The organism is Agrobacterium salinitolerans (assembly GCF_002008225.1).
Taxonomy (GTDB): domain Bacteria; phylum Pseudomonadota; class Alphaproteobacteria; order Rhizobiales; family Rhizobiaceae; genus Agrobacterium; species Agrobacterium salinitolerans.
Map to the genome: position 1 here is coordinate 172311 of NZ_MRDH01000037.1, position 56456 is coordinate 228766.

The 56456-nt window shown below is 60.0% G+C and carries 53 protein-coding genes and 1 tRNA gene (2 of these 54 cut by a window edge); 26 read left to right on the forward strand and 28 right to left on the reverse strand.

Annotated elements, in window-relative coordinates; all coding sequences use genetic code 11:
* The 8 genes from BS627_RS21135 to panB all read left to right on the forward strand — a co-directional run.
* Positions 1-2, forward strand: partial view of an Lrp/AsnC family transcriptional regulator gene (locus BS627_RS21135; RefSeq protein ID WP_077985119.1) — a 2-nt sliver only. Its footprint begins 472 nt before the window's first position; just 2 of its 474 coding nucleotides fall inside the window; its start codon lies beyond the left edge, outside the window; only part of the stop codon is in view: it crosses the left edge, with 2 bases visible at positions 1-2.
* A gap of 80 nt (positions 3-82) precedes the next feature.
* The gene (locus BS627_RS21140) at positions 83-1255 is read left to right on the forward strand and encodes an isovaleryl-CoA dehydrogenase (RefSeq protein WP_077985120.1); all 1173 of its coding nucleotides are present in this window, start codon (positions 83-85) and stop codon (positions 1253-1255) included.
* 9 nt (positions 1256-1264) lie between these two features.
* Positions 1265-2866: a carboxyl transferase domain-containing protein gene (locus tag BS627_RS21145; RefSeq protein ID WP_077985121.1), complete on the forward strand. Its 1602-nt coding sequence runs from the start codon at positions 1265-1267 to the stop codon at positions 2864-2866.
* A gap of 7 nt (positions 2867-2873) precedes the next feature.
* Positions 2874-4865, forward strand: coding sequence for an acetyl/propionyl/methylcrotonyl-CoA carboxylase subunit alpha (locus tag BS627_RS21150; protein ID WP_077985122.1), 1992 nt, complete (start codon positions 2874-2876; stop codon positions 4863-4865).
* Position 4866: 1 nt separating this feature from the next.
* Positions 4867-5793, forward strand: a complete 927-nt coding sequence (locus BS627_RS21155) for a hydroxymethylglutaryl-CoA lyase (protein WP_077985123.1) — start codon at positions 4867-4869, stop codon at positions 5791-5793.
* Positions 5783-6553: an enoyl-CoA hydratase-related protein gene (locus BS627_RS21160; protein WP_077985315.1), complete on the forward strand. Its 771-nt coding sequence runs from the start codon at positions 5783-5785 to the stop codon at positions 6551-6553. The genes BS627_RS21155 and BS627_RS21160 overlap by 11 nt, the downstream gene beginning before the upstream one ends.
* 150 nt (positions 6554-6703) lie before the next feature.
* Positions 6704-7582 (forward strand): pantoate--beta-alanine ligase, encoded by an 879-nt coding sequence (panC, locus tag BS627_RS21165; RefSeq protein WP_077985124.1) that lies wholly within the window; start codon positions 6704-6706, stop codon positions 7580-7582.
* Complete coding sequence (gene panB, locus BS627_RS21170; RefSeq protein ID WP_077985125.1) at positions 7579-8418, forward strand: 3-methyl-2-oxobutanoate hydroxymethyltransferase; 840 nt, start codon at positions 7579-7581, stop codon at positions 8416-8418. Before panC ends, panB begins: the two co-directional genes overlap by 4 nt.
* A gap of 200 nt (positions 8419-8618) precedes the next feature.
* Here the strand turns inward: panB and rhaI are convergent, their stop codons facing one another.
* Both rhaI and BS627_RS21180 read right to left on the reverse strand, forming a co-directional pair.
* The gene (rhaI, locus tag BS627_RS21175; protein WP_077985126.1) at positions 8619-9911 is read right to left on the reverse strand and encodes an L-rhamnose catabolism isomerase; all 1293 of its coding nucleotides are present in this window, start codon (positions 9909-9911) and stop codon (positions 8619-8621) included.
* Positions 9912-9962: 51 nt separating this feature from the next.
* Positions 9963-12059 carry a bifunctional rhamnulose-1-phosphate aldolase/short-chain dehydrogenase gene (locus tag BS627_RS21180; RefSeq protein ID WP_077985316.1) on the reverse strand — a complete coding sequence of 699 codons (2097 nt, stop codon included), beginning with the start codon at positions 12057-12059 and terminating at the stop codon, positions 9963-9965.
* Positions 12060-12259: 200 nt separating this feature from the next.
* Between BS627_RS21180 and BS627_RS21185 the strand changes: the two genes are divergently transcribed.
* From BS627_RS21185 to BS627_RS21215, 7 genes are all read left to right on the forward strand, one after another.
* Positions 12260-13090 (forward strand): DeoR/GlpR family DNA-binding transcription regulator, encoded by an 831-nt coding sequence (locus BS627_RS21185; protein ID WP_077985127.1) that lies wholly within the window; start codon positions 12260-12262, stop codon positions 13088-13090.
* A 47-nt stretch (positions 13091-13137) separates the two neighbouring features.
* Entirely contained in the window at positions 13138-14148 is a 1011-nt protein-coding gene (gene rhaS, locus BS627_RS21190) for a rhamnose ABC transporter substrate-binding protein (protein WP_077985128.1), read from the forward strand.
* Positions 14149-14359: 211 nt separating this feature from the next.
* Positions 14360-15895: a sugar ABC transporter ATP-binding protein gene (locus BS627_RS21195; RefSeq protein WP_165691344.1), complete on the forward strand. Its 1536-nt coding sequence runs from the start codon at positions 14360-14362 to the stop codon at positions 15893-15895.
* Positions 15896-15909: 14 nt separating this feature from the next.
* Entirely contained in the window at positions 15910-16911 is a 1002-nt protein-coding gene (locus BS627_RS21200; protein ID WP_077985129.1) for an ABC transporter permease, read from the forward strand.
* Positions 16908-17918, forward strand: coding sequence for an ABC transporter permease (locus BS627_RS21205; RefSeq protein WP_077985130.1), 1011 nt, complete (start codon positions 16908-16910; stop codon positions 17916-17918). Before BS627_RS21200 ends, BS627_RS21205 begins: the two co-directional genes overlap by 4 nt.
* A gap of 3 nt (positions 17919-17921) precedes the next feature.
* Positions 17922-18245, forward strand: coding sequence for an L-rhamnose mutarotase (gene rhaM / locus BS627_RS21210; protein WP_077985131.1), 324 nt, complete (start codon positions 17922-17924; stop codon positions 18243-18245).
* Positions 18242-19633, forward strand: coding sequence for an FGGY-family carbohydrate kinase (locus BS627_RS21215; protein WP_077985132.1), 1392 nt, complete (start codon positions 18242-18244; stop codon positions 19631-19633). Before rhaM ends, BS627_RS21215 begins: the two co-directional genes overlap by 4 nt.
* Before the next feature lie 44 nt (positions 19634-19677).
* On the opposite strand, the gene BS627_RS21220 is transcribed toward BS627_RS21215, so the two are convergent.
* From BS627_RS21220 to BS627_RS21235, 4 genes are all read right to left on the reverse strand, one after another.
* Positions 19678-20514 (reverse strand): alpha/beta fold hydrolase, encoded by an 837-nt coding sequence (locus BS627_RS21220; protein ID WP_077985133.1) that lies wholly within the window; start codon positions 20512-20514, stop codon positions 19678-19680.
* A 241-nt stretch (positions 20515-20755) separates the two neighbouring features.
* Positions 20756-21451 carry an FkbM family methyltransferase gene (locus tag BS627_RS21225; protein WP_077985134.1) on the reverse strand — a complete coding sequence of 232 codons (696 nt, stop codon included), beginning with the start codon at positions 21449-21451 and terminating at the stop codon, positions 20756-20758.
* Positions 21452-21613: 162 nt separating this feature from the next.
* On the reverse strand, positions 21614-23536 hold the full coding sequence (locus BS627_RS21230; protein ID WP_245307233.1) for a putative bifunctional diguanylate cyclase/phosphodiesterase: 1923 nt from the start codon (positions 23534-23536) through the stop codon (positions 21614-21616).
* 21 nt (positions 23537-23557) lie between these two features.
* Positions 23558-24064 (reverse strand): putative pterin-binding protein, encoded by a 507-nt coding sequence (locus tag BS627_RS21235; RefSeq protein WP_077985136.1) that lies wholly within the window; start codon positions 24062-24064, stop codon positions 23558-23560.
* Positions 24065-24670: 606 nt separating this feature from the next.
* Between BS627_RS21235 and BS627_RS21240 the strand changes: the two genes are divergently transcribed.
* Together BS627_RS21240 and BS627_RS21245 are read left to right on the forward strand one after the other, a co-directional pair.
* Positions 24671-26107, forward strand: coding sequence for an NAD-dependent succinate-semialdehyde dehydrogenase (locus BS627_RS21240; protein ID WP_077985137.1), 1437 nt, complete (start codon positions 24671-24673; stop codon positions 26105-26107).
* 236 nt (positions 26108-26343) lie between these two features.
* Positions 26344-27441, forward strand: coding sequence for a DNA alkylation repair protein (locus BS627_RS21245; protein WP_089153278.1), 1098 nt, complete (start codon positions 26344-26346; stop codon positions 27439-27441).
* Positions 27442-27448: 7 nt separating this feature from the next.
* On the opposite strand, the gene BS627_RS21250 is transcribed toward BS627_RS21245, so the two are convergent.
* From BS627_RS21250 to BS627_RS21270, 5 genes are all read right to left on the reverse strand, one after another.
* Positions 27449-28474, reverse strand: coding sequence for a sulfate/molybdate ABC transporter ATP-binding protein (locus tag BS627_RS21250; RefSeq protein WP_077985138.1), 1026 nt, complete (start codon positions 28472-28474; stop codon positions 27449-27451).
* A gap of 5 nt (positions 28475-28479) precedes the next feature.
* Entirely contained in the window at positions 28480-29367 is an 888-nt protein-coding gene (gene cysW / locus BS627_RS21255; protein WP_077985139.1) for a sulfate ABC transporter permease subunit CysW, read from the reverse strand.
* A gap of 3 nt (positions 29368-29370) precedes the next feature.
* Positions 29371-30210, reverse strand: a complete 840-nt coding sequence (gene cysT, locus BS627_RS21260; RefSeq protein WP_077985140.1) for a sulfate ABC transporter permease subunit CysT — start codon at positions 30208-30210, stop codon at positions 29371-29373.
* 57 nt (positions 30211-30267) lie between these two features.
* A complete protein-coding gene (gene cysP, locus BS627_RS21265) occupies positions 30268-31254 on the reverse strand; it encodes a thiosulfate ABC transporter substrate-binding protein CysP (protein WP_077985141.1) in 987 nt (328 codons plus the stop codon).
* Between the two features lie 169 nt (positions 31255-31423).
* Positions 31424-32494: an enoyl-CoA hydratase/isomerase family protein gene (locus BS627_RS21270; protein ID WP_077985142.1), complete on the reverse strand. Its 1071-nt coding sequence runs from the start codon at positions 32492-32494 to the stop codon at positions 31424-31426.
* 284 nt (positions 32495-32778) lie between these two features.
* Between BS627_RS21270 and BS627_RS21275 the strand changes: the two genes are divergently transcribed.
* A complete protein-coding gene (locus BS627_RS21275) occupies positions 32779-33036 on the forward strand; it encodes a DUF2934 domain-containing protein (protein ID WP_077985143.1) in 258 nt (85 codons plus the stop codon).
* A 67-nt stretch (positions 33037-33103) separates the two neighbouring features.
* On the opposite strand, the gene BS627_RS21280 is transcribed toward BS627_RS21275, so the two are convergent.
* Complete coding sequence (locus BS627_RS21280; protein WP_089153279.1) at positions 33104-33859, reverse strand: SH3 domain-containing protein; 756 nt, start codon at positions 33857-33859, stop codon at positions 33104-33106.
* A 257-nt stretch (positions 33860-34116) separates the two neighbouring features.
* Between BS627_RS21280 and ubiG the strand changes: the two genes are divergently transcribed.
* Positions 34117-34863, forward strand: coding sequence for a bifunctional 2-polyprenyl-6-hydroxyphenol methylase/3-demethylubiquinol 3-O-methyltransferase UbiG (ubiG, locus tag BS627_RS21285; protein ID WP_077985144.1), 747 nt, complete (start codon positions 34117-34119; stop codon positions 34861-34863).
* A gap of 7 nt (positions 34864-34870) precedes the next feature.
* Here the strand turns inward: ubiG and BS627_RS21290 are convergent, their stop codons facing one another.
* From BS627_RS21290 to BS627_RS21310, 5 genes are read right to left on the reverse strand one after another with little or no spacing between them, the layout of a single operon-like run.
* Positions 34871-35440 carry a DUF3291 domain-containing protein gene (locus tag BS627_RS21290; protein ID WP_077985145.1) on the reverse strand — a complete coding sequence of 190 codons (570 nt, stop codon included), beginning with the start codon at positions 35438-35440 and terminating at the stop codon, positions 34871-34873.
* Between the two features lie 8 nt (positions 35441-35448).
* Positions 35449-35877, reverse strand: coding sequence for a DUF1178 family protein (locus BS627_RS21295; protein WP_077985146.1), 429 nt, complete (start codon positions 35875-35877; stop codon positions 35449-35451).
* Positions 35874-36734 (reverse strand): carbon-nitrogen hydrolase family protein, encoded by an 861-nt coding sequence (locus tag BS627_RS21300; protein ID WP_077985320.1) that lies wholly within the window; start codon positions 36732-36734, stop codon positions 35874-35876. The genes BS627_RS21295 and BS627_RS21300 overlap by 4 nt, the downstream gene beginning before the upstream one ends.
* A gap of 33 nt (positions 36735-36767) precedes the next feature.
* The gene (gene grxC, locus BS627_RS21305) at positions 36768-37022 is read right to left on the reverse strand and encodes a glutaredoxin 3 (RefSeq protein ID WP_003522552.1); all 255 of its coding nucleotides are present in this window, start codon (positions 37020-37022) and stop codon (positions 36768-36770) included.
* Positions 37023-37080: 58 nt separating this feature from the next.
* On the reverse strand, positions 37081-37872 hold the full coding sequence (locus BS627_RS21310) for a ComF family protein (RefSeq protein ID WP_077985147.1): 792 nt from the start codon (positions 37870-37872) through the stop codon (positions 37081-37083).
* A 143-nt stretch (positions 37873-38015) separates the two neighbouring features.
* Here BS627_RS21310 and BS627_RS21315 point away from each other — a divergent pair, with 143 nt between their 5' ends.
* Positions 38016-38897: a methyltransferase domain-containing protein gene (locus BS627_RS21315; protein WP_077985148.1), complete on the forward strand. Its 882-nt coding sequence runs from the start codon at positions 38016-38018 to the stop codon at positions 38895-38897.
* Positions 38898-38916: 19 nt separating this feature from the next.
* Here BS627_RS21315 and BS627_RS21320 read toward each other — a convergent pair whose 3' ends face one another.
* The 6 genes from BS627_RS21320 to BS627_RS21345 all read right to left on the reverse strand — a co-directional run bounded on the left by BS627_RS21320 (position 38917) and on the right by BS627_RS21345 (position 43081).
* Positions 38917-39105, reverse strand: coding sequence for a Flp family type IVb pilin (locus BS627_RS21320; protein ID WP_077985149.1), 189 nt, complete (start codon positions 39103-39105; stop codon positions 38917-38919).
* A 94-nt stretch (positions 39106-39199) separates the two neighbouring features.
* Complete coding sequence (locus BS627_RS21325; RefSeq protein ID WP_077985150.1) at positions 39200-39514, reverse strand: hypothetical protein; 315 nt, start codon at positions 39512-39514, stop codon at positions 39200-39202.
* Positions 39515-39685: 171 nt separating this feature from the next.
* Positions 39686-40099 carry an 8-oxo-dGTP diphosphatase MutT gene (gene mutT, locus BS627_RS21330; RefSeq protein WP_003522547.1) on the reverse strand — a complete coding sequence of 138 codons (414 nt, stop codon included), beginning with the start codon at positions 40097-40099 and terminating at the stop codon, positions 39686-39688.
* Complete coding sequence (locus BS627_RS21335; protein WP_077985151.1) at positions 40096-40872, reverse strand: GNAT family N-acetyltransferase; 777 nt, start codon at positions 40870-40872, stop codon at positions 40096-40098. The genes mutT and BS627_RS21335 overlap by 4 nt, the downstream gene beginning before the upstream one ends.
* Positions 40873-40890: 18 nt before the next feature.
* Positions 40891-42132 carry a bifunctional glutamate N-acetyltransferase/amino-acid acetyltransferase ArgJ gene (gene argJ / locus BS627_RS21340; protein ID WP_077985152.1) on the reverse strand — a complete coding sequence of 414 codons (1242 nt, stop codon included), beginning with the start codon at positions 42130-42132 and terminating at the stop codon, positions 40891-40893.
* An 85-nt stretch (positions 42133-42217) separates the two neighbouring features.
* A complete protein-coding gene (locus tag BS627_RS21345) occupies positions 42218-43081 on the reverse strand; it encodes a peptidylprolyl isomerase (protein ID WP_077985321.1) in 864 nt (287 codons plus the stop codon).
* Positions 43082-43323: 242 nt separating this feature from the next.
* Here BS627_RS21345 and secA point away from each other — a divergent pair, with 242 nt between their 5' ends.
* From secA to BS627_RS21370, 5 genes are all read left to right on the forward strand, one after another.
* Positions 43324-46032 (forward strand): preprotein translocase subunit SecA, encoded by a 2709-nt coding sequence (gene secA, locus BS627_RS21350; RefSeq protein WP_077985153.1) that lies wholly within the window; start codon positions 43324-43326, stop codon positions 46030-46032.
* Between the two features lie 135 nt (positions 46033-46167).
* On the forward strand, positions 46168-47061 hold the full coding sequence (locus tag BS627_RS21355) for a DMT family transporter (RefSeq protein WP_077985154.1): 894 nt from the start codon (positions 46168-46170) through the stop codon (positions 47059-47061).
* Between the two features lie 81 nt (positions 47062-47142).
* Positions 47143-48345, forward strand: coding sequence for a glucans biosynthesis protein MdoC (mdoC, locus tag BS627_RS21360; protein ID WP_077985155.1), 1203 nt, complete (start codon positions 47143-47145; stop codon positions 48343-48345).
* A 57-nt stretch (positions 48346-48402) separates the two neighbouring features.
* Positions 48403-49818 carry a Wzx-type polysaccharide biosynthesis protein UppV gene (uppV, locus tag BS627_RS21365; protein ID WP_077985156.1) on the forward strand — a complete coding sequence of 472 codons (1416 nt, stop codon included), beginning with the start codon at positions 48403-48405 and terminating at the stop codon, positions 49816-49818.
* 8 nt (positions 49819-49826) lie between these two features.
* Entirely contained in the window at positions 49827-51098 is a 1272-nt protein-coding gene (locus BS627_RS21370) for a GNAT family N-acetyltransferase (protein ID WP_077985157.1), read from the forward strand.
* A gap of 54 nt (positions 51099-51152) precedes the next feature.
* On the opposite strand, the gene uppQ is transcribed toward BS627_RS21370, so the two are convergent.
* Positions 51153-51806, reverse strand: a complete 654-nt coding sequence (gene uppQ, locus BS627_RS21375; protein ID WP_077985158.1) for a polysaccharide biosynthesis GNAT family N-acetyltransferase UppQ — start codon at positions 51804-51806, stop codon at positions 51153-51155.
* A gap of 357 nt (positions 51807-52163) precedes the next feature.
* On the opposite strand from uppQ, the gene BS627_RS21380 reads away from it, so the two are divergent.
* A tRNA-Leu gene (locus BS627_RS21380) sits at positions 52164-52248 on the forward strand.
* Positions 52249-52309: 61 nt separating this feature from the next.
* Here BS627_RS21380 and BS627_RS21385 read toward each other — a convergent pair.
* The 4 genes in view from BS627_RS21385 to BS627_RS21400 are tightly spaced (at most 25 nt apart) and all read right to left on the reverse strand, a layout consistent with a single transcriptional unit that may run on beyond the window.
* Positions 52310-53152 carry an amidohydrolase family protein gene (locus tag BS627_RS21385; RefSeq protein WP_077985322.1) on the reverse strand — a complete coding sequence of 281 codons (843 nt, stop codon included), beginning with the start codon at positions 53150-53152 and terminating at the stop codon, positions 52310-52312.
* Positions 53153-53177: 25 nt separating this feature from the next.
* Positions 53178-54167, reverse strand: a complete 990-nt coding sequence (locus tag BS627_RS21390; protein ID WP_077985159.1) for an aldo/keto reductase — start codon at positions 54165-54167, stop codon at positions 53178-53180.
* Entirely contained in the window at positions 54164-55357 is a 1194-nt protein-coding gene (gene uxuA / locus BS627_RS21395) for a mannonate dehydratase (protein WP_077985160.1), read from the reverse strand. The genes BS627_RS21390 and uxuA overlap by 4 nt, the downstream gene beginning before the upstream one ends.
* Before the next feature lie 3 nt (positions 55358-55360).
* On the reverse strand, positions 55361-56456 hold the 3' portion of the coding sequence (locus BS627_RS21400; RefSeq protein ID WP_077985323.1) for a mannitol dehydrogenase family protein. Its footprint extends 377 nt past the window's final position; 1096 of the gene's 1473 nt are visible here — the last part of the coding sequence; its start codon lies off the right edge, out of view; its stop codon occupies positions 55361-55363.

The following is a 56456-nucleotide window of genomic DNA, read 5'->3' on the forward strand; positions in this document are numbered from 1 at the left end:
AATCAGGGGTTGCCGGCGCGGAGGAGGTGCCGGTTGCTGACAAAAGGGACGGCGGCAGATGCCGTCCGGAGGAGGAGACGCGATGAGTTTGAATCTCGCCGCCATTTTCGATGCCGATCTCGGCCCGGAAATCGCAGCATTGCGCGACAGCGCAAGTGCATTCGCAGACGATAAAATTGCTCCTTTGGCGGCGGCGATCGACAGGGACGACCGTTTTCCACGCAAGCTTTGGCCGCAAATGGGCCAGCTTGGCCTGCACGGTATCACCGTTTCGGAAGAATTCGGCGGCGCTGACATGGGCTATCTCGCCCATTGCGTGGCGATGGAGGAAATAAGCCGGGCTTCCGCTTCCATCGGTCTTTCCTATGGCGCTCATTCCAACCTCTGCATCAACCAGATTCACCGCTGGGGAACGCAAGAGCAGAAGCGCAGATATCTACCGAAGTTGGTCTCCGGCGAACATGTCGGTTCGCTCGCCATGAGCGAGACGGAAGCCGGATCGGATGTCGTCTCGATGCGGCTGAAGGCGGAACGCAAAGGTGATCACTATGTGCTGAACGGCGCGAAAATGTGGATCACCAACGGTCACGAGGCCGATACGCTGGTGGTTTACGCCAAGACGGATATGTCCGCTGGCCCGCGCGGCATCACCGCCTTCCTGATCGAAAAAGGCTTCAAGGGCTTTCGCCCGGCCCAGAAACTCGACAAGCTCGGCATGCGCGGTTCCCCCACCTCGGAACTGGTATTCGAGGATTGCGAGGTGCCGGAGGAAAACATCCTTGGTCGCCTCAATGATGGCGTGACGGTGCTGATGAGCGGGCTGGATTACGAGCGCGCCGTACTGGCTGCCGGCCCTGTTGGCATCATGCAGGCAGCCATCGATCTGGTGCTGCCCTATGCCCGCGAGCGCAAGCAGTTCGGCAAACCCATCGGCGAATTCCAGCTGGTGCAGGGAAAGCTTGCCGATATCTATTCGGCGATGAACGCATCGCGCGCTTATGTCTATGCCGTGGCCCGGGCCTGCGACAATGGCCGCATCACGCGGCAGGATGCGGCAGGTGCAATCCTGTTCGCCGCCGAACGGGCCACACAGGTGGCGCTGGATGCAATTCAGCTTCTCGGCGGCTCCGGTTATGTCAATGAAAGCCCGGCCGGACGGCTGCTGCGCGACGCCAAGCTTTATGAAATCGGCGCAGGCACCAGCGAAATCCGCCGGATGCTGATCGGCCGCGAACTGGTCAAGGGCAACGGGTGAGGACACAAGATGAAGCTTACATCCAGCCTGAACCGCGACCCCACCTTTGCCGCCAATGTCGATTTCATGTCAGGCTTGGTCGATGACCTGCAGCAGCACGTCGAGAAAATATTGAGAGGCGGCGGCGACAAGGCCCGTGAACGGCATCTTTCCCGCGGCAAATTGCTGGCGCGTGATCGCATCGAGGTTTTGCTTGATCCCGGCAGTCCTTTCCTCGAGTTTTCGCAATTTGCGGCTTACGAGGTCTATGACGAACCCGTTCCCGCCGCCGGCATCGTCACCGGCATCGGCCGGGTCTCGGGCCGCGAATGCGTCATCGTCGCCAATGATGCGACGGTGAAAGGCGGCACCTATTATCCGCTGACGGTGAAGAAACACCTGCGCGCGCAGGAAATCGCCACGGAGAACCGCCTGCCCTGCATTTACCTCGTGGATTCCGGCGGCGCGAACCTGCCCAATCAGGACGAGGTGTTTCCCGACCGCGATCATTTCGGCCGCATTTTCTATAATCAGGCCAATATGTCAGCGGAAGGCATCGCCCAGATTGCCGTGGTGATGGGCAGTTGCACGGCGGGCGGGGCCTATGTGCCTGCCATGAGCGACCAGTCCGTCATCGTCAAAAATCAGGGCACGATCTTTCTCGGCGGCCCGCCGCTGGTGAAGGCCGCGACCGGCGAGGTGGTGAGTGCGGAAGAGCTGGGCGGCGCGGATGTGCATTCCCGGCAATCCGGCGTCACCGATCATTATGCACGCGACGACCGGCACGCGCTGGCGCTGACCCGGCGGATCGTCTCCACCCTCAACCGTCGCAAACAGGTGGGGCTGGATATCCGCGAACCCGTAGAACCACTTTATCCGGGTGAAGAGCTTTATGGCGTCGTTCCCGCCGATACGCGCAAACCATTCGAAGTGCGCGAGATCATCGCCCGTCTGGTGGACGGTTCCGAATTCGATGAGTTCAAGGCGCTTTACGGCACCACGCTGGTCTGCGGTTTCGCCCACATCCACGGTTATCCCGTCGGCATCGTCGCCAATAACGGCATTCTGTTTTCGGAATCGGCGCTGAAGGGCGCGCATTTCATCGAGCTTTGCTGCCAGCGCGGCATTCCCCTGGTTTTCCTGCAGAACATCACAGGCTTCATGGTCGGCAAGGCCTATGAGGCGGGCGGGATCGCCAAGGATGGCGCCAAGCTCGTTACCGCTGTCGCTTCAGCCAGAGTGCCGAAATTCACCGTCATCATCGGCGGCTCCTTCGGGGCCGGCAATTACGGCATGTGCGGCCGCGCCTATTCGCCACGTTTCCTGTGGATGTGGCCCAATGCCCGCATTTCGGTGATGGGCGGCGAACAGGCGGCGTCCGTCTTGGCGCAAATCCGTCGCGATGGCATCGAGGCCGATGGCCGTCACTGGTCCAAGGAAGGGGAAGAGGCCTTCAAACAGCCGATCCGGGAAAAATACGAGCGGGAGGGACATCCCTATTATGCCAGCGCCAGACTTTGGGACGATGGCATCATCGACCCGAAGGATACCCGCCTCGTGCTTGGCCTTGGCCTCTCCGCCGCGCTCAATGCACCGATTGAACCCACCCGTTTTGGCATATTCAGGATGTGAGGCGACGATGTTCTCAAAAATACTGATCGCCAACAGGGGCGAAATAGCCTGCCGTATCATCCGCACCGCCGCCAAGATGGGCATCCGCACCGTTGCCGTCTATTCGGATGCCGACCGTGACGCCATGCATGTGGCGCTGGCCGACGAGGCCATCGCCATCGGCGCGGCCGCCGCGCGGGCCTCCTATCTCGACGGCGAAAAAATCATCGCCGCCGCAAATGCCTGCGGCGCACAAGCCATTCATCCGGGTTACGGATTTCTTTCGGAAAATGCCGGCTTCGCCGAAGCCTGCGCCACCGCCGGGCTCGTTTTCATTGGCCCGCCGGCAGCGGCAATCCGCGCCATGGGCGGGAAAAGCGAGGCAAAGGCGCTGATGGCAAGGGCCGGCGTTCCGGTCGTTCCCGGCTATCACGGTGAGGAACAGGCGCAGGAGCGATTGGGCAGCGAGGCGGACGCCATAGGTTATCCCGTTCTGCTCAAGGCCTCGGCCGGCGGCGGCGGCAAGGGCATGCGCATCGTGCGGCAGAAGCGCGACTTCGCAGCGGAGCTTGCCGCCGCAAAACGCGAAGCGCTGGCCGCTTTCGGCAATGACCGCATGCTGATCGAAAAATACCTCGAGCGGCCGCGCCATGTGGAAGTGCAGGTCTTTGCCGATGGCCATGGCAACTGTGTTTCGCTTTTCGAGCGCGACTGCTCGATCCAGCGCCGGCACCAGAAGGTCATCGAGGAAGCTCCTGCCCCCGGCCTGCCCGATGCGCTTCGCCAGCGCATGTATGAAGCGGCGGTCGCCGCCGCCCGCACCATCGATTATCGCGGCGCGGGAACGGTGGAATTCCTGCTCGACCCTTCCGGCGACTTCTATTTCATGGAAATGAATACGAGGCTGCAGGTCGAACATCCGGTCACGGAATATATTACCGGTCTCGACCTGGTCGAATGGCAGATCCGCGTCGCCAACGTAGAGGCCCTGCCGGAAGACTGGACCGGTCTCAGCATAAACGGCCATGCAATCGAGGCGCGGATTTATGCCGAGGACCCGGCGCATGATTTCCTGCCGTCGATCGGCACCATCAGCCATCTGGTTTTCCCCGATCAGGGCCCTCATGTCAGGATCGACAGCGGCATCCGCGCCGGCGACGCCATCACCGTGCATTACGATCCGATGATCGCCAAGCTGATCGTCTGGGACCGTGATCGCCCATCGGCGCTGCGGCGTTTGCGGTTGGCGCTCGAAAATCTGGCGATCTGTGGCGTCACCAGCAATGCCGCCTTTCTGACGCGGCTTGCGGGACTGGCGGCCTTCGCGAACGCCGATCTCGACACCGGCTTCATCGCCCGTCACGAAGTGGCGCTGTTTGCTCCGGCAGCAACGGACGGGAACGAGATAACCATGGCCGCGCTTGGCCTGCTGCTTGCGCGGCAGAAAAACGGAAAGCCTGTTTCACAGGCAGATCCCTATAGCCCATGGAACAAGACGGCGGCCTTCCGCCTCAACGCGCCGGCAAGGGAAACGCTGTGTTTCGTCTTTGACAACCAGCCGCTTAGCGTTGGCGTCACGCATGAGGCGGATGGTTTTTCGTTTGAGATCGACGGACGGGCCATCAATGTCCATGGGGACCTCTCGGACGATGGCAAATTCAAAGCGACCGTGGAAGGCAGGAAAAGGCAGGGCCATTTCTTTGCCGAGGATGGCCGTTACACTCTTTTTCTGGATGGCGAGCATTATCGCATCGACCAGCCGGATCCCGTCGATATCGCGGATGCCGCTACCCATACCGGCGGCCTGGAAGCGCCCATGCCCGGCGTCATCCGCGCCTTGCTGAGCAGCAACGGTGCTGCGGTTGAGGCCGGCGAGGCACTTGTGGTGATGGAGGCGATGAAAATGGAACACACGATCCGCGCGCCGGCGAAAGGCACCGTCACGGCCATCAATTGCATTGAGGGCGATATGGTCGCGGCCGGTGCGGTGCTGGTGGATTTCGAGCCGGAGGGCGGCTGAAATGAGCTGGCCCCGAAAGGTAAAAATCGTCGAAGTGGGCGCGCGTGACGGCTTGCAGAACGAAAGCGCCGAGGTTCAAGCCGCCATCAAGATCGAGTTGATCGCACGGCTGGCCGCAACCGGATTGGCGGCGGTGGAAGCGGGTGCTTTCGTCTCACCCAAAAAAGTGCCGAAAATGGCGGATTCGAAAGAGGTGTTCCAGGGGCTCGAAAGGCGACCCGGCACCGCCTATCCGGCGCTCGTTCCCAATATGAAAGGTTTCGAGGCTGCCCTTGATGCCGGTGTGACGGAAGTCGCCGTTTTCGTCTCCGCGTCCGAAGGTTTCAGCCAGCACAATATCGGCTGCTCGCGCGCCGAAAGCCTTGAGCGCCTGCGCGATGTCGCATCAGCCGCGGCCGGGCGGAACATCCTCATACGCGGTTACGTCTCCTGCATAGCCGGCTGCCCCTATGACGGTAAGGTTGCACAGGATGAGGTGGCGGCGATGGCCGAAGCGCTTATCGGCCTCGGCTGTTACGAAATCTCGCTCGGCGATACGATCGGCATCGGCACGGCGGACCAGATTCGCAATATCATCAAGCGGGTGTCTGCCCGCATCCCGCGTGAAAAACTCGCCATGCATTTCCACGATACCTATGGGCAGGGCGTCGCCAATGTGCTGGCCTCGCTGGATGAAGGCATCTCCGTCTTCGACAGTTCGGTCGCCGGGCTGGGCGGCTGCCCCTTTGCACCGGGCGCCAGCGGTAACGTCGCCACCGAAGACGTCGTTTATCTGCTGCAGGGGCTTGGCATTAAAACCGGTATCGACCTGTTGGCGGTGGCGAAAACCGGGGACTGGATCAGCCGGCATCTCGGTAGACCGAATGCGGCCCGCGCCGGCAAGGCACTGCTTGCGGCAAGACAGAAGGATGGCGCGCATGGCGGATGAACTGCTTAGCGAAAGGCGCAAGGACATTCTCTGGCTGACGCTCAACCGGCCGGAGGTGCACAATGCCCTGAATGCCGCGATGACGGACGCATTGACGAGAGCCATCGGCGCGGCATCCGGTGATGGCGGCCTGCGCGCCGTGGTAATAACGGCGGCGGGAGACCGCAGCTTCTGCTCCGGGGCCGATCTGAAGGAAAGCGCCGGCGGCATGTTCCTCTCGCGGGATGGAGCCAACCCTATTGCCGATGTGATGCGCGCCATCGAGGGCTGCGACAGGCCCGTCATCGCCCGCATCAACGGCCGGGTTCTGGCCGGCGGGCTTGGCCTCGTTGCCGCCTGCGATCTCGCCTATGCCGCCGACCATGCCGAATTCGGCATGCCTGAGGTGCGCGTGGGACTTTTCCCGGCCATGGTGGCGGCAAAGCTTCTGGCGAAGATGCCCCTGAGCCAGCTTCAGGAAATGGCCTATCTTGGCGCTGCGATCAACGCCGCTGATGCGGAGCGTCTCGGCCTCGTCAATCGGGCTGTCCCTTCGGCCGAACTCGATGTCGTGGTGGAAGATGTTCTCGCACGGTTGCGGCAGAATGCTCCGGGCGCCATCGCGGCCGGAAAGGCGGCGTTGCTGAAGATGCGCGATATGCCGTCCATCGAGCGGCTTGCCTTTGCCGAGAGCGTCATCGCCACGATCAGCGTCAGCGACGAGGCGCGGCAGGGGCGATTGGCTTTTGCCGAAAAAAGGAAACCGCTCTGGTTGGAGTGATCGCCGTCATCTGTCCGAACTCCGGTTCTCTCGAAAGTCGTCATAGGGTTAATCGATATAATCCCGATGCGTCCGTTGACCCTGTTCGGCAAATCGAGTTCTATCCAGCACCTTTCGCCGGGCGGCGATTGGGGAAGCCGGAGGAGACCCATGCAGCTTGTAAAAACCGTCGCCGAATTGCGGGACGCCACCGCCGACTTTCGCCGTGCGGGCAAAACCATCGGCTTCGTGCCGACCATGGGCTTTCTCCATATCGGCCATCTGACGCTCGTTGCCCAATCCAAGGCGGAAAACGACGTGACAGTGGTTTCGATCTTCGTTAACCCATTGCAATTCGGTGCGAATGAGGATCTGGCCCGTTACCCCCGCGATCTTACCCGCGACAGCGCATTGCTGGAAGAGGCGGGCATCGACATTCTTTTCGCACCGGAAGTCTCCGAGATGTATCCGCGCCCGATGCAGACCGTGGTGGATGTGCCCGAACTGGGAAACCAGTTGGAAGGCGCGGTGCGGCCGGGGCATTTCGCCGGTGTTGCGACCGTCGTGACCAAGCTTTTTAATCTCGTTCAGCCGAACGCGGCCTATTTCGGCGAGAAGGATTACCAGCAGGTAACGCTGATCCGCCGCATGGTCGAGGACCTTGCCCAACCTGTCAGGGTCGTTCCCGTCGCCACCGTGCGCGAGGCGGACGGGCTGGCCTGCTCCTCACGGAATGTCTATCTTAACCCCGCACAACGCGCCGCAGCCGTGATCGTGCCGCGCGCGCTGGACGAAGCGGAACGGCTTTATGGCGAGGGCTTCGACGACCTTGCCGCATTCGAGACGGCCATAGAAAAATTCATCGCCGCCGAGCCGCTGGCCTCACCGGAAGTCGTCGCGGTGCGCGATCCCGATACGCTCGCCCCCGTTGCTTCGTTGCAGGCGGGACCAGTGCTGGTGGCGCTGTTCGTGCGCCTGGGCAGCACGAGGCTCCTCGACAACCGTGTCATCGGGCGCGACAGGATCAATCAACGGGAGGCTGTCGAATGAGCGCCCATGGCAAACATAAGCGGCTGACGACGGCCTCCATCCGACAGATGAAAGGCGAGGCGCGCATCGTCTGCCTGACCGCCTATACCACGCCGATTGCCCGCCTGCTCGATCCGCATTGCGATCTGCTCCTGGTCGGCGATTCCCTCGGCATGGTGCTTTACGGAATGGACACGACGGTCGGCGTCACGCTGGACATGATGATCGCCCATGGCCGCGCCGTCATGCGCGGTGTCGAGCATGCCTGCGTCATCGTCGATCTTCCCTTCGGCACCTATCAGGAATCGAAGGAACAGGCGTTCCGCAATGCGGTGCGGCTGATGCAGGAAACCGGCTGCGACGGCGTGAAGCTGGAAGGCGGCGAGGAAATGGCGGAGACCATCGCCTTTCTGGTCGCCCGCGGCATTCCGGTGTTCGGTCATGTCGGGCTGATGCCGCAGCTCGTCCACACCGCCGGCGGCTTCCGCTCGCTCGGACATTCGGATGCGGAAACGCAGAAGATCTGGCGCGATGCGATTGCGGTCGATCAGGCCGGCGCCTTCGCCATCGTCGTGGAAGGCACCGTCGAGCCGCTGGCTCGCGATTTGACGGAAAAACTTGCCGTCCCCACCATCGGCATCGGCGCATCGCCGGCCTGTGACGGACAGGTGCTGGTTTCCGACGACATGCTCGGCCTGTTTTCCGATTTCAAACCGAAATTCGTAAAACGCTACGCCGATCTCGGCACGGCGGCTTCAGAAGCGGCGGCGGCTTATGCTGATGAGGTGCGCTCCGGTGCATTTCCAGGGCCGGAGCATACGTTTCAGGTGCGACGGCAATCGCCTTCGGGGAAGTAATGAAGGCGCGCAGCGAGCGGGCGGGCGAGTTCGTGACCAACACCTTCACCTGCGTCATGCTCGGGCCTGTCCCGAGCATCTGCTACCTATCGATTTTATGCGACGCTGGCAGATCCTCGGCACAAGGCCGAGGATGACGTCGAGATAGAGGCAAGGTGTGTAGTCAGCCTTAGCTTCCCTCTATTCTAGCGACACCGAACTTACACAATACCGCCGCTGCCGCCAACCGAAGCCGGGCGCTTCGCCGCAACATGGCTGCGATAGCCGCTCGCACGATAAGTCGCGACCGGATCGATAGCGCCGCCCGCCAATTGCCGCGCCTGAGCAAGAATCGGTTCCACATCGGTGCGATAGGCCCGCTTCAGCATATCGGAAGCCATCAGCGCATCATTATCCTGCTGGTAACCGTCGAGAGCGATGCGATCCACCAGCAATGCCTGCGCATAGGCGCGGCGGATTTCGTTGGCGCTGGAGATCAGGCTTTCGATGGGGTCCGTCACATTATGCGACTGGTCGATCATATGGGCGGGATGGAAACCCTTCACGCCGCGATGTTCGGCATCGACCAACTCGTTGAAAACGAGGAACAGGCGATAGGGCTCGATTGAACCGGCATCCAGATCGTCATCGCCATATTTACTGTCGTTGAAGTGGAAACCGCCGAGCTTGCCGAATTGGATAAGCCGGGCGACGATCATCTCGATATTGGTGTTGGGCGCATGATGGCCGAGATCGACGAGGCAGAAGGCCTTTTCGCCGAGCGTATTGGCAATGAGGTAATTGGTGCCCCAGTCCTGCACGACGGTGGAATAGAAGGCCGGCTCATACATCTTGTGTTCGGAGAAGATGCGCCAGTCATCCGGCAGCGCCTTGTAGATATCGGCCATGGCCGCGAGATAACGTTCGAAACTTCTGGTGAAATTGCTCTGGCCGGGGAAATTGGAACCGTCGCCCACCCACACCGTCAGCGCCTTGGAGCCGATGGCATTACCGATTTCGATACATTCGATATTGTGCTCGACGGCCTGCCGGCGCGTCGCGGCATCCGTATGGCTCAGCGAGCCGTATTTGTAGGAGTGGCTCTGGCCCGGCACATCTGAAAAGGTGTTGGAATTCATGGCGTCGAAGCCGAGGCCGAGCGCATCGGCATGGGCCTTCAGCCGCTTCGGATCTTCCTTGTCCCACGGAATATGCAGCGAGACATTGGGCGTCGCCCGCGTCAGCTGGTTGATGACGGCGCAATCATCCAGCTTGTCGAAAATGCCGCGTGGCTCGCCCGCGCCCGGGAAACGGGCAAAACGTGTACCGCCCGTGCCGACGCCCCAGGACGGCACGGCGACGAAAAATTCCGCCACCTTGGCCGTAACGGTATCGATGTCGATGTTGCGGCGCGCCAGCTGGTTGCCCAGCGCCTGATAGTCGTCTTTCTGTGCGCCGGCGCGCTTTTCGTTTTCCGCCGCGATGACATCGGCTGCGATCTTCGTTTCGGTCATTTTTTCCTCCCCGGCCAACGCGACGTGATCGCCGCCTATGACCGTCCCTTATTATCGCGTAAAACTCTGCGCATTGCCGGCATCGACATTGATGATGTTGCCGGTCGACTTGGCCGAAGCGTCGGACGCCAGGAAGTAGATCGCCTCGGCGATATCTTCCGGGAAGACATTGAGCTTCAGCATCGAGCGCTTGCGGTAATGTTCTTCGAGATCGGTCACCTCGATCTTGGACGACGCCGCCCGCTGCTCACGCCACTCGCCATTCCAGATTTTCGAACCGCGCAACACGGCATCGGGATTGACGGTGTTGACGCGAATGCCCGCTTCCGCCCCTTCGAGCGCAAGGCAACGGGCGAGATGAATTTCCGCCGCCTTCGCCGTGCAATAGGCCGATGCATTGGGTGAAGAGGCAAGGCCATTCTTGGAAGCGACAAACACGACGTTGCCGCCGAGATTCTGTCGCCGCAGCAGCCGGAATGCTTCTCGCGAAACGAGGAAATAGCCTGTCGCGAGGATGTCGATATTCTTGTTCCACATGGCAAGCGTCGTATCTTCCACCGGGGCGGAAGAAGCGATGCCGGCATTGGAAACGAGGATATCCACGCCGCCGAATTCCACGCTCGCTTCCGCAAAGGCGGAAATGACCGCATCTTCCTGCGTCACATCAAGCTTGACGGTGCGCACCGCATCGCCACTGTAACGCTTGACGAAATCGCCCCTGGCGGCCTCCAATGCCGCCTCGTCAATATCCGCCAGAACCACGCAGGCACCCTCACCCGCCAGCCGTTCCGCCGTTGCCCGACCGATGCCGCCAGCGCCGCCGGTGACGAAGGCGACACGGCCGGCAAGGCTTTTCGGCTTCGGCATGCGTTGCAGCTTTGCTTCTTCCAGCAGCCAATATTCGATATCGAAGGCTTCCTGCTCGGGCAGACCCTGATATTCCGATACGGTGGACGCCCCGCGCATTACGTTGATGGCGTTGACATAAAATTCACCGGCAATGCGGGCGGTCGCCTTGTCTTTAGCGAAGGACAACATGCCCACGCCAGGGATGAGGAATATCACCGGGTTCGGATCGCGCATCTTGGGCGAATTCTCATGGCGGCAGGTTTCATAGTAGCGCGTATAATCCGCGCGGTAAGCCTCCAGCGCCGCGTCGAGACCAGCCGTCAGCGCATCGACATCGGGATTTGCGGTATCGAGGTTGAGGATCAGCGGGCGGATTTTCGTGCGCAGAAAGTGATCCGGGCAGGATGTGCCGAGGTTGCCAAGCGGCTTCAGTTCCTTTGAATTGACGAATTCCAGGACAGCATCCTGATCGTCAAAATGGCCGAGCTTGCGTTCCTCGCGGCCGATGCGGCCACGGATTTCCGGCATCAACCGGCCGGCGATGGCGCGGCGTTCGGCAACCGGCAGGCTTTTGGCCACGGCACCGCCGAAGATCACCTTGCCTTCGGTCTTTCCTGCAAACCATTCGATCGCCTTATTGATAATGGCGAGCGTCAGTTCGTAACATGCCTTGGCGTCGTTATCCCAGGTGAAGAGGCCATGGCTTTCGAGCACGACGCCTTTCGCCTTGGGATTGGCCTTGACGAAGGCTTCCAGATCGAGACCGAGCTGGAAACCGGGACGGCGCCACGGAAGCCAGCCGATATCATCGCCAAAGATCTGCTGCGTCAGTTCCTTCGAATTCTTCGAGGCTGCAATCGCGATGATCGCATCCGGATGCATATGATCGACATGATCATAGGGCACGAAGCCATGCAGTGGCGTATCGATTGAGGCCGCGCGCGGATTGAGGTTGAAGGTGCAATGCGGCAGGAAGCCGACCATGCGGTCCTCATCTTCGACACCCTTGTAGATGCCCTTCAGCGCTTCCAGCTTCTCGAGATAAAGGGTGGCAAACCCATCGAGCTTGATGGTGCCGACATCGCCGCCGGACCCTTTCACCCACATGACGCGGACCTTTTCACCCGTCAGCGGGTCAGTCTCAAGCACCTTTGCCGATGTGTTGCCGCCACCATAATTGGTGATGCGCTTGTCGGCACCGAGCAGATTGGAGCGATAAAGCAGCTTGCCGGGCTCATCAAGCGTCCGGGCGTAGGCGTCGTCCCAATGGCTTTCGAGAAGGCGGGATTTACCCGTCATGTCTTCCTCCCAATATCTTCCTGCATTCGCGGAGCCGATATCGGCCCGCCTCCTTTGATGGCAGATATCGCGCATTCAAAAGGACAATGTCAATCAAAAACGATCATAAATTTTCATGTTGCAGCGCGAAACTGATTAATTTGATCGTTCTTGATTGACAACGTAAAGAGATTGAGAATAATCACGATCAGGAGGACCCCATGCACGAACGCGAACGCCATCGCATCATCTTGAGCGCCACGCAGGAAAAAGCTGTCGTGACGGTGCAGGATATTGCCGAACTGACGGATGCGTCGGAAGCGACGATCCGCAGGGATATTGCGTCTTTGCATGTGCAGGGCAAGTTGCGGCGCGTGCGCGGCGGAGCGGAAGCGGTCCATCCGCCGCAGCTTGGCAATCTCGCCGCACGGCCGTTCCGTGTTTCCGAATCGGTCAATATCGATAAGAAACGCGCAATTGCGCGCAAGGCGGTCGATCTCTGCAATGATGGCGACGCGATCATCCTGAATGGCGGCACGACCACGTTCCAGATGGTGCATTACATGGCGGCGCGTCGCCTGCAGGTGATGACCAATTCCTTTGCCATCGCCGAGCATCTGGTCAAACATTCCAAGTGCAACGTCAATGTGCCGGGCGGCGCGATCTATCGCGATCAGAGCCTCATCCTCTCGCCCTTCGAAAATGACGCTATCCGCAATTTTTATGCGCGACGGATTTTTCTCGGCGCGCAGGGCGTGGGCGCTCTTGGCATCATGGAGTCCGACGCGCTCGTGATCCAGAGCGAACAGAAGCTGATGCGGCAGGCGGAAGAGCTGATCGTGATGGTCGATTCCTCGAAATTCAGAAAACGCTCCAGCCTGATTTTATGCCCGCTCGAAAACGTCACGACCATCATCACCGATGACGGGATTTCGGACGAGGCGGCAAGGATGGTGGAAAATGCCGGCGTGGAATTGCTGATCGCCGGGGCGGTGGGGGATGGCAAGACAGCCAACCCGCCTGATGGGGAGGATTCCTCTTCGGTCGCTTGAGGAAGCACCGGGGAGAGGAACAGGTGCAAAACGGGAGGAAAAGGAACATGAAACTTACACGCAGAACATTGACGAGCGTCCTGGCACTTAGCGCGGCGCTATCCGTTGCGGGTCTTGGCGGCGTTGCCCAGGCAGCCGACGTCAAGATCGCACTGGTGGTCAAATCGCTCGGCAACGGCTTTTTCGAAGCCGCCAACAAGGGTGCTGAAGAGGCCGCGAAAGACCTTGGCGGCGTGCAGATCATCTATACAGGCCCGACCAGCACCACGGCGGAAGGCCAGATCGAAGTGATCAATTCGCTGATCGCGCAGGGTGTGGACGCCATCGCCATTTCCGCCAATGACCCGGACGCCGTGGTTCCGGCGCTGAAGAAGGCCGCGCAGCGCGGTATCAAAGTCATTTCCTGGGATTCAGGCGTGGCGCCTGAAGGCCGCATTCTCCAGCTCAACCCGTCCTCCAACGCGCTGATCGGCAAGATGTGCCTGCAGCTGGCCGCGGCACATCTCGAAGGCGGCAAGGGCGATTTCGCCATTCTTTCGGCCACCACCACCTCCACGAACCAGAATATCTGGATCGACGAGATGAAAAAGCAGCTGAAGGACTTTCCCGGCCTCAACCTCGTCACCACGGTCTACGGTGACGACCTCGCCGACAAGAGCTATCGCGAAGCGCAGGGACTGCTCTCCTCGCAACCGAACGTTAAGGTCATCGTCGCTCCGACGACGGTCGGCGTTCTCGCCGCCTCGCAGGCCGTCAAGGATGCGGGCAAGATCGGTCAGGTCTATGTGACGGGCCTTGGCCTGCCGTCTGAAATGGCCGGCGCCATCAAATCAGGCGCCACCAAGGAATTCGCCATCTGGAACCCGATCGACCTCGGTTACTCCGCCACCCAGATCGCCTATCGCCTGGTGAAGGGCGAAACGGATGGCAAGCCGGGCTCGGAAATTGAAGCCGGTCGTATGGGCAAGATCAAGGTTGGTGAAAACAGCGAAGCGGCGATGGCCGATCCGTTTGTTTATGACGCGAAGAATATCGATCAGTTCTCGAAGATTTTCTGATCTTGAGAAGTGACGGCAGTGCGTGGAGGGCACCCCCCTCTGCCCTGCCGGGCATCTCCCCCTCAAGGGGGGAGATCAATGTGCCGCACCCGCTCGATCCATAAGGCAGGGTGCTATCCGCTTGCCGATCTCCCCCCTTGAGGGGGAGATGCCCGGCAGGGCAGAGGGGGGCGCCCCTCGCGGCTTCATCAAAACAGACCGGTAAGACGGAATGATGCGTGCTGAAACCCAAACCATAAACATCTCAGAGGCTTCCAGCGCCGTTCCCATTCTGGAAATGCGCGGCATCAGCCAGATATTCCCCGGCGTCAAAGCGCTTGATGGCGTCGATATCGCGCTATACCCCGGCAAGGTCACCGCGCTGATCGGCGAGAACGGTGCGGGTAAATCCACGCTCGTCAAAATCCTTACTGGCATCTATCGCCCGAACGAGGGTGAAATCATGCTGGATGGCAAGGCCGTCCACTTCCACAGCGCACAGGACGCCATCGATGCCGGCGTTACCGCCATTCATCAGGAAACCGTGCTGTTCGATGAGCTTTCCGTCGGCGAAAACATCTTCCTCGGCCATGCGCCAAAAGGCCGTTTTGGCCTGATCGACTGGAAGACCATCAATGCGCGCGCCAAGGTTCTGCTGGAGCAGCTGGAGAGCACTATCGATCCCTCCATTCGGCTGAAAGACCTGTCGATTGCGCAGCGCCATCTGGTGGCCATCGCCCGGGCGCTATCGGTCGAGGCACGCATCGTCATTATGGACGAGCCGACCGCTGCTCTTTCCCGAAAGGAGATCGATGATCTCTTCCGCATCGTCGAAAATCTGAAGCGACAGGGCAAGGCGATCCTCTTCATCAGCCACAAGTTCGATGAAGTCTATGAAATCGCCGAGAATTATGCCGTGTTCCGTGACGGGAAAATGGTTGGCGCCGGCACGCTTGCCACCACCCCGCAAGATGAAATCGTGCGGTTGATGGTTGGCCGCGACGTGACGAATGCCTTTCCCAAACAGGCCGTCACGCTGGGGTCAACTGTTTTGTCAGTTCGCGACTATTCGCACCAGACGGAATTCCGCGATATTTCGCTCGAACTGCGCAAGGGCGAGATTCTCGGCCTCTACGGGCTGATCGGCGCCGGCCGTTCCGAACTCTGCCAGTCGCTGTTCGGCATCACCCGCCCGGCTTCGGGAGAGGTAATGCTGAACGGCCAGCCGCTTTCCATCCGCTCGCCGGAAGATGCGATACGCGCCGGCATCGTTTATGTGCCGGAAGAGCGCGGCCGCCACGGGCTGGCGCTCGATATGCCGATCTATCAGAACATGTCGCTGCCCTCTCTCACCCGCACCTCGCGCAAGGGGTTTCTGGCCGCCGCCAATGAATTCGCGCTGGCGCGCAAATATGCCGCGCGGCTCGATCTGCGCGCCGCCGCGCTTTCGGTGCCTGTTGGCACGCTTTCGGGCGGCAACCAACAGAAGGTGGTGATCGGTAAATGGCTCGCCACGAAGCCGAAGGTCATCATTCTCGATGAGCCGACCAAGGGCATCGATATCGGCTCGAAGGCCGCTGTACATGGCTTCATCAGCGAACTTGCGGCCGAAGGCTTGTCGATCATCATGATTTCATCCGAACTTCCCGAAATCCTAGGCATGTCCGACCGCGCCATCGTCATGCGCGAAGGCCTGATGGCGGGCCAGTTCGAACGCGCCGATTTTTCTCCGGAAAAGCTGGTGCGCGCCGCCACCGGCAATGCCTGAGAGGGGCCACAAACATGCAACGTCTACTCAAAAATCGCGAATGGCTGCTGGCGGGTATCATCATCATCATGATTGCCGGCTTTGCCCTGCGCGCGCCCGGCTTCGCCCGGCCCGGCAATCTCGTCAATATTTTCAATGATACGTCCATCCTCATCATCCTGGCGCTTGGCCAGATGGCGGTCATTCTCACGAAATCCATCGACCTCTCAGTCGCCGCCAATCTCGCCTTTACCGGCATGGCGGTGGCGATGACCAATGCCGCCTTTCCGGGTATTCCCCTGCCGCTACTCATTGTCATGGCGGTCGGCATCGGCGCGTTTCTAGGTTCCATCAACGGCATACTCGTCTGGTGGCTTGGCATTCCGCCCATTGTTGTGACGCTCGGCACGCTCACCATCTATCGCGGCATGGCTTTCGTGCTGTCGGGCGGCGGCTGGGTGAATGCGCATCAGTTTTCGCCGACCTTCCTCAATGTGCCGCGCACGATGGTCCTCGGCATGCCGGTTCTGTCCTGGGTGGCCATTCTCATCATCGCCGGAGCCTGGCTGGTGCTGACACGCAGCTCCTTCGGCCGTTCCGCCTACGCCTCCGGCGGCAATCCGGGTGCTGCGGTCTATGCGGGCATCGATGTCGGCCGCACCCGCTTCTTCGCCTTCGTCCTGTCGGGGGCGCTCGCCGGTCTTGCCAGCTATCTCTGGGTGTCGCGCTACGCCGTTGCTTATGTGGATATCGCCGCCGGCTTCGAGCTGGACAGCGTGGCAGCCAACGTCATCGGCGGCATCTCGATTGCGGGCGGCATCGGCTCGGTGGCCGGAGCGGTGCTTGGCGCGCTGTTCCTCGGCGTCATCAAGAACGCGCTGCCCGTCATCGGCATTTCACCCTTCGCGCAAATGGCCATATCAGGCGTGGTCATCGTGCTCGCCGTCGTCTTCAATGCCCGCGCCGAAGCCAGAAAAGGCCGTATCATCCTGCGCGATCGGGCCGCAGCAGACCATGGCAAGGAAGCATCCGCATGAGCACGAATTCCCAACCGTCACAGGCACCGCGCGTCATTCCCGACAAACTCGGCACGCCGCTCAGCCGCATCATGGCCAGCTGGGAAGTGTTGCTGCTCGGTGTCGCGATCCTCATCTTCATCGCCAATTCGCTCGCCTCGCCCTATTTCCTCAACGCCTGGAATCTCTCCGACGCGACCTTCAACTTCACTGAAAAGGCGATCATCGCCTTTGCCATGGCGCTTCTGATCATCGCCGGTGAAATCGACCTGTCAGTCGCCGCCATCATCGCGCTTGCTTCCACCGCCATGGGTGCGGCGGTGCAGATGGGGGTCGGCACATCAGGCCTCGTCGCCATCGGCATCGGCACCGGGCTATTGTGCGGGGCTTTCAACGGCTTTCTGGTCGCGGGGCTCAAGCTGCCCTCCATCGTCGTCACCATCGGCACCATGAGCCTGTTTCGCGGCATTTCCTATATGGTGCTGGGGGATCAGGCCTATGGCAAATATCCGGCGGATTTCGCCTATTTCGGTCAGGGCTACGTGTTCTGGGTGATCTCCTTCGAATTCGTACTGTTCATCGTCATGGCCATCCTCTTCGCCATTCTGCTGCACGCCACCAATTTCGGCCGGCAGGTCTATGTCATCGGCACCAATCCCTTCGCCGCCCGCTTTTCCGGCATTCCCGTCGAGCGCGTGAAGTTCATCCTCTTCCTGCTCACCGGCCTGATGAGCGGCATCGCCGCCGTCTGCCTCACCTCGCGGCTCGGTTCCACGCGCCCGTCAATCGCTCAAGGGTGGGAGCTTGAGGTGGTGACCATGGTGGTGCTGGGTGGCGTTTCCATTCTCGGCGGTTCCGGCACCATTGCGGGCGTCGTCATCGCCGCCTTCGTCATGGGCCTCGTCACTTTCGGGCTGGGGCTTCTGAACGTGCCTGGTATCGTCATGTCGATCTTCGTCGGCCTGCTGCTCATCATCACCATCGCCATCCCCATCGTCGTCCGTCGCCTTCGTGCCATGAGAGGCTGAACCATGCCGGAACTCGAAAAACACGCCTTCAAGATGAAACTCTTCGCCGGTAAGGAAGCCGAATATAAAAAGCGCCATGATGAGATATGGCCGGAGCTGGTGGCGCTGCTGCACGAGGCGGGGGTCCGCGACTACTCCATCCATCTCGACCCGGAAACCAACATTCTCTTCGGCGTGCTGACGCGGCCGAAAAACCACGGCATGGCGGCTTTGCCCGACCACCCCGTGATGAAGAAATGGTGGGCGCATATGGCTGATATCATGGAGAGCAATCCCGACAATTCGCCCGTTGCAATAGACCTGGTGATGGTGTTCCATCTGCCATGAGCGACAGCACCAAACCGAACCGGGTCGCGGTCATCGATATCGGCAAGACCAATGCCAAGGTGGTCGTCATCGACACCGGCAGCGGCGAGGAAATTGCCGGCGAGAAGCGGACGAATCCCGTTCTTCGCGAAGGCCCCTACCCGCATTACGATGTGGAGATGCTCTGGCACTTCATTCTTGCCGCGCTTCAACGGTTTGGCCACGAGCCGGGTTTTGATGCGATTTCCATCACCACCCATGGCGCTTCAGCAGCACTTCTCGATGGAAACGGCGACCTCGCCATGCCCGTGCTCGATTACGAGCATGTCTACCCCGAACCCGTTCAGGAGGCCTATCGCGAGATCAGGCCCGATTTCGTAGAGACTGGCTCGCCGCAGCTTCCTGCGGGACTGAACCTCGGCGCACAAATCCATTTCCAGAAAACCACCTTTCCGGACGAGTTCGCCAGGGTGCGCGACATCGTTACTTACCCGCAATATTGGGCAGGACGACTGACGGGCATTCAGGCAACCGAAACCACCTCGCTTGGTTGCCACACGGACCTATGGAACCCACGCTTGAAGAGGTTTTCATCGCTGGTCGAGCGTCTCGGCATCGAACATTTGATGGCGCCTGTCCGCTCCGCTTTCGATGTGCTGGGCACGATCCGCCCATCGCTGGCGCAGGAAACCGGGCTGTCACCTGATATGCCGGTCTATTGCGGCATCCACGATTCCAACGCGTCGCTCCTGCCGCATCTACTTCGCCGCGACGGCGATTTTTCCGTCGTCTCAACCGGCACCTGGGTGGTGAATTTCTCCATTGGCGGCAAGGCGGATGCGCTGGATCCCAACCGCGATACGCTTTTGAATGTCGATGCTCTCGGGCGACCCGTTCCCTCCTCCCGTTTCATGGGCGGCAGGGAATATGAAATTCTGGCGCAGCAATTCGGAGCTGCGACACCCCACGAAATCGAAGCAGCCCTCGGCGGGGTTATCGAAAAAGGGATAATGCTGCTGCCGAGCGTCGTTAGCGGCTCCGGCCCTTTTCCGGAAAGCGCATCACGCTGGATCGCCGATAGCGATGCAACAGAGGCGGAGCGACATGCGGCTGCCTCACTCTATCTCGCCCTGATGACGGAGTTCTGTCTTTCGCTCGTTGAGCGCAGAGGGCCTGTTGTCGTCGAGGGACCCTTCGCCGGAAACACGCTGTATTTGAGGGCACTCGCCGCTTTTGCCACAACCGACGTCATTGCCATGGAAGGCTCGACGGGGACTAGCGCGGGTGCTGCGCTGCTCACCGGTATCAAGCCGGTTGCCGGTCGAGAGCGTCATTTCACGGCGGGGGATATTCCGGAGCTGACTTCCTATCGCACCGCCTGGCGGGGCCATCTCACCTTGCCCAAATAGAAATGCGACCGAGTGATCGGCCGCATTCTGATGTCGGAAAAGTATCAGCCCTTAATGAAGGCCAGCAGGTCGGCATTCAGCACGTCGGCGTTGACGGTCAGCATGCCGTGCGAGAAGCCGGGATAGGTCTTCAGCGTGCCGTTTTTCAGAAGCTTCACCGACTTGTGAGCCGAGTCGGCGATCGGCACGATCTGGTCGTCTTCACCGTGCAGAACCAGCGTCGGAACGCTGATATTCTTCAGGTCTTCGGTCTGGTCGGTTTCCGAGAAGGCCTTGATCCCGTCATAATGGGCCTTCGCGCCGCCCATCATGCCCTGACGCCACCAGTTCTGGATAACACCTTCATGCACGGTCGCGCCATCGCGGTTGAAGCCATAGAACGGGCCGGCCGGTACGTCACGGAAGAACTGGGCGCGGTTTGCGGCAAGCGCAGAGCGGAAGCCGTCAAATACTTCCATCGGCAGGCCTTCCGGATTGGCCTCGGTCTTGAGCATCAGCGGCGGCACGGCGGAAACGAGAACCGCCTTGGCGACGCGGCCGGCGGGTTCGCCATGTTTTGCGACATAACGGGCCACTTCGCCGCCGCCGGTGGAATGGCCGATATGGACGGCGTTCTTCAGATCGAGCGCCTCCACGACGGCAAAGGCGTCGGCGGCATAGTGGTCCATGTCATGACCGTCAGCAACCTGGGCGGAACGGCCATGGCCACGGCGGTCATGGGCGACGACGCGAAAACCCTTGGAGAGGAAAAACAGCATCTGCGCATCCCAGTCATCTGAACTGAGCGGCCAGCCATGGTGGAACATGATCGGCTGGGCGTCCTTCGGGCCCCAGTCCTTGTAGAAGATTTCGGTTCCGTCTGTCGTCTTAACAAAGCCCATGATCGTTACTCCTTCGGTTGCGTTGGCATCTCCGGTGCATCCTTTTGTGCGCCGGTTTGATGGAGGGATGATGACGCAGGATAACGGTTGCTACAATTGCAACAATAATTGGGAATGAATTGCTGTTTATGAAATTATCGTGGCGTACCGATTACGATACGCGCATCGACCCGCTCCGCGCCCTCATGCAAATGTGAGAACGGAGAGGACAGGCGGACGGTTCCGTGAATTCGGCGCGGCCTCAGTCCACCTCGGGATCGTATTCCCTCGGGCTTTCGTCCTTCGAGAACAGGACGCAGGGCCCACGTGAGCCCCGGGGATCATAGGCATATCCCTTCGCGGTCAGCGCCTGCATGATATCGCGAACTCCGGCAAGACCGTAAAGATGGTCGTGCAGTTCCACGAATATCCGCTCCACACCGGAGAGGTCGGCCCTGCCGAGCAGATCGCGTTCCGCACCCTCGATATCCATAACGAGCGCGGTGATGCCCCGGCTGGCGATAAATTCGTCGATATTGGCGGAGGAAATTTCGATGCGCTTTTCATAGGGACCCTGATTTTCGTCCATGGACGACATCCAGAGATCCCTGCGGACGTAAAAAGGATAGGAGCTCGGCTCATCGGCGGTGAGAAGCCCCTGCGAAAACACGACATTGCCGCGGCAATTGGCCTTGATCACCCGCTCTGCCAGCGCCGCGGTGGAGGGGTTGGCCTCGAAGGCCCAGACGGAAACATCCTCGATGCCGGCAATGATCGAGGTGATGATGCCAATACCGGAGCCGAGCTCCAGCACCCGATCGCCGGGCTTGATGGCTTTCAGGACGCTGCGGGCCTCTTTCGCCTCATAGCTGCCGTCGGTCAGCGCCTGCCAGATGACCGGCGACACCTCATCGGAAGAGAGAGGAAGGGCAATTCCATGCACGTCCAGTATTTCCATGTCTCAAGCCTTTTCGCAAAACTCGGCCGCTTTGCCGCAATGATCCCATATCGACCGGGAATGCTCTACAGCATCGTTGCACCAACCGGTATCGGTTTTCGCAAGCAACACTATGACGTGGTAAAAAATCCAAGATACGGTCGCCGCCAAAACAGGCGCGCCTCAGACGGAACTCCAGGCCACAAGCTCCTTGGCCGGCAACGGTCTGCTGATCAGATATCCCTGAACCTGATCGCACCCCAGACGCCTGACACATTCATATTGCTCTTCCGTCTCGATACCTTCCGCAATCGTCGTCATCCGCAGACTGCGGCCGACGCCGACCACGAATTCCACGATCGCCAGCGCGTCGCGGTCGCTGGTGATATCGCGCAGGAACGAGCGGTCGATCTTGATCTTGTCGAAAGGCACGCCGCGCAGATTGGCGAGCGATGAATAACCTGTCCCGAAATCATCCATGGCGATCTGGATGCCGACGGCTTTCAGCCGTGAAAGTGTGTTGATCGTCTGGTCGCTCTTGTTGAGCAGGATCGATTCGGTGATTTCAAGTTCGAGCCGGCTGGGTTCCAGCCCGCTTTTCTCAAGCGCGCCCATGACGTTCTGGATGAGGCTGGTGCTGTGGAACTGGACTGGCGACAGATTGACCGCCACTTTCATGTCCTCGTCCCAGCCCATCGCCTCGCGGCAGGCGGTTTCCATCACCCATTTTCCGAGCGAATGGATGAGGCCGGTTCTTTCCGCAACGGGAATGAACACGCTGGGCGGCACATCGCCCCGCACCGGATGTTTCCATCGCAGCAGCGCCTCGAAGCCGCAAAGCTTGCGTGTCTGCGTCGCCACCTGCGGCTGGTAATAGACTTCCATCTCGTCGTTCTGCAGAGCGGTCTGCAAGTCAGCCTCGAAAGACTTTTTCTCGGTCAGCTGCTTCTGCATGCGGACCTTGAAGACACTCGCCCGGCCGGGGCCGATGGCTTTCGCCTCATAAAGCGCCAGATCCGCGCGCTTGAACAATTCATCCGCGTCGACGGCGCCGTGCGATATGGCGATGCCGATGCAGGTGCCGATTTTGACCTCCTGCTCGCCAAGCTGGTAGGTGCGGCTGATCTGGTCGATAAGCCTGTTGGCGATGCGGCGGGCGGAATCCTCGTTCAGATCGTCGGAGACGACGGCGAATTCGTCACCGCCCAGACGGCAGACCATATCATAATCGCCTCCGATGCCCGACAGGCGCTGCGCCACGGCCTGAAGCAGGGCATCGCCGGCGTCATGGCCGAGCGTATCGTTGACGTCCTTGAACCCGTCCAGATCGAGCAGAAGGATGGCTGTCGTTCCAGTCCCGCCGAAGGATCGACGCAATCTCTCGATCAACTCCCGCCGGAAAAGCGCGCGGTTCGGCAGTCCCGTCAGCGCGTCGTGATAGGCGTCATGTTCGAGCCGGACATTCTTGGCCTGCAATTCCAGCGTGGCGGCACGCAGATCGTCCGTCAGACCACGCATGCTTTTCTGCGCCCGGTTCAGGAGATCGTTCTGGCGGAGCAGCAATATGACAAGCGCGATACCACACAGTATAAGGCCGCCGGCCAGCGCCGTATAAACGATATGCAGCTTGCGCACATCCTCATGGGCGGTGTCGATAAGGTTGACGTCAAAAGCGACGGAAGACGAGGCGAGCGTCGTCATCGGCGCGTCGAGCGCGCTCATCGCGGAAAGAATATCCGGAACCTCGGCCGGATTGAGATCGCTCATCCGCTGCTCAAGATGGACCAGAACCGCATCAAGATGGGTTACGAGATCCCGCCACTGCTGTTTCTCATTGATGAAGGCGCCCAGATTTCCCTGTTTCAGAAGCTCCAGACGGCTCAGCATAATATCCAGACGCAACTGCAGTTCGTCCCGATCAATCTTGCCGGGGTCAAGGGCGAATACGGCCAGCTTGTTCTGGAGACGCAGATATTCTGCAACCGTCTGGCTGACGGCCCAGGAATCATTGTAGCGGGCGAATTTCTGCAGAGCAGTCTGCCGCTCGGCAATGACGAAAGCGATATAGCCCGTTGCCAGGACGAAGCAACAGATGATCACCGCCACAAGTTTTCGCAAACGGCACCTTTATTCCACTATCAGTTTGGCAACTTGCCATGCTGATCGCGAGTAGTATGTCTGCTTCTGCAGCTCCGGATCGCTGTCATAAGGATAGATGACGAACAACGGGCCTTTTTCGCGAACTGTCATGTAATTGCCATCCAGCTTGATCGCCAGGATAACGTTAAATTTCTTAAAATCTTCAATAGGTATCGTGCTGACATAGTCGTTGAGAGCGACTGCCGTGACGCTGGTGCCCTTTGCGCCGACGAGATCCATCAATTTTGCCAGCGAAACACCATCGAAACGGACCCGGCCATCATGCCAGGGTGTCATTGTTTCCACTGTGTCCATGCCAAGCGCTTCCAGCATGTCACGATCAAACACCGCATCGCCTTCGGCATTCGTATTGGTGATGTTGCCGGATATGGTTAATATCGGTTTTCCTTGCGGTTTGGCAATTTCGCCGGCTTCGGCGCAGGAAAGCCACGCGAGCGACAAGAACGCACTGAGAAGTACCCGGGCGAAACTCATGCTTTTTCTCCATCGATAACGTTCAGGTCGAGGGTTTTCGCCAACCTTTGAAGTTCAAGTGAACCGGTGCCAGTAATATATATCAGGAATCAGTGTTATATCCTCACTGAGATTTTATCCGTATTTTCTCTAGGTTTTGAGTAAACCCTTTGGATAATTTTTCCGCCTTATTGTAATTTTTCGGGCCACACGCCCCGATATGACGCAAGTGGCAGACTGCGGAGACCCTCCCGATAATTCACCCGGTTGGGCAAAGGCCGAATTGTGTCGAGAACCTTTCCTTCACCGCGCACCTCATCTGATTCGTCTGAGGCAGCCGGATACGCGGCGCCCCGTCTGCGCGCCGGGGTGAAAGAGGGATGACAGATTCTCCGCCGCGGAAAAATCGTGCCGATTGCCGGTGTGCACGGTTGAAACACGTCGCCCGGACCTTAATATAAAGGCTGTCGTTTCCGGCAATTCCACTAGCCCCGTCGGAAATATCCAGACACATATTCCGCGCAGCGAAAGCCGCGATGCCGGATATCGTCCGGCCAGGAAAATTCTGTTCACGTCTCCGGGCCGGACGGCATCCGCCGTATCGTCCGCATCATGAAGGTAGCCCCAATGCACACCTATCCCGACATCAAACTTCTCATTGATGGCGAATGGCGAGACGCCGTTTCCGGAAAGACGATCGCCGTGTCCGATCCGGCAACCGACGAGATCATCGGCGCGATTGCCCATGCCGAGAAGGAAGACCTCGATCTGGCGCTGGCCGCTGCCGAGCGCGGTTTCAAGCTGTGGCGCGACACCTCCCCCTACGAGCGTTCGAAGATCATGCGCAAGGCGGCCGATATCCTGCGCGAGCGCAAGGATAAGATCGCCTACATCATGACCCGCGAGCAGGGTAAGCCGCTGGCGCAATCCGCCACCGAAATCATGGGCGCCGCCGATACCATCGACTGGTTCGCGGAAGAAGCCCGCCGCACCTATGGCCAGGTCATTCCCGCGCGTGCGACCGGCGTTTCGCAGCTTGCCATCAAGTTGCCGGTCGGCCCTGTGGCGGCATTCACGCCTTGGAACTTCCCGATCAACCAGATCGTCCGCAAGCTGTCCGCAGCGCTTGCCACCGGCTGCTCCATCATCGTCAAGGCACCGGAGGAAACACCGGCATCGCCGGCCGAACTCATCCGCGCTTTCGTGGATGCGGGTGTCCCGGCTGGCGTCATCGGCCTCGTTTACGGCGTTCCCTCTGAAATTTCGGAATATCTGATCCCGCATCCGGTCATCCGCAAGATTTCCTTCACGGGCTCCACCCCCGTCGGCAAACATCTGGCGGCGCTGGCAGGCAAGCACATGAAACGCGCCACGATGGAGCTTGGCGGCCATGCGCCCGTCATGATCTTTGATGATGCCGATATCGACAAGGCGATAGAGGTCACCTCACTTGCGAAATTCCGCAATGCCGGCCAGGTTTGCGTCGCCCCCACCCGCTTCCTCGTGCAGGACGGCGTGGCCGACCGTTTCCTTGAAGGTTTCGTGGAAGCGACGAAGGCCATCAAGGTCGGCAACGGGCTGGAAGACGGCGTCATCATGGGGCCGCTCGCCAATGAGCGCCGCATTCCGGCGCTGGAAGGCCTCATCAACGACGCCGTTTCCCATGGCGCGGAATTGAAGACCGGCGGCCGCCGCATCGGCAACAAGGGCAATTTCTTCGAGCCGACGGTTCTCGCCAATGTGCCGACCACCGCCAAAATCATGAATGACGAACCCTTCGGCCCAGTCGCCATCATCAATCGCTTCTCGAGCTTCGATGACGCCATCACCGAGGCGAACCGCCTGCCCTTCGGCCTTGCATCCTATGCCTTCACCGGCTCGGTCAAGACCGCGCATGCACTCGGCCAGCAGGTCGAGGCCGGCATGCTGACCATCAACCATAACGGCCTTGCGCTTCCGGAAGTCCCCTTCGGCGGCATCAAGGATTCCGGTTACGGCACGGAAGGCGGCTCGGAGGCGGTTCAGGCCTATCTGGAGACCAAATTCGTCAGCCAGATGAGCTGAGTGTTCCAAAATTTCTTCTCCCCGCCGGGGAGAAGGTGGCCCGAAGGGTCGGATGAGGGGGCAAGATCGCGACTTATCGCTACCCTTGCCCTCTCATCCCGCTGCCGCGACCTTCTTCCCGGACGGGGAGAAGAAGCGAGCTGCAACCACGCAGTCTGTCTGAAAATCGCTCAGCCTTATCTTGCCTCACACTTCACCATCCCCTAAAAGAACAAAAAGTGAACTTTGGGGGCATTATGAACGACACGGCGGCACCGGCATTGAAGGAAATCTTCAACCGCGAAAAACTGCGGCATATCGCCGATCAGACCAAGGCGGTTCATCCGCCCTTCGACGTTTCCGCCTTCATGGCGCTCGCCACCGAAAACCTTGAAGCGCTTGGCATCATGCAACGCATGCGGCAAGTGGCGACGAGCCTGCACGCCACGCTTCCCGGCGACTATGCCCGCAACATCGAAATCCTGACCGCCGCAGCCCCCGGCATCGGCAATGGCTTCGCATCCATTTCGTTACCGGAATATGTGGCGCTCTACGGTCTCAATGATTTTGATCTTTCCATGGAAGCGCTGCATTATTTCACTCGCTTCGGCTCCTCGGAATTCGCTATCCGTCATTTTCTGCAGAAGGACCTAGGCGCCACCCTTGCCGTGATGGAAACGTGGTCACGGCACGAGAACGAACATGTGCGGCGGCTGGCGAGCGAGGGCTGCCGGCCGCGCCTGCCATGGTCGTTCCAGCTCAAGCCTCTCATCGACGATCCTTCGCCGGTCACCGCGATCCTTGAGGCCATGAAAGCCGACGAGGCGCTTTATGTGCGCAAATCCGTCGCCAATCATCTGAACGATATCACCAAGGACAATCCCGCTTTCGTGCTGGCGCTCATCGATGCATGGCCGAAGGACAATCCGCATACGCGCTGGATTACACGGCAGGCCCTGCGCACCTTGATCAAGAAGGGCGACGCCGCCGCCCTTGCCCATCTCGGCGCGCATGAGGAAGCGGAAATTTCCCTTGCGGCATTTCAGGTTACGCCGGACAAGGTTGCGCTCGGCAATCCGGTGCGGATTTCAGCCTCTTTCACCTCAACGGCGAAACGCCCGCAGAAACTGGTGATCGACTACGCCGTGCATTACGTGAAGAAGAGCGGCGACGCCTCGGCGAAAGTCTTCAAGTGGAAAGAAATCGAGCTTCAGCCTGACGAGACGTGCGCGTTGTCGATCAGCCGCGCCATACGCGATTTCACGACCCGCAAACACTATCCGGGCATCCACAGGGTTGACCTGATGATCAACGGCAAGCTTGTGGCGGAAAGCGCCTTCGAGCTTCTGGGTTGATCGCGGCTCACGCCGCCGGGAAAATCTTCGCCCGGCGGATGATGACGGAACCGCGGTCTCCGGCGGCGACATCGTTTTCCGGCGGCACGTCGAACTCGAGAAGGTCGCCGCCATCGGTGCTGGCGATCACCCGACGCTCGCCCGCGCGGTCGAGAACCCGCGCCACAGAGGCCGGAATGCCATCATGCAAATCTTCCCATTCGAGATCGCCGGGGCGAGCATAGATGTCCACCGCGCCGTCGCCTTGGGCATAGGAGAAAGGCAGCTCGTTATCGCCGACATAGACCTTGCCGCCGCGCGCCACGCCGGAGACCCGGTTGGCATCGCCCAGAAAGCGCATGACGAAGGCGCTGTTCGGCTGGCGGCAGACCTCTTTCGGCGTACCCTGCTGCACGATCTCGCCCTGATTGAGAATGACGACACGGTCGGCGAGATCGAGCGCCTCTTCCTGGTCATGCGTCACGAAAATCGTGGTGATGCCCAGCGCATCGTGAATTTCGCGCAGCCAGCGGCGAAGATCCCGTCGCACATTGGCGTCCAGCGCCCCGAAAGGCTCATCGAGCAGAAGCACCTTCGGATCGACCGAAAGCGCACGCGCCAGCGCCACACGCTGCCGCTGCCCGCCGGAAATCTGCGCCGGGAAACGGTCCCCCAGGCCATCGAGCTTCACCAGCCGCAAAAGTTCCTCGACGCGGGCGTCGATTGCCGCCTTGTCCCGCTTCACCTTCGAGACTTTCATGCCGAAAGCGATGTTTTGATGCAGGGTCATATGCGGGAAGAGCGCGTAATGCTGGAACACGAAACCGACGCCCCGATCACGCACCGGAATATTGGTGGCGTCCTCGTCGGCGAAAAAGATTCGGCCGCCATCGCCATATTCGAGACCCGCGACCATGCGCAAAATCGTGGTCTTGCCGGAGCCTGAGGGACCGAGCAGCGCCAGAAGTTCGCCGCTTTCGATATCCAGCGAAACATCGCGCACGGCGCGGAAAGTATCGAAGGTCTTCACCACATTTTCGAGGCGGATTTTCATGGGAATCAGGTCTCCGTGGCGATGGCGGCATCGCCGTTGGTCTTCTTGGCCCCGCGCCCGGCGCCGCGCCGTTCCAGCGCCACCTTGGCGATGATTGTGACTACTGCAAGCAAGGCGAGGATGGAGGCCGAGGCAAACGCGCCGGCGGCTTGATAATCGTGATAGAGCAGCTCGATATGCAGCGGCAGCGTATTGGTCTGGCCGCGAATATTGCCCGATACGACCGATACCGCGCCGAACTCGCCCATCACGCGGGCGTTGCACAGCACGACGCCATAAAGCAGCGCCCATTTGATATTCGGCAAGGTAACCGAAAAGAAAGTGCGCCAGCCGGATGCGCCAAGCGAGGTTGCCGCCTCTTCCAGATCGCGGCCCTGGGCCTGCATCAGCGGGATGAGTTCCCGCGCCACGAAAGGGGCCGTGACGAACATCGAGGCGATGACGATGCCGGGCAGCGCAAACAGTATCTTGATGTCATGCGCATCGAGAAACGGACCGAAAAGCCCCTGCAAGCCGTAAACGAAAAGATAGGCGACACCAGCGACAATCGGCGAGATGGAGAAGGGTATTTCGATCAACACCAGCAGGAAGCGTCGACCCGGGAAATCGAACTTGGTGATCGACCATGCGGCCGCAACCCCGAAGGCCGTGTTGACGGGCACTGCGATCAGCGCCGTCAGCACCGTCAGCATGATGGCGTGGCGGGTATCGGGATGGGTGATGGTGGCCGTATAGGCCTTCCAGCCCTGCGAAAAGGCTTCGATGCCGATGACGATAAGCGGCGCCACGACCAGCAGCGCGCCCATGACCAGCACGAAACCGATCAGGCTGCGGCGAACGAGAGGCGCGTCACCGACACGCGGCGGCTTGCGATGTGAAGAAACGGCGCTCATCTCTCAGCCCCTCACCGTATAACGAAGCGCGCGCGCCTGCAGATAATTGGTCACCGCCAGCATCACGAAGGCGGTGATGAGCAGCACGGAAGCGATGGCGGCGGCAGCCTGATAATCATATTCCTCCAGCCGGATGAAGATCAGCAGCGCCGTGATTTCCGTCGAGAACGGCTGATTGCCGGCGATGAAGATGATCGCCCCGAATTCGCCGAGGCTGCGGGCGAAGGACAGCGACAGACCGGCCAGCAATGCCGGCGTCAACAGCGGCAGGATGATCTTGCGGAAGATTTCAAAATCGGAACCACCGAGCGACTGCGCCGCCTCCTCAAGCGCCGGATCGAGGTCTTCGAGCACCGGCTGCACGGTGCGCACGATGAAGGGAAGGCTGGTAAAGGCCATCGCCACCATGATGCCGAGCGGCGTGTAGGCCACCTTGACGCCGAATTGCGCAAGTACCGAGCCGAACCAGCCATTGCCTGCGAACAGTGTCGTCAGCGCAATGCCGGCAACGGCGGTGGGGAGTGCAAACGGCAGATCGACGATTGCGTCGACAATGCGCCAGCCGGGGAAACGGTAACGCGTCAACACCCAGGCGAGCGCCAGCCCGAAAACGACGTTGAAGAGCGTGGCGGCCAGGGCACTAAGCACGGTAACACGATAACTTGCGACCGCGCGCGGTGAAGAGATGATCGACCAATATTCGGCAGGGCCGAGGCTTGCCGCCTTGAACACCAGCGCCGAGAGCGGCAGGAGCACGATGATGGCGACATAAGTCAGGGTGACGCCAAGGGATAATTTCAGCCCCGGCAGAACATTCCGCTTCAAACCCCGCCCCCAATTCATCAAAAAGTGACCCGGCAGTTTCCCGCCGGGTCTTTTACCTGTTGTGTATCGCTGTGATTAACGGCTGCCATAAAGCGTATCAAGCGTCGCACCGGATGCAAAATGCTCTTTCTGGATTTTGTCCCAACCGCCGAAGACATCATCGACGTTGACGAGGCGAACGGCCGGGAACTTGTCCTTGAATTCGCCGACAACCTTTTCATTGTGGACGCGGTGGCCAAATTCGGCGGCGATGCGCTGACCTTCCTCGGTATAGAGGAAATCGAGATAGTTTTTCGCCAGATCACGCGAGCCGCGCTTGTCGACCACCTTGTCCACCACGGCCACCGGGAATTCGGCCAGCAGGCTCACGGAGGGCACGACGCCTTCCACCTTGTCTGCACCATATTGCTTGGCGATGCCGCGGGTTTCTGCCTCGAAGGTGATCAGTACGTCACCGATTTCACGCTCAACGAAGGTGGTGGTGGCGGCGCGGCCTCCGGTGTCGAACACCGGCGTATTGTCGAAGATTTTCTTGACGAATGCCTGAACCTTCGCGTCGTCGCCATTAAACTTCTCCTTGGCGTAAGCTGTGGCGGCGAGATAGGTGTAACGGGCGTTGCCCGAAGTCTTGGGGTTGGGGAAAACGATCTTTACGTCGTCGCGGGCAAGGTCGTCCCAGTCCTTTATGTTCTTGGGATTGCCGGCGCGCACGAGGAAGGACGGGAAGGAATAGAACGGCGACGCATCGTTCGGGAAATCCTTCTTCCAGTCGGCGGAAACAAAGCCCTGCTTCACCAGAAAATCGACATCGGTCACCTGGTTGAAAGTGACAACGTCTGCCTCCAGCCCCTCGACGATGGCGCGGGCCTGCTTGGAGGTGCCGGCATGTGACTGGTCGACAGTTACGCCCGGATGCTGCTTGATGAACGCCTCATTCTCAGCCGCAAAAATTTCGCGGGCAATATCATAGGACGCGTTGAGGATGGTTGTCGGCGATTGCGCCTGCGCCGCACCTGCCAAGAGAGCAGCAATAGCGCTACCGATGATGAGAAGACGTTTCATGAATACCCCCGGCAATTCGAATGACGCTCAACATAGCGGGCGAAGGCAACAGGGGCGAGAAACAGTCATGCTTTCCGGGTGCACTCACTGGAAATTTAGCCCAAAAAGCATCGACTATAGAGGCGATCATTTCATATACGTCAAGAAGCCGGATTTCTTTTGCGTCGGTTTAAAGACGATGATCGGGAAACAGATTGCCGGAATGCGCGACAAAATAAGGCGCAATGTCCTCCTCCCGCACCTCATCCAGCCGCGCCGGCTGCCAGAGGGGATTACGGTCCTTGTCGACCAGCGCCGCGCGCACGCCCTCGTAAAAATCATGCTGGCGCAATATTTCCGTGCCGGCGGCGAATTCCCGCTCCAGGCATTCGATGAGGCTCGCGCTTTCGCGGCCGAGACGCAGCAGCTTCAGGGTCAGTTTCAGACTGGTGGGCGAGCGTTTTTGCAGGACCTCGAGGGTCTCGCGCGAAAACGCATCCGCACGCGCCGAAAGGGCGGCGAAAATCTCCTCGACCGTGTCGAAACGGAATGTCGCGTCGATGATATCCCGATTGATGGATAAAACGCCTTCATCGGCCTCGACTGCGTGCGCCATGATCGCCGCCTCGATGCTGTCTGTATCCGCTGCTTGCGACAGGTCTTGGACCAGACCGTCGAGACGGTCCGAAGGAACACTATAATCGGCAAAACCGGCATAGATAGCATCGGCGGCAGTGACGGCGTTGCCCGTCATTCCCAGCCAGGTGCCGCATTCGCCCGGTGCGCGTGGCAGTAGCCAGGAGCCGCCGACGTCAGGAAAGTAACCGATTCCGGTTTCCGGCATGGCGAGTTTTGTGCGTTCGGTGACGATGCGGTGGCTGCCATGGGCTGAAATGCCGACGCCGCCGCCCATGACGATACCGTCCATAAGGGCGATATAGGGCTTGGCGAAGCGGGCGATGCGATAATTAAGCGGAAATTCTTCCCGCCAGAAATCAAGCACCTGCGGGTCGCCCGCCTTGCCGAGATCGTGAATGATGCGGACATCGCCACCGGCGCAAAGCCCCCTGTCGCCCTCTCCCGTCAGCACCACGCAGGAAACATCAGGATCCTCCTCGAAACGCTGAAGCGCCTGAAACAGGTCGCGCACCATCGGCAATGTCAGGCTGTTGATGGCCTTCGGGCGGTTGAGGCGAATGATGCCGGTCCCTCCCCGTTTTTCGATGATGACCTGTGCATCCGCTTCCGCTCTCCGTTCCAAGGTCGCCTCCTCCGCTGCCCATTCATCCCGCCATCTTGGCGGCCTTGGCGCGATCGCGCAATGTTGATCTTGTCCTGCGGGAACGTCTTTCGCTCAAACCGCTTCAATAGATAGAAAATGCCGGAAATCCGTTTTCGCAATGCAGCATGTTTGCTTGACGCCCGGAAAATCATGGCATGTAATGGGCTCTGGAAATGCCGGCATTGCTTCCTGTCGAGCGTGTGCCGGACCAAAGCGGAATGTCGCCTTCTCATAGGCGCTGTCAACAGCAACGGGAGACGAGCATGCAGGTTTCGGAACATGAATGGATCAGTAAACGGGCATATACACTCTGGGAAAAGGAAGGCCACCCGCATGGGCGCGATGCGCACCATTGGGAACAGGCCAAACATGAATTTTCGCTGCTGAAGACATCGGAAGCGACGAAACCCGCCGCGCGCAAGAAGGCCGCTCCCAAGGCCGCTGCGGCAGAATCCGGACCGGATGCGGAAGCCCCTGCAAAACCCAAGGCTCGCGCCCGCAAGGCTGCCGCCACGAAGTAGCCGCCCGTAAAGCTAAGCCGATGCCATAAATGAAAAAAGCCCGACAATCATGCCGGGCTTTATCTGTTTAGCGCGGGTCACAACCCGGATCGCCGATCCGGCAGCCGTTGCGAAAATTTTCCGAAGCAGGCGCACGGCGCGGGTCATCCCATTGGCGACGCTCTGGGCGACGCTGGCCTTCATCCTGGTTCCGCTGGCCATCGCGACTGCGGTCACGGTTCTCATCTTCGAAACGGCGGCGGTCGTCGTCGCGACGCGGCCTGTTCTGATTTCGGTCGCCCTCATTCCAGTCGCCATAACGACGTTCCCAGCGCCCCTCATTCGGACCACCCTGACGGGGATCACGCCACTCGTCACGCGGAGGTGGACGATTCCAGTCGGCGCGGGGCGGCGTGGCGTTCCAGTAACCACCTGACGGCGGCGGACGGCGCCAGCGGTCGCGCTCGCGGTAAAAGTCGCGGTCACGATAATAGCGGTCCCAATAACGGCCGACCTCGAAGGTGATCACCGGCACCCCGAGATCGCGGTAATAACGCGGCTCGACATAGACCCGGTTCTGCCTGTAGGTCGTGGCAATATAACGCCCGGCTACCCAGCCGCGACCGCCCACAAACGAGACATCGCACCACGGCGTATCGGAAAGGCAGCCGTGGACGGTGAGCGGCGCCCCATTCGGGATCACTACAACAGCCGGATAGGCCGTGCTCGGGCCGGAGCGCATATTCACATTCGCGGTGGCGAAACCGCGCGTCGCAGCCTCGGCAAGTGCCGGCGCGGCGAGCATGGCCACCAGCGCAATTGCGCCTAACAGTTTTTTCTTCACTTCTTTCTCCTCAAGCAAAGGCCCGCTTTGCCCTTGTCGGCATCCACCGTGTTGGACGGACGAGTACGCGTTCCGCATACTGCCACGATCGGAAAATACCCGCAGCTGCATGAACGCAGCATGAAACAAATGAGGCATCCAATCAGTTCCACCTGCGGCAATGAGCGCCCGATAAATCGCCGCCGGAATGGACGACCGGTCTTGACTTCGGAGGGCAATCATCCGACTTCAATGCAACAGCAATATGGAGCAGAACCATGGGCGAAACCGCACAGACGACCGTCGACCAGAGCGAAGTGGATCGCTTCTCCGCGATGGCTGCGGAATGGTGGAGCCCGACCGGCAAGTTCCGCCCGTTGCATAAGTTCAATCCGGTGCGGCTCGAATATATCCGCAACCGCATCTGCGACAATTTCGGCCGCGACCCGAAGGCGCACCGCCCGCTGGAAGGGCTGCGCATATTGGATATTGGCTGCGGCGGCGGCCTTCTCTCTGAACCGGTTGCGCGCATGGGCGCGGATGTGGTGGGCGCCGATCCCTCGGAAAAGAATATCGGCATCGCTTCCACCCACGCCCGCGAAAGCGGGGTAAGCGTTGACTACCGCGCCATGACCGCCGAACAGTTGCAGGAAGCCGGCGAAACCTTCGACGTCATCCTCAACATGGAGGTGGTCGAGCATGTGGCCAATGTCGATCTTTTCGTCACCACCTGCGCGAAAATGGTACGGCCCGGCGGCTTGATGTTCGCGGCCACCATCAACCGCACGCTCAAAGCCCGCGCATTGGCAATCTTCGCCGCCGAAAACGTTCTGCGCTGGCTGCCGCGCGGCACACACCAGTATGAAAAGCTGGTCCGCCCGGAAGAACTCGAGCGGCCGCTGGTGGCGAGCGGCATGGATATCATCCACCGCACCGGCGTCTTTTACAACGTGCTGCAGGATCGCTGGAATCTCTCACCGGATATGGACGTCAACTACATGATGCTGGCGAAACGACCGACGTAGCGAGCCGTCAGACGGGAATAGCCTGTACCTGCGCAAGCAGCTCCTGCTGCCCGGCGGCATTTCCTTCGGCTATATTCTTCACCCTTACGCGATCGATGGCGGTTGGAGCGCCGTCTGGGCCAAAGGGTGTTTTGAAATGAAAGGCGCGCGGCGACGGGCCATTGTCGTGCAGATGTTCCAGCCGTTCAACGGCTTGCGACCATATCGGTTGGTGTGTGGCATCAACCCACCACAGGACCAGCGGCGGCCACCGCTGCGGAATGTTCCAGCGCCGGCCGTGTTTCAGCGCTTCGGCATGCACCCCCGCGTAGGAATAGGCCATCACCGATTCGATATCCCGCCAGAGCGAAAAGGACGAGACGCCGCTCGCGGCACCGTTCTCTTTCAGAAATCGCGGAAAAACCTGCTCCCCCCAACTTGGCGGACCGGGCTCGCCATCATAACCGGATCTCGCGATAAACCCCTCTGAACGTTCCGCCGCCAGGAAGTTGAGCGGCTCGCGGCGAGAAAACCCTGCAACAAGCGGATCGTCATAGGGCGCGATCTGTATTCCGAAATTATAGATCGCGAGCCACATCAACAAACTCAATTCACGTCATCAGGCAAGACCGGCAGCGGCGCGATCTCGATACCCTCATCCAGCAGGGCCCTGGCTTCCTGCGCAGAGGCATTGCCGATGATGCCGCGCTCATCCGCTTCGCCATAGTGGATCTTGCGGGCTTCTTCCGGAAATTTATCGCCGACATCCTCGGCACTGGCGCGGATATTGGCGACAGCCTCGCGGATTTTCGCCATCGCCTCTTTTCTGGCCGTATCCATGGCGAGCGTCTGGCGTTCGTCTTTCTTGCGGGCGGTAGAGACCGAAGGCGCCATCAGTAGTTTTGATACCTGCACGGAATTGCAGACCGGGCAGGACAGGAAACCGCGCTGCAACTGATTGTCGAAATCGTCGCTACCGGCAAACCAGCCTTCGAACTCATGGCCCTTTTCACAGGCCAGCGCATAACGGATCACGCCGCTTCACCTCCAGCAGGTTTCAAGGGAATGACAGTGTCCAGTCCGAACTCGCGGGCATTGCGCAGATTGGGAATTTTGCCACGCGCGGCAGCCACCATCGACGTATCGATCTCGGCGAAGATGATCTCTTCGCCAGTGCCGCCGGCAATGGCCAGAATCTTGCCCCATGGGTCAATGATGATGGAGTGGCCGAAGGTCTCGCGCCCGTCCTCATGCACGCCAGCCTGCGCGGCGGCGATGACGAAAGCACCATTTTCGATGGCGCGGGCGCGCAACAGGATTTCCCAATGGGCTTCCCCCGTCTGCCTGGTGAAAGCCGCCGGAACCGTCAGAACTTCTGCACCGGCCAGCGCTTCAGCGCGAAAAAGCTGCGGGAAACGGACGTCGTAGCAGATTGCGAAGCCGAATTTCCCCAGCGGAAGTTCGGCGATACGCGCGACTTCGCCGGGTTGATAAGCGGCGCTTTCACGCCAGCTTTCACCATTGTCGAGATCGACATCGAACATGTGGATTTTGTCATAGCTGCAAATGCGCGAACCATCCGGCGCGAAGAGAAAACCGCGATTGGCAATCTTCCCATCCGGCCGGGCAATCGCGGTCGAGCCGACATGGACATGAATGCCGAGCTCACCGGCGAGACGGGCGGCCGTCGCAACGATGATATCGCCATCGTCATCACGCAATTGCGCACGCAGCGCCTGCCTGTCCTTCTGAATCGCACCCGTCATTTCCGGGGTCTGCACATAAACGGCGCCCTCGGCCGCGGCCGCGCGCACAAGCCGTTCCATATCGGCGGCGTTTCTTGCCGGATCGACGCCGGAGCGCATCTGAATGGCGGCAGCCTTGAAACTCATCACATCCTCCATACCCGCGAGAATCGCGGCCGATCAGGCGGCCAGCAGCGCGTCCAGTTTACCGGCGCGCTCCAGCGCGTGCAGATCGTCACAGCCGCCGACATGCTGGCCGTTGATGAAGATTTGCGGGAAGGTCGTTCCGCCGGATTTCTCGATCATTTCCTGCCGGTATTCCGGTGTCGTCGTGGCGTTATATTCGGCGTAATCCACGCCCTTGCTGTCCAGCAGCGCCTTGGCGCGCGCGCAATAACCACAAAAATCCCGCGTATAGATCGTCACCGGTGCCATGTTCTCGAAGCCCTCGCAAACGTGCGGTAAAACGCACGATAAAGTCGTCATTCACGTTTCATATAGGCCCGGAAATGGCCATTGCAAAGGTCAAAACCGTCACATCCGCGGCACCGGCCTTGCGCAGGGCGCGGCTTGCCGCACCCACCGTCGCGCCGGTTGTATAGACGTCGTCCACCAGCACCACGCGCTTGCCATGGAAATCACCTTCACGGCCGGGCGCAAGCGAGAAAGCGCCGCGCACATTGTCGCGCCGGGCAAGTGCGGAAAGCCCAACCTGCCGCTCCGTCGGCTTCACACGCAGCAGCGTGCCGGCAGCCAAGGGCTTGCCGGCGACCCTGGCCAGATGCCGGGCCAGCTCGGCGGATTGATTGAAGCGGCGGCGCAGGAAACGGTTGCGATGCAATGGAACCGGCACGATGCAATCGCAGGCATCCACCGTTCCGTCGCTTGCCCTTAGCATCCACAGCGCCATCAGGCGGGCGAGATCGGTCCGGTCCTGATATTTCAGCCGGTGCACGAGTTTGCGGGCGGTTCCCTCATGGCTTGCGACGGCGCGCAACCGGTCAAAAGGCGGCGGTTCGGCAATCGCCTGCGCGCTCACGAAACCGTCTCCGTGATCCCGCGCGAAGGGAATGCCCAGAACCTCGCAAAAAGGACGATCGATAAAGGCCACATCCCGCCAGCAATCCGCACATAAGGCGCCCTCGCCGCCGGTCATGCGGGTGCAGCCCGCGCAGGTTGGCGGATAGACCATACGAAAGACCGCACGCCACATGTCTCCCGCCGCCGCCGGCACGGCCGCAGACTTCGACAGCAAACCCGAAAACAGACTTTCACCAGCACCCATGAGGTTGACTTTACCGCCGAACGGGTGCCTTTGCGAGAGCGATAGTTTCCTCCCGACACCGGGAAAACGATGCCCCAAGCGGCATGAGACCAACGATACGGCCCGCCGATCTCAAAGGCGCTTGAGGCCGAGCAGGCAAGACGATGGATATTCTCTTTGACCAGGCCCTGATCGAACAAAACCGTCACCGGGCGTGGGCCAGGCGCGACGACAAGGCCCTGTTTCTTCTCGATATGGCAGCCGAAGAGCTGGCCGACAGGCTTGCCATCGTCGAGCGCCAGTTCGAGACCGCGATCGAACTTCACGGCGGAACCGGCGTCACGGCGCGACGCCTGGCTGAGACTGGCAAGGTGGATACCATTCGCCGTATCGAAACCGAGAGTTCTTTCGCGACGGATGCGAATATTCCCGAGGCCGCCTCCATGGAGCATCTGCCGCTTGAGGAGGCCTCCGCTAATCTCATCGTTTCACCGCTTGCCCTGCACCTGACCAACGATACGCCCGGCGCGCTGATCCAGATCCGGCGGGCATTAAAACCGGACGGCCTGTTTCTCGGCGCCATTCCAGGCAGCGGTACCCTGCAGGAACTGCGCGACGTGCTGCTGACCGCAGAGGCCGAACTGACCGGAGGTGCCAGCCCACGTGTCATTCCTTTCGCCGATGTACGAGACGTCGGCGCGCTTTTGCAGCGCGCCGGGTTTGCGCTCCCCGTGACCGATGCGGAAAGCTATACGGTGCGTTACGATTCAATTTTCCCGCTGATGCGCGACCTGCGCGCCATGGGCATGGCCAACCCACTGGCAAGCCGCAGCAGAAAGCCGCTCAACCGCGCTTTTTTTCTGCGCGCGGCAGAGCTTTACGCCGAGCGATATTCCGATCCTGACGGACGGATAAGGGCGACATTTTCGGTTATTTACGTATCAGGCTGGGCGCCGCATGAAAGCCAGCAGAAACCGCTTAAACCCGGTTCCGCCAAGGTGCGGCTTGCCGATGCCTTGAAGACAACAGAGGTGAAGCTGCCCTGAGCGATCAGCCAAAAGGTTTCTACTCGGCCAAAGTGTCTGCGATGAACTGAAACACGTCATTGATGTTGCTGCTGATGCTGCCTGCGCCAACGATCAGGGCAGCGGAAATCACCCCGACAATCAGGCCGTACTCCACCGCTGTCGCACCGTTTTCGTTTTTGCATAAATTGATAAGAAAATGCAGCACAGGATATTCCCCATCCGCCATCCGGCGCGTTGCGACAACCGGCGTCCACCCTGTTGAAATCAGCTTTATATTAGGCCGGCGATGTGAGGAATCCGTTACCGTTGATGGTAAACGATCAGCAACCGCTCTCGTTGCTATAACCCATGACCACGCAGGGCGTTTCCGGCATCGGCTGGGTGATGCTGCGGCGGATGGAATAGGTCTTGCCCACATCGGTCTTCTTGATGGAGCCCGTGCTGATCATGTCGTAATTGTCAGGAAACTGCGCCACCCTTGTGGAGGATTTTCCGGCAAGCATGGGAGTGACGATCAGCGAGAGCGCGATAACCGCCGTGCCGAAAAGCAGCGCCACATTGAGCACGCCGGTGCGACGGGACTTGTCAGGATAAGAGTGACGACCTTCCACCGTCTTCCAGAAATCCTCGTTCATGACCAACCTCGTCTCGCGCAGTTTACCGCTTCTTTAGCTTAACAATCTGCCAGAGGGTGCTGAACGATCTCTTAACGAAGCCCCGTTTTGGCACGGTAAAGCACTGGAAGAGAGGTGTTTTCACGAAGCTGTGACGGGATAAGGCAGGAGGGCCGTAGTGACCCCTCGGTTCTACAGCAAATCCTGGAGGAAGGGGATGAGCGGCTCATCGGCCGGCGGCATGGGGTAATCGCGCAGCGCCTGGGGTTTGACCCATTTAATCGCCTGCCCTTCCCGGCCATGGGCGATGCCTTCATAGCGACGGCACACATAAAGCGGCATCAGGAGGTGAAAGGTCTCGTAGGTATGGCTGGCAAATGTCAGCGGCGCGAGGCAGGCGACCTTGGTTTTGATACCCAGTTCCTCGTCCAGTTCACGGACAAGGGTTTCCTCTGGCGTCTCGCCATGCTCCACCTTGCCGCCTGGAAACTCCCATAAGCCCGCAAGCGACTTGCCTTCGGGACGCTGCGCCAGAAGAATGCGGCCGTCCTGATCGAGAAGTGCGCAGGCGGCGACCAGCAGGATTTTTTTTCCCGCCTCGCTCATTCACCTGAACCCTTGCGCCAGTAGCGATAACGATAAGCCTCAGAGAAGCCGAATTTTTGATAAAGGGCGATGGCAGGCGCATTGGTGGAGACGACCTGCAGCCAGGCGGTTTTTGCGCCGCTTATTCTGGCCCAGCGCAGTGCCGACGACAGAACCTGCGTGCCCAGCCCCTTTTTACGTTGCGACTTTTCGACATCAAGCGAGATGACGCCGGCAAGGTCGTTATCCTGCACGCAGATCATGGTGGCGAGCGGGTTACCCTCCACTTCCTCGTTGATGAAAAGGCCGAGCATCGGTTTGATGGAACTGACGATTTCAGCGATTGCCGGGCGCAGCGCCGGATCGCCATCGCTGACCTTGATGCTGGCTTCGACAAACCGGCCGATATCATGGCTCGGAAGACTGACCAGCGTTTCCGGCAGCTCCATGCTGGAGAGATCGGCCGTCATAACCATGACCTCTTCGAAGACAGACCAGCCATCAGCAGACAGAAAATCCACGAGTTGCCGCGGCATCAGTGTCGTTTCGCGTACCACCAGCGGCCGGCCGAAATCCTCGAAACGCTTGCGTGCCTTTTCCAGCCGCAGCGCGCTGTTTCCGTAATCGGATGGATCGAGCGGCACCACGCAGTTAATGCGTTTGGAGGGGTGTGAACCCGTCAGGCGGATTTGCCAGCTGCCGTCATAAATCACTGACGACGCAGGCCATGCCCGGAAGCTGACGGCTTCCAGACGGCGAACCAGCGGCAGATTGACGGCTTTATTGTCCTGCATTCTCTTCGGCTCCAACGGTCAGCTCCGATAGTCGCCGTTGATCGCAACATATTCTTTAGTCAGGTCACAGGTCCAGACGGTGGCCGTTCCCTGACCGAGACCGATATCCACCTTCACTGGAATGTCTTCGAGACGCATCACCGCGCTGGTTTCCGCCTCCGAATAATCCGGGTCGCGCTCGCCGTTGACGGCCACGCGCACGCCGCCGAACCAGATGGCGAGACGGTCGCGGTCTGCCATCTCGCCGGACTTGCCGACAGCCATGACGACGCGGCCCCAATTGGCGTCTTCGCCGGCAACCGCAGTCTTCACCAGCGGCGAATTGGCGATGGAAAGAGCGATCTTCTTGGCGGCGGCGTCGTTTTCCGCACCAGTCACGGTGACCTCCACCATCTTGCGCGCGCCTTCGCCGTCGCGAACCACCTGCAACGCGAGATCCTTCAGGAGATCGTTAAGCGCCGTGCGGAAGGAGGACAGGCGCTCGTCATCGGCGCTCGTCACCTTAACCTGGCCGTCTTCTGCCGCCGCACCCGTGGCGAACAGCATCAGAGTATCGGAAGTGGAGGTATCGCTATCAACCGTCACGGAATTGAAGGTCGGGCCGACACCGGCAGACAGCAGCGACTGCAGGGCGGCGGGCTCGATATCCGCATCCGTCACCACGAAGGAGAGCATTGTCGCCATATCGGGGGCAATCATGCCGGCACCCTTGGAAATGCCATTGATCGTGACGACCACGCCGCCGATCTCGGCGGTGCGGGTCGCGACCTTGGGATAGGTGTCGGTCGTCATGATCGCCTTGGCGGCTTCCCACCAGAAATCGGCTTCCGCCCTGACATTCATATCACCGAGAACGCCGGCAAATTTCGTTGCATCCAGCGGCTCGCCGATCACGCCCGTCGATGCGAGAAAGACCTCGCCTTCAGCACAGCCGACGGCGGCGGCGGCGGATTTCGCCGTCAATTCGGTCGCGGCCTTGCCCTTGAGGCCGGTAAAGGCATTGGCATTGCCGGAATTGACCACCACGGCGCGCGCCACGCCGCCGCCGAGATTGGCGCGGCAGAAATCGACCGGGGCGGAAGGGCACTTCGATTTGGTGAAGACGCCGGCAACACTTGCCGGCTTGTCGAACACCATCAACAGAACGTCAGTGCGGTTCTTGTACTTGATGCCGGCGGCGGCCGTCGCCATGCGAACGCCGCGCAGCGCCGGCATGTCGGGATAGGATTTCGGAGCGAGCGGGGAAACGGCAACGGACATGGGAAGCGCCTGAAATTCTGGAAAAGGGGTCTGGAATGCCTGAGATGAAACGGGGCGGCCCATAGCCGCCCCGTAACATTTGTCTTTACTGCTGCGGCTGAGCCTGCTGTTCCTTCGTGGCTTCGTCGTAGCCCTTCTTCAGCGTCTCATCCATGATTTCGATCTTCTGGTCAGCCTTTGCCTTCTCGATGAGGGCAACGTACTTGTCACGCATGACAAGCTGACGAACCTGCGGCTCGACCTGCTCGAAAGCCGGCGGCGGCGCGATACGCTTGTCTTCAAGCTTGATGACGTGGAAGCCGAACTGGGTCTTCACCGGAACCTTGGTGTAGGCGCCCTTTTCGAGGCCGAAAGCGGCCTCTTCGAATTCCGGCACCATGCGGCCCTTGCCGAACCAGCCGAGATCGCCGCCGTCATCCTTGTTGGAATCGGTCGACTTTTCCTTGGCGAGCGCGGCGAAATCCTTGCCCGAATCAAGCTGTTTGATGATGTCCTTGGCGTCGTCCTCGCTGGCGACGAGAATGTGCGCGGCCTTGATTTCCTCTTCCTGCGGCAGGGCTGCGACTTCCTTGTCGTAGCGGGCCTTTACTTCGTCATTGGTGACGGCGTCGACCACGTGCTTGCGGAAATAGGCGTTGTGAAGCTCACGGTCCTGGATGAATTCCATGCGCTTCTTGAAATCTTCAGTCTTTTCCAGCCCTTCGGCGCTGGCGTTCTTCACCAGAAGCTTGACGTCGATCGCACCGGACAAGGCTGCAACCTTCTTCTGCTCATCGGGAAGCTGCGCGAGCTGCGGGTCGAGATTGCTCATGGCGAGGTCGAGTTCGGACTGGTGGATTTCCAGATCGCCGACCTTGGCGACAACCTTGTCTTCCTGTGCAAAAGCCGGAAGCTGGAGGCCGAGCGTGGCCACAATCACCGCAGCCGCAATTTTATTATAGCGCAACATTTTGAACCTTTCGGGGACAATGCCGGCTCCAGACATGGTTTCCGGCTCTGAAAAAACTTCCAAACACCGGATTGTGGCCATTCTGTAACGGGCAGAACCGTTGACATCATTTGCCCCCCCTCTTATCTGTCACGCAACCTCGCGTCCAGATACGTTGAAGGGCGAAGTCCGTCATTTATGCTGAAATCGGCGTGACGGAGAAAAGCGCCCGGCAAAACGGAATTTCAGAAAGGGCCAGTAATATGGTCAGTCTCGGCGGAATAGCCCGCAAGTTGTTCGGTTCGGCAAATGACCGCCGCGTCCGCTCCTATAAAAGCAAGATCGCAGCCATCAATGCGCTGGAAGAGGCCACCAAGGCGCTCTCCGATGAAGCGCTGGCGGCCAAGACGGCGGAATTCCGCCAGCAGCTTGCCGATGGCAAGACGCTGGACGACCTGCTGATCCCGGCTTTCGCCGTTGCCCGCGAAGCATCGCGCCGCGTTCTGCATATGCGCCCCTTCGACGTGCAGCTGACCGGCGGCATGATTTTGCATGGAGGCGCCATCGCCGAAATGAAGACCGGTGAAGGCAAGACGCTGGTGGCGACCCTTGCGGTCTATCTCAACGCGCTCGCCGGCAAGGGCGTGCATGTCGTCACCGTCAACGACTATCTCGCCAAGCGCGACGCGGCCACGATGAGCAGGCTCTACGGTTTCCTCGGCCTGACGACCGGCGTCATCGTCCACGGGCTGGACGACGACCAGCGCCGCGAGGCCTATGCCTGCGACATCACCTACGCCACGAATAACGAACTTGGCTTCGACTATCTGCGCGACAACATGAAGTATGACCGCGCCCAGATGGTTCAGCGCGGCCACAACTACGCGATCGTCGACGAAGTCGACTCGATCCTGGTCGACGAGGCGCGCACGCCGCTCATCATTTCCGGCCCGCTGGACGACCGTTCCGACCTTTACAACACCATCGACGCCTTCATTCCGCTGTTGACGCCGGAAGATTACGAAATCGATGAAAAGCAGCGCTCGGCCAACTTCTCCGAAGACGGCACCGAAAAGCTCGAGAACCTGCTGCGGCAGGCGGGCCTCCTGAAGGGCGAATCGCTTTACGACGTCGAAAACGTCGCCATCGTCCATCACATCAACAATGCGTTGAAGGCGCACAAGCTCTTCACCCGCGACAAGGACTATATCGTCCGTAACGACGAAATCGTCATCATCGACGAGTTCACCGGCCGTATGATGCCGGGCCGCCGTTATTCCGAAGGTCAGCATCAGGCTCTCGAAGCCAAGGAAAAGGTGCAGATCCAGCCGGAAAACCAGACGCTGTCTTCCGTCACCTTCCAGAACTATTTCCGTATGTACTCCAAGCTCGCCGGCATGACCGGTACGGCATCGACGGAAGCGGAAGAATTCGGCAATATCTACGGTCTCGACGTCATCGAAGTGCCGACCAACCTGCCGATCCAGCGTATCGACGAGGACGACGAGGTCTATCGCACCGGCGAGGAGAAGTTCCAGGCGATCATCACCGAGATCAAGGCGGCGCATGAGCGCGGTCAACCGGTTCTGGTGGGTACGACGTCGATCGAGAAATCCGAGCTTCTGGCCCATATGCTGCGTCAGTCCGGCTTTACCGATTTCCAGGTTCTGAACGCCCGTTACCACGAGCAGGAAGCCTATATCGTTTCGCAGGCCGGCGTTCCGGGCGCGGTTACCATCGCCACCAACATGGCTGGTCGCGGTACCGACATCCAGCTCGGCGGCAACGTCGACATGCGCCTCGAGCGCGAGCTGGAAGGCATGGAGTCCAGCCCTGAGCGTGACGCGAAGGAAGAGGCTATCCGCGCCGAAATCAAGGTGCTGAAGGAAAAGGCGCTGGCCGCCGGCGGTCTTTACGTCATCGCCACCGAGCGCCACGAAAGCCGCCGTATCGACAACCAGCTGCGTGGCCGTTCCGGCCGTCAGGGCGACCCGGGTCGCTCGAAATTCTACCTGTCGCTTCAGGATGACCTGATGCGCATCTTCGGTTCCGAGCGCATGGACTCGATGCTGCAGAAGCTCGGCCTCAAGGAAGGCGAGGCAATCGTCCATCCGTGGATCAACAAGGCGCTGGAACGCGCCCAGAAGAAGGTCGAGGCCCGCAACTTCGAGACCCGCAAGAACCTTCTGAAATATGACGACGTGCTGAACGACCAGCGAAAGGTGATCTTCGAGCAGCGTCTCGAACTGATGGAAGCAGACAATATCGGCGAAACCGCAACCGATATGCGCCACGAAGTGATCGAAACGCTCGTCACCAAGCATATTCCGGAAAATGCCTATGCCGAACAGTGGGATATTGCAGGCCTGAAGGCCGGTGTCGCGCAGTTCCTCAATCTCGACCTGCCGGTGGAGGAATGGGCGAAGGAAGAAGGCATCGCCGAGGACGATATTCTCCAGCGCGTCACCGAGGCCGCCGACAAATACGCCGCCGAGCGCGCGGAACGTTTCGGCCCCGAGATCATGACCTATGTGGAACGCTCGGTCATTCTCCAGACGATCGACCATCTGTGGCGCGAACATATTGTCAATCTCGACCATCTGCGCTCTGTCGTCGGTTTCCGCGGTTATGCACAGCGCGACCCGCTGCAGGAATACAAGGCGGAAGCCTTCGAACTGTTCCAGGCCCTGCTCGCCAATCTGCGCGAGGCCGTCACCGCCCAGCTGATGCGCGTTGAGCTCGTGCAGCAGGAACCGCAGCAGCCCGAGCTGCCGGAAATGACGGCGCATCATCTCGACCCTCTCACGGGTGAAGATGAAATGGCACAGAGCGCGCAGGCCGCTTTCGTGCCGGCGGGGGATCGCGATCCGGAAAACCCGGCCACCTGGGGCCGTATCGGCCGCAACGAAATGTGCCCCTGTGGCTCCGGCAAGAAATACAAGCACTGCCACGGCGTTTACGAACAGGCCTGAAGCAGTTCCCGACAGTCAAACGAAATCGCCCGCACCTTCGGTTGCGGGTGATTTTCGTTGCGCCACTTGATCGCTGTTGACGGATATCGGCAATTTCCAATATGGGAGCCTCATCGTCTTTCGGAAAACGCTTTCATGGCTCCTCGCGACTTTGCGTCTTATGTTTTTCTCGCACTCGCGTGGGGAATGTCTTTCCTGCTGCTTTTGCATGTCGTGGAGGCCTTCGGCTGGATCGGCGCGGTTACGCTTCGCTCGCTTGTCACCGCCGTCGCCCTCTTTCTGATCGCGATTACGGCCCGCCGAAAGCTTGCATTTTCCGCCAGCTGGCGCGCCTTTGCCGTTGTCGGCGCAACAACCGTCGCGGGACAGTTGATCGGCCTTTCCTATGCGACGCCGCTGGTCGGTACCGCCATGGCGGCCATATTGGTGGCCACCATCCCGCTCTTTTCAATGCTCATCTCACAGCTATGGGGTCTTGAGCGTCTGACGCAGCGGGGCTTTGCCGGTCTCGTCATCGGTTTCGGCGGCATTATCCTGCTCGTCGGCTTTCCCGCGGTTCCCGTCACAAGCAGCTTCTTCATCGGTTGTGCCGCCTGCGTTGCCGCCTGCATCTGCGCCGCCTATGGCAGCAACTATGCCAGCCGCCATCTCAAGGGCGTGGGTTCGTGGGAAATCACCATCGGCTCCTTCCTCACGGGCGGGCTGATGACTTTACCGCTTCTTCTGGCCGTGCCCCTGCCTGGAGCGCCGCGCTTCATCGACTACGGTTATCTGCTCATACAGGCGGTTGTCATGAGCGGACTTACCTACATCACCTATTTCAGGCTTGTCTCCTCGATCGGTGCAACCAGGGCGATCAGCGTGGAATTCGCCGTGACCGTCGTGGCGGTTCTCATCGGCGCACTGGTGCTGGATGAACCGCTTTCGCTTCCCCAGCTTTTCGGCGCCGGCATCATCATCTTAGGCTGTGCCCTGGTTCTCGATCTCCTGCCCAGGAAAAAGGCTCCGCCCACACCCTCCGGGGCGTGAAGGGTTTGTTAGCGTTTTCCACCAATAGTCGTGCTGGTCATTACTGATCAAACGGGATCGCGCTTACGGCGCGAGGGGAAAATGCAACCGGGCAAATCAGATTACGAGCATTACTGGGACCCGCTAAGGGCCCTCCTCATGCTGCTCGGCATCCCTTATCACGTCTCCCTTCTCTACAGCCATGCTCTGCCATGGGACATCAAGGATTTCGACACCAGCCCGCTTCTGAGCGCGCTGGGTGCTGCGCTCGTCACCTTCCGTATGCCGTCATTCTTTCTGGTTGCCGGCTACTTCTCCACCATGGTCATCGGCAAGAAGGGCAAGATGCGCTGGCTGAGGCAACGTTTCCTGCGTCTCGGCGTGCCCTTTGTCGTGGCGGTCCTTCTGCTCGGGCCATCACAGCTTTTCCTGCTGCAACTGGCCGGCGTCGCCAAAGGCGACATCCCGGCCGACCGGCTGCTTGAAAGGCTACCCGGCCTGCTGCGTCCGAGCGAAGAATGGATCATGCATCTTTGGTTCCTGCCGGCCCTTATCTTCTATTCGATCCTGCTTGCCGGCCTGCTGTTTCTCGCGGAACGTCCGCCATTGGCACATATCAGACACTGGTTCGGCAGCCTGCGCCAGCGGCATGCCGCCCTGTTTTTTGCGGCGCTGTGCATCCTGCCTGTTTTATGGGAATTGACGATCTACGGATCCGGCCTGCTTGCGGCAAAGAGCGGAAGCCCCCTTTTTCTTCTTTATGAACGCGCCTCCGACCCCTATGCGCGTTACATGCCATTTTTCCTCATCGGCGCGCTTCTGCAGCGTGACCGCGCCCTCTTTCACCGCTTTCGCCAGACGGGTCTTCCCACCGGCATCGTCGCGGCGGGCGCCATCGCGACGGCGGTGACCTTGCGCCTGCAACATCCCTTTTCGAATTCGGCGCTGCTGGTGCTGGTGTCGGCAGTTGCGGCGGTGGCGACAAGCCGTCTGTTGATCCACCTCGCCTGCCGCTATTTCGACAGGCCGAACCGGATTGCCAGAGGCATGACGGATGCATCCTTCACTATCTACCTGTTTCACCATCCGCTCATCTACGCCTTCGGAACGCTGTTCATCCTCATTGCGCTGCCGCCCATCCTGGAATTCACCATCATCGTCGCGGCCACCACGGCGGTGGCCTATATGCTGCATCAGGCGATACGTTGCAGCCCGCTCGCCCTTTTCCTGTTCAACGGCATCCGCAGGCCACGCGTGATGGACAATATTGGCACACGGGCCGGCGCGTCCCAAACCCTTCGTTAAGGATGGAGCGGGTATGATCGGCCTGCCTATTCAACTGGAAATGATGGCGTGTGGATCATGGCTATCCTCAACACGGCGGAAAAAGCCCTACCCGCAGACCTGCGCGCGAAGCTTTCGCCGCTGGTAACGAAAGTCGCCGTTCTTCTTTCCGGCGGAGATGAACTCTCCCGTGCGCAGCGTATGGCGCTCGTTGCGTTTGCGGTGCGCATCGTCAGCGCCGGCATCGCCTTCATTTCCCAGATCATTCTTGCCCGCCTGATGGGCGAATTCGAATACGGCCTGTTCGCATTTGTCTGGGTACTGGTGATCCTGTTCGGCAATCTTTCCTGTCTCGGTTTTCACACCACGGTCATACGCTTTTTACCCGGCTATCGTCTGGAGGACGCCCACGACAAGATCATGGGACTGACCTCGACGGCGCGTGTCTTCGCCATGCTTTCGGCCAGCGCGCTTGCGATCTTCGGCTTCGTTTTCCTGTATTTCTTCGGCGAGCGCATCGCTTCCTACTATCTCATTCCCATGTCGCTGGCGCTTTTCACCCTGCCCATGGTTGCGTTGGGCGATGTGCTGAACGGCACGGCGCGCGCAAATGGCTGGGCGGTCTCCGCTCTCAGCCCCACCTACATCGTTCGCCCGGTGCTTATCCTACTGTTCATGCTGGCGGCAATCGGTCTTGGCGCGGGAAAAACCGCAACGACAGCCATGCTCACGGCGCTTCTTGCCACCTATGTCACCACGCTTTTCCATTTCGTCTTCATGAACCGCCGGCTCAACCGGCATTTCCGCAGCACGGCCCGCAGGGTGCATTTCCGCCGTTGGATAAGCTTCGCCTTCCCGATGTTCCTGATCGACGGCATCGGTTTTTTGATGACCAATTCCGATGTGGTGATCGTCGGCCTTTACCTGCCGCCGGATCAGGTCGGCATTTATTTTGCCGCGGCCAAGACCATCGTGCTGATGCAATTTGTGTTTTTCTCGGTGCAGGCGGCCGCCGCCCCGCGCCTGGCCGCCCTGATGTCGGCCAATGACAGGCAGGGGCTTGCCGGTTTCGCCAGCCAGGCCGCGCGCTGGGCTTTCTGGCCGTCGCTCGCCGTCGGCAGCGTGGTGCTCCTGGCCGGCCCGTTCCTGCTGTCGCTGTTCGGCCCCGGCTTCGTTCAGGGCTATGAGTTGATGTTCTTCCTTTTCGCAGGCTTCCTCGCCAAGGCGCTGATCGGCCCGGGAGAAACATTGCTGAACATGGCCGGCAAACAAAAATTGTGCGTCGCGCTTTATATTATCATCTTTGGTTGCAACATTGCACTCAACATGGCGCTCATTCCGGTCTATGGTCTGGCAGGGGCCGCGGCAGCGGTGGCGATAGCCATGTGTATAGAAGCTGTGCTATTGCATATTGCCATTCGCCGCACACTCGGGATCGTCCTTTTTGCCTTCAACGATCCCCGGGCGGGTCAAAACACTGGGAAGGCGGTGTAACGATAAGCATGTCCAGCGATCCAAAGAATCCGGATTTTCAGGATCCGCGCATCGCGGCGCTGATGGCGTCTGCGGAGCGTGACCGTCCCGTGGCCGACAGCAGCCGACGCGTGGGCCGCGATGGCCGGGAATTCTGTATCTATCCGGGTCAGCTCGGTTATGACATGCAGGAAGAACTCGACTTTCTGTCCAATCGCGTCATGGAGGCGAATGTCTTCTTCACCGGAAGGCTTCTCGCACCCGCCATGCCGCGCATCGAAGACAAGTCCGTGCGTTTCGCCCTCATCCGCGACGAGAACGGCGCCAGAAGCCGCATGCGCTTCCTGATGCCCTTTACCGTGGAAAAGCCGGGTTTTTCCATCGGTCCCTCCATCATTCGCGTCTGGGCCAATCCATTCGGGCCGCTCGGCACGCCGCTGGTCGACACCGAAGGTGCTGCCGAAACCCTCGACAATCTTTTCGATGCGCTGTCCGACAGCAACATGCGTCTGCCGAATGTTCTGGTTCTGCCGGATGTCCGGCTGGAAGGGCCGTTTGCCCGAATGTTCAAAGCCATCGCGCTCAGCCGCAACCTGCCGGTGACGACGACGGGCAATTATTACCGGCCGATGCTGGAAAGCCTTCTCGACGGCAAGGCGTATCTGCGAAACGCCCTTGCGCCGCACCATTTGCGCGAAATGAACAGGCAATGGCGTCAGCTCGAAAAACTTGGGCCCCTCTCCTATACCGTTACCCGCCAGCCAGCGGACGTGCGCTACCGCATGGAGGAGTTTCTGGCGCTGGAGGCGAGCGGCTGGAAAGGCCGCAAGCGCACCGCGCTGGTCAATGACCGTTATCGCGCCGCCTTCGCCCGCGAGGCGATCACCAATCTGGCCGAAGCGGATGCGGTGCGTATCCACACCATCGATCTCAACGGCAGCGCGATTGCTTCCATGGTCGTCTTCATCGCAGCCGGCGAAGCCTATACGTGGAAGACCGCTTTCGACGAAAACTATGCGCAATTTTCTCCCGGCAAGCTGCTGGTGCAGAGACTGACCGACTGGCATCTGGATGACGCCAATATTCTGCGCAGCGACAGCTGCGCCGTGCCCGATCATCCGATCATGAGCCGCTTCTGGCAGGAACGGCAGGAAATGGGCACGCTGGTTGTCGGGCTTGCCCAGAATAGCGACCGGGACGTGCGGCAGGTTTCCACCCAGGTGGACATGTACCGCAACACCCGCAACCTCGCCCGCAGCCTGCGGCAGAAAATCCTGTCCTTCGGACGCAAGGGCAATTGATCCGAAGGGCGCTGGCAGCGCCCTTCGGATTTCAGGACGCGGATGGGACCCGTCTTAGCGCGAGGCCGTCCTGATCATCTTGCACAATTGCGTCAAAGCGGCATCGTATCCGCCACCCAGAATATCGACGCACCGGCGGGCAAGCTTTATCTGCTCCGTGCGCGACATGTCGTTATAGGACTGGATGACCTGACGCATGGCGCGAGGCGTCATCGGCCGGCCGGGATTGTTCGGATTTCCGATATTGCCAGGATTTCCCGGGTTCCCCGGATTGCCAGGGTTACTCGGCGAACCTGAGCCGCCAATGCCCAGCCCGACATCGACACCGAGCCCGCTTGATCCGCCCACATTGGCTCCGACATTTGCGTTGACACCGTTGGAACCGCCGACGGAGGCATTCACGCCGGCATTGACCCCGCTGGAACCGCCGACGGATGCGTTGACATCCGCATTGACCCCATTGCTGCCACCGACCGAAGCGTTGACATCCGCACCCAGCCCGCCGCCGCTGCGGCCTCCGATATCAGCACCGGCATTAACCCCCCCACTGCCGCCAACGGAAGCGCCGACACCGAGACCACCGCTATCATTGCTACCCACGCTAGCATTAACCCCGTTCTCTCCGCCGATCCCGATATCCAGCGCATGGGCGTTGACCGGTAGGATCAGGCAGGCAGACAGTAACAAATTGCGAGAAAGAGCCCTCATAATTTCCTCCCTATGAGTTGGCTACTCCCGCCCCGCGTGGAAACTCCACATCGGCATCATAGTTTCAATTAGTAATTGCGTATATGCCATTTTATTAGATATATCTAAAATTATCCGAATAATTCAACCCCAGGTGTATTGTTTTGAAACAGGTGAGACTGATTGAAATGCCTGTGCCACAGCAATTTCGCCGATTTTTTTAAATGTCGGCTCGTGATTTTCGCCCTACGCCACCGCGCGCTGGGATAGCCTTTCGTAAAGGCAAATTTCCTGCTTTTGGGCTTGCACGCAAGGTCTCGCCCGTGATAGACGCCGTGGCATTGCCTCAGTGACCTGAAACACAATCGGCATCGAAATGCGGGTGTGGTGGAATTGGTAGACGCGCCGGACTCAAAATCCGGTTCCGAAAGGAGTGTCGGTTCGACCCCGACCACCCGCACCACCTCTTACGATTTGCACGACTTTATCGGCATGAACGAGACCATATCCGGTCAAGGATCATGCTATGCCGCCAGATAAAAACGTCTGGCATTGCCATGGCCGATATCTGCCTGCTCATCCGGTGAAAGCGCCGACAGAAATGCTCTCGTCATGGCGATCCACTCCGGCAGGCCGGAACCGAGATCGACCACCGGCCAGTCGCCGCCCCAGACCATTCTTTGGGGGCCGAACAGCGTCAATACGGTTTCCACGTAAGGTCTCACGTTTTCCAGAGTCGTTTGCCCCGGCGCACAATAGGCGGTGACACCCGAAAGCTTGACGAAGAGATTGGGCAGGCGGGCCAGATCGGCCATGCGCTCGCTCCAGGCGGAAAAATCGTTTCCGGCGATATCAGGCGTGCCGCAATGGTCAAGCATGAAGCGGACATTGGGGCAGGCACGGACAAGTTCGGCGGCAATGGCCAGCTGACGGGAATGAAAACACAGATCGATCGGCCACCCGGCCTTGCCGATCTTGCGCACATTTCGGCGATAGTTTTCCGCACGGCTGGTATCGTCGGGCATAACCTGGAGGATACGCCGGAACCCGACCACTTTGAGGTCGCGGCATTCCTCCAGCCAGGCGTCGAACCCCTGATCCGTTTCCGGCCGGCAGCTGGCGATCTGGCCGAACATCGGCAAGGTCCCTTCCCCAACCATGCCGGCCACAAGCCGGGCTTCCGCCCTATAATCATTGTCATCGACCCCGGTTTCCATGAAGATCGTGCCGACGACACCGCTGCCCTCGACAAGAGCTGCATAGTCCGCCCGGGTGAAGCTTCCCGCAAGGCTCGGCTCGCCGCGCGTCCAGGCATAACCGAGTTTGCCCCGCAAGATCAGATGCTGGTGGGTATCAATGAGGTCCATGGCGTCCTTCTCCCTGTCGTGCCCGTCAATCTTCAAGAGCGAGCGCGTCAAAACCCGCCCAGGCGGCGTCCGGCACGGCCGTTTCGAAAATGGATAGATTGCGCCGGAGGCTGTCCGGTTTCGCCGTGCCGATCAGCACGCTGGCGACATCGGCGTTTTGCAGCGGAAAATGCAAAGCGGCCGCCGCGAGCGCGACGCCGTGGCTGGCGGCGTGATCTTCCATGGCGCGCACCCGCTCCATGACTTCAGGCGCGGCTTCATTGTAATTGAAGGTCGCGCCCGGCTTTGCACCGGTTGCAAGAATGCCCGAGTTGAAGACACCGCCGATCACAAGCGCGGTGCCGGTTTCCGCGCAACGCCCAAGCAGCCGCGCCGCCGCCGACCGGTCGAGCAACGTATAACGGCCCGCCAGAAGGATGCAGTCGATCTCGTCTATCTCCATGAGGTTCAGACAGGCCGGAACCTCGTTCACACCAAGGCCGAACGCGCCGATCAGGCCTTTCGCCTTCAACTCGTGCAGCGCCTCGATGCCGCTTTCGGTGAATATTCCGAAATGATGGCGATAGGCTTCCTCTCCAAGCGTGGTCTCCTCCAGATCGTGAACATAGAGAATATCCACCGAACCGAGACCAAGCCGGGCAAGGCTCTGCTCATGTGAGCGCATGATGCCGTCATAGCTGTAGTCGTATTCCACCACGAAAGGCAGCGCGTCGACAAAACCGTAATCCGGTGTCACGCCCGCTTCAGCCGGTTTCAGGATCCGCCCGACCTTGGTGGACAGCACGAATTCGTCGCGTGGTTTGCCCTGAAGAAAATCCCCGACGCGTCGTTCGGAGAGGCCCTGCCCGTAATAGGGTGCGGTATCGAAATAACGGATACCGGCGTCCCAGGCGGCTTGCAGCGTCGCCATCGCATCCTCGCGGCTGACGCTGCGGTAGAGATTGCCGATACCGGCAGCGCCGAAAGAAAGCTCGCTCAGCGACAGCGCCGTGCGGCCAAGTTTGCGGGTTTTCATGCGGCCCCCTCCTCGCGGCGAAGCTGGCGCTCGACGGTGCGGATGACACCACGGAGTTCGCCGAGACCCTTCATGCGGCCGATATAGGAATAGCCGGGGTTGGTCTTTTTGGTGATGTCATCACCCAGCAGATGGCCGTGGTCAGGTCGCATTGGAATATTGGTGCGGCGGCCAGCCTTGGCGGCGGCCAGCTCCTCGCGCAACAATGCCTCGATGACGCCGATCATGTCCGTTCCGCCATCAAGATGATCGTCCTCAAAGAAGGAACCATCCGCTTCAACGGTCACATTCCGAAGATGGGCGAAATTGACGCGGGACGCGAACTCCTGTGCCATTGCCACGAGATCGTTGTCACTGCGCGCGCCGTAGGAGCCGGTGCAAAGGGTAATGCCGTTGTTCGGGCTTTCAACGGCCGAGAGGATGGTGCGGATATCGGCAGGTGTCGAGACCACGCGCGGCAGGCCGAACAACGAGAATGGAGGATCATCAGGGTGGATGCCGAGATGCACGCCCACTTCTTCCGCAACCGGCACGACTTCCCGCAGAAAGGCGAGAAGATTGCCCTGCATGGTCGTGCTGTCGATACCATCGAACGATGCAATCAGCGCGGCGATGGACTGGCGCGTCTGCACCAGCGCGCCGCCTGGCAGCCCTGCTATGATGTTTCGCTCTAGAAGCAACTGCTCCTCTTCGCTCATTTGCGCAAAACGCGCTTCGGCCCGTGCAACCAGCGCAGGATCGTAATTTTCCGCCGCATGAACACGCTTCAGGATGAAGACGTCATAAGCGACGAAATCCGCCATTTCGAAGCGCAGCGCCAATCCGGTATTACGTGCCTGCCAGCGTAGGTTCGTGCGCGTCCAGTCCACGACAGGCATGAAATTGTAGCAAACGACGGGAACGCCAGCGCGGCCGAGACGGGCGAGTGTATCCTTCCAGCGCACAATCGCCTTCGGGGCATCGGCATCACCACGCTTGACGGACTGTTCCATGGGAATGGATTCGCAGACACTCCATTCCAGACCGGCCGCCTCGATCATCGCCTTGCGTTTGGCGATCTCTTCCGCCGGCCACGCGGTGCCGTCGGGAATCTGGTGCAGCGCCGTTACAACGCCGCTCGCACCCGTCTGCCGCACATGCTCCAAGGTGATGGGGTCCGATTCACCGAACCACCGCCAGGTTTCCTTCATAGTCTATTCCTCCGAAAAATGCTGTTCGATGGCGCCGAGAGCGCCGTATTGGACGATGTCGCGGTGGGCGGCCCGAAGCGCCGTGACGAACGCCTCGTCCGCCTGCCATTCAGGCCCGAAGACGCGACGGAATGTTAAAAACCGGTCGATGACCGCGTCCGGCTCCTCGCCGCTCCCGGTGGTCGCACCCCACTCCGCAAAGGCCGGATCGGCCATGACAATTGCCTCTCCCTCCTCGTTCAGCGCTGCGCAGGACCGTATCCACATCGCAACCGCAAAAAGAGCGGCCGTATTCGGCGCGCCTGCGGCACGCAGTTCCGCAAGCGGCGCGAGAATGCGTTGCGGCACTTTCTGTGAAGCGTCAGAGGCGATCTGGGCGGCGCGATGACGAAGGGCGGGGTTGGCGAAACGCTGGCGCAGACCGGCAACATAGTCCGGACCGCTGACGGCCGGGCTCAAGGTCGAACCGACCTCCCGCCAGTAATGGTCGACGTAACCGCGCACACGCGGATCGGCATAGATATCGGCGATCGTCTCAAGCCCGCTGCATTGACCGATTGCGGCCATGGCGGTGTGGGCGCCATTCAGCATCCTGAGCTTCATATGCTCATAGGGCTCGACCTCGTCAACGATTTCGGCACCTGACAGCTCGATGCCAGGGCGACCGTGCGGAAAGCGATCCTCGATCACCCAGCGGAAGTAGGGTTCCGCAATTACCGGCCAGGCATCCTCACAGCCGAGACGCGCCGTCACACGCTCACGGTCGGTAGCCGTGGTGGCGGGCACGATGCGGTCCACCATGACGCAGGGGCAGGAAAGATTTTCTGCGATGAAGGCAGCGAGATCCTCGTCGGTGATACCAGCCATCTCCACCAGAAGACGGTGCAGGATGCGTCCGTTGGACGGAAGATTGTCGCAGGAGAGCAAAGTCAGCGGCACAGCCCCCGCGGCCCGCCGGCGTCTTGTTGCTTCCAGCAGAAAACCGAGCGCGGAGCGCGGCTTTTGTGGATGCGCCAGATCATGAACGACATCGGGATGGTCACGAAGAAGCGCGCCTGCCGACAAATCGGCGAGGTAACCCTTTTCCGTCACCGTCAAA

What these genes read in the sequence shown, in the direction of transcription:
- BS627_RS21150 (WP_077985122.1), top strand. Translation starts at nt 2,874, where the DNA reads ATGTTCTCAAAAATACTGATCGCCAACAGGGGCGAAATAGCCTGCCGT.
- BS627_RS21370 (WP_077985157.1), top strand. Translation starts at nt 49,827, where the DNA reads ATGTCCAGCGATCCAAAGAATCCGGATTTTCAGGATCCGCGCATCGCG.
- BS627_RS21275 (WP_077985143.1), top strand. Translation starts at nt 32,779, where the DNA reads ATGCAGGTTTCGGAACATGAATGGATCAGTAAACGGGCATATACACTC.
- BS627_RS21195 (WP_165691344.1), top strand. Translation starts at nt 14,360, where the DNA reads ATGATGCGTGCTGAAACCCAAACCATAAACATCTCAGAGGCTTCCAGC.
- rhaS (WP_077985128.1), top strand. Translation starts at nt 13,138, where the DNA reads ATGAAACTTACACGCAGAACATTGACGAGCGTCCTGGCACTTAGCGCG.
- mdoC (WP_077985155.1), top strand. Translation starts at nt 47,143, where the DNA reads ATGCAACCGGGCAAATCAGATTACGAGCATTACTGGGACCCGCTAAGG.
- cysW (WP_077985139.1), bottom strand. Translation starts at nt 29,367, where the DNA reads ATGAGCGCCGTTTCTTCACATCGCAAGCCGCCGCGTGTCGGTGACGCG.
- BS627_RS21335 (WP_077985151.1), bottom strand. Translation starts at nt 40,872, where the DNA reads ATGCAGGACAATAAAGCCGTCAATCTGCCGCTGGTTCGCCGTCTGGAA.
- BS627_RS21345 (WP_077985321.1), bottom strand. Translation starts at nt 43,081, where the DNA reads ATGTTGCGCTATAATAAAATTGCGGCTGCGGTGATTGTGGCCACGCTC.
- BS627_RS21185 (WP_077985127.1), top strand. Translation starts at nt 12,260, where the DNA reads ATGCACGAACGCGAACGCCATCGCATCATCTTGAGCGCCACGCAGGAA.
- BS627_RS21160 (WP_077985315.1), top strand. Translation starts at nt 5,783, where the DNA reads ATGGCGGATGAACTGCTTAGCGAAAGGCGCAAGGACATTCTCTGGCTG.
- BS627_RS21145 (WP_077985121.1), top strand. Translation starts at nt 1,265, where the DNA reads ATGAAGCTTACATCCAGCCTGAACCGCGACCCCACCTTTGCCGCCAAT.
- panC (WP_077985124.1), top strand. Translation starts at nt 6,704, where the DNA reads ATGCAGCTTGTAAAAACCGTCGCCGAATTGCGGGACGCCACCGCCGAC.
- BS627_RS21290 (WP_077985145.1), bottom strand. Translation starts at nt 35,440, where the DNA reads ATGTGGCTCGCGATCTATAATTTCGGAATACAGATCGCGCCCTATGAC.
- uppQ (WP_077985158.1), bottom strand. Translation starts at nt 51,806, where the DNA reads ATGAGGGCTCTTTCTCGCAATTTGTTACTGTCTGCCTGCCTGATCCTA.
- BS627_RS21225 (WP_077985134.1), bottom strand. Translation starts at nt 21,451, where the DNA reads ATGGAAATACTGGACGTGCATGGAATTGCCCTTCCTCTCTCTTCCGAT.
- BS627_RS21315 (WP_077985148.1), top strand. Translation starts at nt 38,016, where the DNA reads ATGGATATTCTCTTTGACCAGGCCCTGATCGAACAAAACCGTCACCGG.
- BS627_RS21390 (WP_077985159.1), bottom strand. Translation starts at nt 54,167, where the DNA reads ATGAAAACCCGCAAACTTGGCCGCACGGCGCTGTCGCTGAGCGAGCTT.
- cysP (WP_077985141.1), bottom strand. Translation starts at nt 31,254, where the DNA reads ATGAAACGTCTTCTCATCATCGGTAGCGCTATTGCTGCTCTCTTGGCA.
- cysT (WP_077985140.1), bottom strand. Translation starts at nt 30,210, where the DNA reads ATGAATTGGGGGCGGGGTTTGAAGCGGAATGTTCTGCCGGGGCTGAAA.
- BS627_RS21325 (WP_077985150.1), bottom strand. Translation starts at nt 39,514, where the DNA reads ATGAACGAGGATTTCTGGAAGACGGTGGAAGGTCGTCACTCTTATCCT.
- ubiG (WP_077985144.1), top strand. Translation starts at nt 34,117, where the DNA reads ATGGGCGAAACCGCACAGACGACCGTCGACCAGAGCGAAGTGGATCGC.
- BS627_RS21310 (WP_077985147.1), bottom strand. Translation starts at nt 37,872, where the DNA reads ATGGGTGCTGGTGAAAGTCTGTTTTCGGGTTTGCTGTCGAAGTCTGCG.
- rhaI (WP_077985126.1), bottom strand. Translation starts at nt 9,911, where the DNA reads ATGACCGAAACGAAGATCGCAGCCGATGTCATCGCGGCGGAAAACGAA.
- BS627_RS21220 (WP_077985133.1), bottom strand. Translation starts at nt 20,514, where the DNA reads ATGGGCTTTGTTAAGACGACAGACGGAACCGAAATCTTCTACAAGGAC.
- mutT (WP_003522547.1), bottom strand. Translation starts at nt 40,099, where the DNA reads ATGAGCGAGGCGGGAAAAAAAATCCTGCTGGTCGCCGCCTGCGCACTT.
- uppV (WP_077985156.1), top strand. Translation starts at nt 48,403, where the DNA reads ATGGCTATCCTCAACACGGCGGAAAAAGCCCTACCCGCAGACCTGCGC.
- grxC (WP_003522552.1), bottom strand. Translation starts at nt 37,022, where the DNA reads ATGGCACCGGTGACGATCTATACGCGGGATTTTTGTGGTTATTGCGCG.
- BS627_RS21180 (WP_077985316.1), bottom strand. Translation starts at nt 12,059, where the DNA reads ATGACGGGTAAATCCCGCCTTCTCGAAAGCCATTGGGACGACGCCTAC.
- BS627_RS21385 (WP_077985322.1), bottom strand. Translation starts at nt 53,152, where the DNA reads ATGGACCTCATTGATACCCACCAGCATCTGATCTTGCGGGGCAAACTC.
- BS627_RS21245 (WP_089153278.1), top strand. Translation starts at nt 26,344, where the DNA reads ATGAACGACACGGCGGCACCGGCATTGAAGGAAATCTTCAACCGCGAA.
- BS627_RS21155 (WP_077985123.1), top strand. Translation starts at nt 4,867, where the DNA reads ATGAGCTGGCCCCGAAAGGTAAAAATCGTCGAAGTGGGCGCGCGTGAC.
- BS627_RS21215 (WP_077985132.1), top strand. Translation starts at nt 18,242, where the DNA reads ATGAGCGACAGCACCAAACCGAACCGGGTCGCGGTCATCGATATCGGC.
- panB (WP_077985125.1), top strand. Translation starts at nt 7,579, where the DNA reads ATGAGCGCCCATGGCAAACATAAGCGGCTGACGACGGCCTCCATCCGA.
- BS627_RS21240 (WP_077985137.1), top strand. Translation starts at nt 24,671, where the DNA reads ATGCACACCTATCCCGACATCAAACTTCTCATTGATGGCGAATGGCGA.
- BS627_RS21250 (WP_077985138.1), bottom strand. Translation starts at nt 28,474, where the DNA reads ATGAAAATCCGCCTCGAAAATGTGGTGAAGACCTTCGATACTTTCCGC.
- secA (WP_077985153.1), top strand. Translation starts at nt 43,324, where the DNA reads ATGGTCAGTCTCGGCGGAATAGCCCGCAAGTTGTTCGGTTCGGCAAAT.
- rhaM (WP_077985131.1), top strand. Translation starts at nt 17,922, where the DNA reads ATGCCGGAACTCGAAAAACACGCCTTCAAGATGAAACTCTTCGCCGGT.
- uxuA (WP_077985160.1), bottom strand. Translation starts at nt 55,357, where the DNA reads ATGAAGGAAACCTGGCGGTGGTTCGGTGAATCGGACCCCATCACCTTG.
- BS627_RS21320 (WP_077985149.1), bottom strand. Translation starts at nt 39,105, where the DNA reads ATGGCGGATGGGGAATATCCTGTGCTGCATTTTCTTATCAATTTATGC.
- BS627_RS21355 (WP_077985154.1), top strand. Translation starts at nt 46,168, where the DNA reads ATGGCTCCTCGCGACTTTGCGTCTTATGTTTTTCTCGCACTCGCGTGG.
- BS627_RS21200 (WP_077985129.1), top strand. Translation starts at nt 15,910, where the DNA reads ATGCAACGTCTACTCAAAAATCGCGAATGGCTGCTGGCGGGTATCATC.
- BS627_RS21235 (WP_077985136.1), bottom strand. Translation starts at nt 24,064, where the DNA reads ATGAGTTTCGCCCGGGTACTTCTCAGTGCGTTCTTGTCGCTCGCGTGG.
- BS627_RS21300 (WP_077985320.1), bottom strand. Translation starts at nt 36,734, where the DNA reads ATGAGTTTCAAGGCTGCCGCCATTCAGATGCGCTCCGGCGTCGATCCG.
- argJ (WP_077985152.1), bottom strand. Translation starts at nt 42,132, where the DNA reads ATGTCCGTTGCCGTTTCCCCGCTCGCTCCGAAATCCTATCCCGACATG.
- BS627_RS21140 (WP_077985120.1), top strand. Translation starts at nt 83, where the DNA reads ATGAGTTTGAATCTCGCCGCCATTTTCGATGCCGATCTCGGCCCGGAA.
- BS627_RS21205 (WP_077985130.1), top strand. Translation starts at nt 16,908, where the DNA reads ATGAGCACGAATTCCCAACCGTCACAGGCACCGCGCGTCATTCCCGAC.